45 protein-coding genes (2 of these 45 running past the window's edge) are annotated in these 57671 nt (G+C 72.1%); 21 read left to right on the top strand and 24 right to left on the bottom strand.

The window, feature by feature from the left end; genetic code table 11:
- Positions 1–2695 carry the 3' portion of an AAA family ATPase gene (locus WMF20_RS47990; RefSeq protein WP_437608554.1) on the top strand. 2276 nt of this gene lie to the left of the window's left edge, so 2695 of the gene's 4971 nt are visible here — the last part of the coding sequence; its start codon lies off the left edge, out of view; it ends in the stop codon at positions 2693–2695.
- A 154-nt stretch (positions 2696–2849) separates the two neighbouring features.
- Here WMF20_RS47990 and WMF20_RS47985 read toward each other — a convergent pair whose 3' ends face one another.
- The 3 genes from WMF20_RS47985 to WMF20_RS47975 form a co-directional block, all read right to left on the bottom strand.
- Positions 2850–3821 (bottom strand): terpene synthase family protein, encoded by a 972-nt coding sequence (locus WMF20_RS47985; protein WP_129580521.1) that lies wholly within the window; start codon positions 3819–3821, stop codon positions 2850–2852.
- A gap of 51 nt (positions 3822–3872) precedes the next feature.
- Positions 3873–5150: a cytochrome P450 gene (locus WMF20_RS47980; RefSeq protein ID WP_437608551.1), complete on the bottom strand. Its 1278-nt coding sequence runs from the start codon at positions 5148–5150 to the stop codon at positions 3873–3875.
- A 1370-nt stretch (positions 5151–6520) separates the two neighbouring features.
- Entirely contained in the window at positions 6521–7714 is a 1194-nt protein-coding gene (locus WMF20_RS47975) for a serine hydrolase domain-containing protein (RefSeq protein ID WP_437608549.1), read from the bottom strand.
- A 189-nt stretch (positions 7715–7903) separates the two neighbouring features.
- Here WMF20_RS47975 and WMF20_RS47970 point away from each other — a divergent pair, with 189 nt between their 5' ends.
- From WMF20_RS47970 to WMF20_RS47960, 3 genes are all read left to right on the top strand, one after another.
- Entirely contained in the window at positions 7904–8572 is a 669-nt protein-coding gene (locus tag WMF20_RS47970; RefSeq protein WP_437608547.1) for a TetR/AcrR family transcriptional regulator, read from the top strand.
- A gap of 54 nt (positions 8573–8626) precedes the next feature.
- Entirely contained in the window at positions 8627–9391 is a 765-nt protein-coding gene (locus tag WMF20_RS47965) for an SDR family NAD(P)-dependent oxidoreductase (protein WP_437608545.1), read from the top strand.
- Between the two features lie 204 nt (positions 9392–9595).
- The gene (locus WMF20_RS47960) at positions 9596–11116 is read left to right on the top strand and encodes an ATP-binding cassette domain-containing protein (protein WP_437608543.1); all 1521 of its coding nucleotides are present in this window, start codon (positions 9596–9598) and stop codon (positions 11114–11116) included.
- A gap of 45 nt (positions 11117–11161) precedes the next feature.
- Here WMF20_RS47960 and WMF20_RS47955 read toward each other — a convergent pair whose 3' ends face one another.
- The 4 genes from WMF20_RS47955 to WMF20_RS47940 form a co-directional block, all read right to left on the bottom strand.
- Positions 11162–13423 carry a S46 family peptidase gene (locus WMF20_RS47955; RefSeq protein WP_437608541.1) on the bottom strand — a complete coding sequence of 754 codons (2262 nt, stop codon included), beginning with the start codon at positions 13421–13423 and terminating at the stop codon, positions 11162–11164.
- A 273-nt stretch (positions 13424–13696) separates the two neighbouring features.
- On the bottom strand, positions 13697–15232 hold the full coding sequence (locus WMF20_RS47950) for an Eco57I restriction-modification methylase domain-containing protein (RefSeq protein WP_437608539.1): 1536 nt from the start codon (positions 15230–15232) through the stop codon (positions 13697–13699).
- Between the two features lie 53 nt (positions 15233–15285).
- Positions 15286–15546, bottom strand: coding sequence for a hypothetical protein (locus WMF20_RS47945; RefSeq protein ID WP_437608537.1), 261 nt, complete (start codon positions 15544–15546; stop codon positions 15286–15288).
- A 112-nt stretch (positions 15547–15658) separates the two neighbouring features.
- Entirely contained in the window at positions 15659–17650 is a 1992-nt protein-coding gene (locus tag WMF20_RS47940; protein WP_437608535.1) for an ABC-F family ATP-binding cassette domain-containing protein, read from the bottom strand.
- A gap of 524 nt (positions 17651–18174) precedes the next feature.
- Between WMF20_RS47940 and WMF20_RS47935 the strand changes: the two genes are divergently transcribed.
- A complete protein-coding gene (locus tag WMF20_RS47935) occupies positions 18175–19308 on the top strand; it encodes a substrate-binding domain-containing protein (protein ID WP_437608533.1) in 1134 nt (377 codons plus the stop codon).
- A 308-nt stretch (positions 19309–19616) separates the two neighbouring features.
- The gene (locus tag WMF20_RS47930; RefSeq protein ID WP_437608531.1) at positions 19617–20540 is read left to right on the top strand and encodes a BON domain-containing protein; all 924 of its coding nucleotides are present in this window, start codon (positions 19617–19619) and stop codon (positions 20538–20540) included.
- A 16-nt stretch (positions 20541–20556) separates the two neighbouring features.
- Here WMF20_RS47930 and WMF20_RS47925 read toward each other — a convergent pair whose 3' ends face one another.
- From WMF20_RS47925 to WMF20_RS47900, 6 genes are all read right to left on the bottom strand, one after another.
- Complete coding sequence (locus WMF20_RS47925; RefSeq protein WP_437608529.1) at positions 20557–21132, bottom strand: hypothetical protein; 576 nt, start codon at positions 21130–21132, stop codon at positions 20557–20559.
- The gene (locus WMF20_RS47920) at positions 21125–22441 is read right to left on the bottom strand and encodes a DUF3696 domain-containing protein (RefSeq protein ID WP_437608527.1); all 1317 of its coding nucleotides are present in this window, start codon (positions 22439–22441) and stop codon (positions 21125–21127) included. Before WMF20_RS47920 ends, WMF20_RS47925 begins: the two co-directional genes overlap by 8 nt.
- 79 nt (positions 22442–22520) lie before the next feature.
- Positions 22521–23591: a carbohydrate-binding family 9-like protein gene (locus tag WMF20_RS47915; RefSeq protein WP_437608525.1), complete on the bottom strand. Its 1071-nt coding sequence runs from the start codon at positions 23589–23591 to the stop codon at positions 22521–22523.
- 11 nt (positions 23592–23602) lie between these two features.
- A complete protein-coding gene (gene ffh, locus WMF20_RS47910; protein ID WP_437608523.1) occupies positions 23603–25246 on the bottom strand; it encodes a signal recognition particle protein in 1644 nt (547 codons plus the stop codon).
- Positions 25247–25406: 160 nt separating this feature from the next.
- Complete coding sequence (locus tag WMF20_RS47905; RefSeq protein ID WP_437608521.1) at positions 25407–25892, bottom strand: hypothetical protein; 486 nt, start codon at positions 25890–25892, stop codon at positions 25407–25409.
- Positions 25893–25903: 11 nt separating this feature from the next.
- A complete protein-coding gene (locus tag WMF20_RS47900; RefSeq protein ID WP_129580507.1) occupies positions 25904–26449 on the bottom strand; it encodes a hypothetical protein in 546 nt (181 codons plus the stop codon).
- Between the two features lie 238 nt (positions 26450–26687).
- Between WMF20_RS47900 and WMF20_RS47895 the strand changes: the two genes are divergently transcribed.
- Positions 26688–27395: a hypothetical protein gene (locus WMF20_RS47895; protein ID WP_437608519.1), complete on the top strand. Its 708-nt coding sequence runs from the start codon at positions 26688–26690 to the stop codon at positions 27393–27395.
- A gap of 236 nt (positions 27396–27631) precedes the next feature.
- The gene (locus WMF20_RS47890; protein ID WP_437608517.1) at positions 27632–28465 is read left to right on the top strand and encodes a hypothetical protein; all 834 of its coding nucleotides are present in this window, start codon (positions 27632–27634) and stop codon (positions 28463–28465) included.
- Positions 28466–28621: 156 nt separating this feature from the next.
- On the opposite strand, the gene WMF20_RS47885 is transcribed toward WMF20_RS47890, so the two are convergent.
- Positions 28622–28891: a hypothetical protein gene (locus tag WMF20_RS47885; protein ID WP_437608515.1), complete on the bottom strand. Its 270-nt coding sequence runs from the start codon at positions 28889–28891 to the stop codon at positions 28622–28624.
- A 577-nt stretch (positions 28892–29468) separates the two neighbouring features.
- Between WMF20_RS47885 and thiO the strand changes: the two genes are divergently transcribed.
- From thiO to WMF20_RS47855, 6 genes are all read left to right on the top strand, one after another.
- Complete coding sequence (thiO, locus tag WMF20_RS47880; protein ID WP_437608513.1) at positions 29469–30578, top strand: glycine oxidase ThiO; 1110 nt, start codon at positions 29469–29471, stop codon at positions 30576–30578.
- A gap of 141 nt (positions 30579–30719) precedes the next feature.
- The gene (locus WMF20_RS47875; RefSeq protein ID WP_129580502.1) at positions 30720–31205 is read left to right on the top strand and encodes a hypothetical protein; all 486 of its coding nucleotides are present in this window, start codon (positions 30720–30722) and stop codon (positions 31203–31205) included.
- Between the two features lie 337 nt (positions 31206–31542).
- The gene (locus WMF20_RS47870; RefSeq protein WP_129580501.1) at positions 31543–32124 is read left to right on the top strand and encodes a hypothetical protein; all 582 of its coding nucleotides are present in this window, start codon (positions 31543–31545) and stop codon (positions 32122–32124) included.
- A gap of 367 nt (positions 32125–32491) precedes the next feature.
- Positions 32492–33076 carry an RNA polymerase sigma factor gene (locus WMF20_RS47865; protein WP_129580500.1) on the top strand — a complete coding sequence of 195 codons (585 nt, stop codon included), beginning with the start codon at positions 32492–32494 and terminating at the stop codon, positions 33074–33076.
- Entirely contained in the window at positions 33016–33759 is a 744-nt protein-coding gene (locus WMF20_RS47860) for a zf-HC2 domain-containing protein (RefSeq protein ID WP_437608510.1), read from the top strand. Before WMF20_RS47865 ends, WMF20_RS47860 begins: the two co-directional genes overlap by 61 nt.
- 21 nt (positions 33760–33780) lie before the next feature.
- Positions 33781–34881 (top strand): cytochrome c biogenesis protein/redoxin, encoded by a 1101-nt coding sequence (locus WMF20_RS47855; protein ID WP_437608508.1) that lies wholly within the window; start codon positions 33781–33783, stop codon positions 34879–34881.
- A gap of 382 nt (positions 34882–35263) precedes the next feature.
- Here the strand turns inward: WMF20_RS47855 and mutT are convergent, their stop codons facing one another.
- Complete coding sequence (gene mutT, locus WMF20_RS47850) at positions 35264–35692, bottom strand: 8-oxo-dGTP diphosphatase MutT (RefSeq protein ID WP_437608506.1); 429 nt, start codon at positions 35690–35692, stop codon at positions 35264–35266.
- Positions 35693–36099: 407 nt separating this feature from the next.
- Between mutT and purM the strand changes: the two genes are divergently transcribed.
- Positions 36100–37146, top strand: a complete 1047-nt coding sequence (gene purM, locus WMF20_RS47845) for a phosphoribosylformylglycinamidine cyclo-ligase (RefSeq protein WP_437608504.1) — start codon at positions 36100–36102, stop codon at positions 37144–37146.
- A 78-nt stretch (positions 37147–37224) separates the two neighbouring features.
- On the opposite strand, the gene WMF20_RS47840 is transcribed toward purM, so the two are convergent.
- Together WMF20_RS47840 and WMF20_RS47835 are read right to left on the bottom strand one after the other, a co-directional pair.
- On the bottom strand, positions 37225–40779 hold the full coding sequence (locus WMF20_RS47840; protein ID WP_437608502.1) for a protein kinase domain-containing protein: 3555 nt from the start codon (positions 40777–40779) through the stop codon (positions 37225–37227).
- 89 nt (positions 40780–40868) lie between these two features.
- Positions 40869–41414 carry a Uma2 family endonuclease gene (locus tag WMF20_RS47835; protein WP_437608500.1) on the bottom strand — a complete coding sequence of 182 codons (546 nt, stop codon included), beginning with the start codon at positions 41412–41414 and terminating at the stop codon, positions 40869–40871.
- A gap of 286 nt (positions 41415–41700) precedes the next feature.
- Between WMF20_RS47835 and purN the strand changes: the two genes are divergently transcribed.
- Together purN and WMF20_RS47825 are read left to right on the top strand one after the other, a co-directional pair.
- Entirely contained in the window at positions 41701–42396 is a 696-nt protein-coding gene (purN, locus tag WMF20_RS47830) for a phosphoribosylglycinamide formyltransferase (RefSeq protein ID WP_437608498.1), read from the top strand.
- A complete protein-coding gene (locus WMF20_RS47825) occupies positions 42393–44021 on the top strand; it encodes an NAD(P)-binding protein (protein WP_437608496.1) in 1629 nt (542 codons plus the stop codon). The genes purN and WMF20_RS47825 overlap by 4 nt, the downstream gene beginning before the upstream one ends.
- 249 nt (positions 44022–44270) lie before the next feature.
- Here the strand turns inward: WMF20_RS47825 and WMF20_RS47820 are convergent, their stop codons facing one another.
- Entirely contained in the window at positions 44271–45065 is a 795-nt protein-coding gene (locus WMF20_RS47820) for an ABC transporter ATP-binding protein (RefSeq protein WP_437608494.1), read from the bottom strand.
- A 688-nt stretch (positions 45066–45753) separates the two neighbouring features.
- Between WMF20_RS47820 and WMF20_RS47815 the strand changes: the two genes are divergently transcribed.
- Both WMF20_RS47815 and WMF20_RS47810 read left to right on the top strand, forming a co-directional pair.
- The gene (locus WMF20_RS47815) at positions 45754–47205 is read left to right on the top strand and encodes a hypothetical protein (protein WP_437608492.1); all 1452 of its coding nucleotides are present in this window, start codon (positions 45754–45756) and stop codon (positions 47203–47205) included.
- A gap of 270 nt (positions 47206–47475) precedes the next feature.
- Positions 47476–48840, top strand: a complete 1365-nt coding sequence (locus WMF20_RS47810) for a hypothetical protein (RefSeq protein WP_437608490.1) — start codon at positions 47476–47478, stop codon at positions 48838–48840.
- A gap of 237 nt (positions 48841–49077) precedes the next feature.
- Here WMF20_RS47810 and WMF20_RS47805 read toward each other — a convergent pair whose 3' ends face one another.
- Both WMF20_RS47805 and WMF20_RS47800 read right to left on the bottom strand, forming a co-directional pair.
- A complete protein-coding gene (locus tag WMF20_RS47805) occupies positions 49078–50103 on the bottom strand; it encodes an aminoglycoside phosphotransferase family protein (RefSeq protein ID WP_437608488.1) in 1026 nt (341 codons plus the stop codon).
- A 108-nt stretch (positions 50104–50211) separates the two neighbouring features.
- A complete protein-coding gene (locus tag WMF20_RS47800; protein WP_437608486.1) occupies positions 50212–50550 on the bottom strand; it encodes a hypothetical protein in 339 nt (112 codons plus the stop codon).
- A 349-nt stretch (positions 50551–50899) separates the two neighbouring features.
- On the opposite strand from WMF20_RS47800, the gene WMF20_RS47795 reads away from it, so the two are divergent.
- Together WMF20_RS47795 and WMF20_RS47790 are read left to right on the top strand one after the other, a co-directional pair.
- Positions 50900–52648 carry a DUF2169 family type VI secretion system accessory protein gene (locus WMF20_RS47795; protein WP_437608484.1) on the top strand — a complete coding sequence of 583 codons (1749 nt, stop codon included), beginning with the start codon at positions 50900–50902 and terminating at the stop codon, positions 52646–52648.
- 3 nt (positions 52649–52651) lie between these two features.
- Complete coding sequence (locus WMF20_RS47790; RefSeq protein WP_324293041.1) at positions 52652–54202, top strand: type VI secretion system Vgr family protein; 1551 nt, start codon at positions 52652–52654, stop codon at positions 54200–54202.
- Between the two features lie 193 nt (positions 54203–54395).
- Here the strand turns inward: WMF20_RS47790 and WMF20_RS47785 are convergent, their stop codons facing one another.
- The 4 genes from WMF20_RS47785 to WMF20_RS47770 form a co-directional block, all read right to left on the bottom strand.
- Positions 54396–55610, bottom strand: coding sequence for an STAS domain-containing protein (locus WMF20_RS47785; RefSeq protein ID WP_437608483.1), 1215 nt, complete (start codon positions 55608–55610; stop codon positions 54396–54398).
- Positions 55611–55820: 210 nt separating this feature from the next.
- Positions 55821–56240, bottom strand: a complete 420-nt coding sequence (locus WMF20_RS47780) for a PIN domain-containing protein (RefSeq protein WP_437608482.1) — start codon at positions 56238–56240, stop codon at positions 55821–55823.
- Positions 56237–57187, bottom strand: coding sequence for a hypothetical protein (locus WMF20_RS47775; RefSeq protein ID WP_437608480.1), 951 nt, complete (start codon positions 57185–57187; stop codon positions 56237–56239). The genes WMF20_RS47780 and WMF20_RS47775 overlap by 4 nt, the downstream gene beginning before the upstream one ends.
- Before the next feature lie 369 nt (positions 57188–57556).
- A protein-coding gene (locus tag WMF20_RS47770; protein WP_437608478.1) for a hypothetical protein crosses the window boundary here: on the bottom strand, positions 57557–57671 show its end. The gene runs 632 nt beyond the window's last position; only the last 115 of its 747 coding nucleotides appear in the window; its start codon lies beyond the right edge, outside the window — the gene reads right to left on this strand; its stop codon occupies positions 57557–57559.

Raw genomic sequence — 57671 nt, 5'->3', positions numbered from 1 at the left:
GCTGCTCAACCTCAAGGCCGGTCAGAAGGCGAGGCGGTCCACGGCGTACGGCCCTGGGGTGCAGTGCCTCCGCGCGGCGGCGGCCTTCTTGCCGGAGGACGCGTGGGAGGCGAACCACGATCTGTCGCTCGCCATCTACACGGATCTGGTCGAGCTGGAGTACCTGACGATCAACTTCGATCGCGCGGAGGCGTCCGCGAAGATCGTCGAAGAGCGCGCCAGAGACGTGCTCGAGACGATCCGGGTCTACGAGACGCGCATTCAATTTTACATATCACAGAATCGCATGCACGAGGCCATCGAGCTCGGCCTGCGCGTGCTCACCATGCTGGAGGTCCCGCTGTCCGAGGCGCCGCCGGCCAACGTCGACATCGCTCGCCTGGCGCAGCTCCCACCGATGAAGGACAGGCGGATGCAGGCGGCGATGCGCATCCTCGCCTCCGTGAACCCCGCCGCCTATCTCGCCAGACCCGCCCTCGTCCCGACGCTCGCGTTCACGATGGTCGACATCTGCGTGCGGCACGGCAACTCGCCGCTCGGCGCGTTCGGTTACACGATCTACGGGCTCATTCAGTGCGGCTTCCTGAACAACATCGATCTAGGGTTCGAGTTTGGTCGTCTCGGGATCGAGCTCGTCCGCCGCTTCGGCGCGGTCGAGATCGAGTCCAAGGTCTACGCGTTGAACTACATGGTGCTTCACCACTGGAAGCGGCACGCGAGGGAGACCATCGAGCCGCTTCGGCACGGCATCCAAGTGGGGCTGGACACGGGAGACATCGAGTACGCCGGATACAACTCGATACACCATGCAACCTACCCGCTGTTCATCGGTGAAGAGCTGGCGTCGGTCGAGCAGCGCATGAAGCACTCCGTCGACCTGTCGCTCAAGCTGGACCAGCAATACCAGCTCTATTACGTGAGGATCTGGCGACAGCTCGTGCGCAGCCTCCGTGACCCTTCCGCCAGCAAGCGGCTGCTCGCCGGGGAGAGCTTCGACGAGACGACGATGATGTCCTGCCTGGGCCACAACCGGCCGTCGATGTTCTCCCTGCATCTCGCGAAGGGCATGCAGCTCTACTTCTTCAATTACCCGAAGAACGCCCTCAGCTGCCTTCGCGCCGGAGGAGAGTACCAGGACGGCGCCGCCGGCTTCATCACGCTCGTCGAGCACAATTTCTATCAATCGCTCTCGGCCCTCGCCGCTTTCGATGAAGTCTCGAAAGAGGAACGGAGCGCCGTGCTCGCCGGGGTCGAGGCGAACCAGCTGAGGCTCGGAGCGTGGGCGCGCTCTGCCCCGCAGAACAGCCAGCATAAGTACGATCTAGTGCAAGCAGAGCTGGCGCGCGTGAAGCATGCGGTGGTCGAGGCGATGGACCTCTACGACCGGGCGATACAGGGGGCCCGGAAGCACGGTTACATGCATGAAGAGGCGCTGGGGTGCGAGCTGGCGTCGTCCTTCTACCGCAGGCTGGGCCGGCACGAGATCGCACAGCACTACCTGACGATGGCCTACCGTGGCTACGCGCTGTGGGGCGCTGACGCGAAATGCCAGAGCCTCGTCGCCACGTTCCCTCAGCTGCTCCTCGAGGGGACGGCCGAGCAGCCCACGTCCGTGACAACGACGTCCAGCCACGACGGAGCGATCCTCGATCTGCTCAGCGTCATCAGGGCGTCGCAGGCCCTGGCGAGCGAGATCGTTCTGGAGAAGCTGCTCGGGAGCCTCATGACGCTCGTGCTGGAGAGCGTCGGCGCGCAGTCCGGCGTGCTGGCCCTCGCTCGCGGGGGATCGCTGTTCGTCGAGGCAGAGGGCACCGTGGAGCCGCAGCAGGTCAACGTGCTCCAAGGCGTCGCCATGGAATCGTTCAGGCGAGCTCCGCAGTCTATCGTGAGCTACGTGCAACGCACGTTGAAGAGCGTGCTCCTGGACAACGCGGCCGATGAAGCCAAGTTTTCAGCGGATCCCTACATCCGAGACGGACAGATCAAGTCGCTGATGTGTCTGCCGATCCTGCGGCAGGGGCGGCTGGTCGGCGTGCTCTACGTCGAAAACAACCTGTCGACGGGAGCGTTCACGAAGGCTCGTTTCGAGCTCCTGAGCCTGCTCTCGACGCAGGTCGCGATCTCCATCGAGAACGCGAAGCTCTACGAGAGGCTTGAGCAGGAGGTCGCCACGCGCACCGAGGAGCTCCGGGTGTCCAACGAGCAGCTCCGTACCGTGAACGACAGGTTGCAGCTGGAGCTCGCGGAGCGCGTCCGCCTGCAGGAGGAACGCGTCCAGATGCAGGAGGAGATCATCCAGACCCAGCGGGAGCGCCTCTTCGAGCTGTCGACGCCGTGCATCCCTATCACGGACGAGATCATGGTGATGCCCATCATCGGGACCATCGACGACAAGCGGGCTGCACAGATGATCGAGACCGCGATGGAGAGCGTCGCGTCAAGCTCGGCGAAGGTCGTGATCGTCGACATCACTGGGGTCAAGAGCCTAGACACGAGCGTGGCGAGCCGGCTGATGAGCCTGGCCAGGGCGCTCGGGCTACTCGGGAGCAAGGCGATCCTGACCGGCCTTCGTCCGGCCGTGGCGCAGAGCCTGGTCGCGCTCGGCGTCGATCTCGGCACGATAGAGACGCGGGCCAACCTGAAGGCAGGCATCGCGTACGCGATGAGGCGGACGTCGTCGAGGCTCTATGCATGAGCAGCGCTGTCCGGCGCTTCGGCTGGCATCGACCTGGTGAACCCACGATGGATGCACGAAGCGTCCGGCGCGCGCTCGGCGCCGCCGGCGCCTCCCTGCGCGCCTCGGTCGGGTCGGCCCGCTCCGTAGCTCGCCCGGGCGGGCACGCGCGCCGTCATCCTGCGTGCGCGAAGGCTACGCCTGCGAAGGCCCTCGACTCGGCATACCGGTCGGCGCCGAGCGCCCAGCGCTGATTGCCTGCGATCATGGAATCGACACCGTCGAGGTATTGACGAACCTCGTTGCTTGCCGATGAAGAGAGCAGCTTCTGCTTGATCAGCTGGTATTCCGCGATCCGGTCGTCGTGCATGCGCCACAGCCGCGAGATGGCTTCCTCCAGGGTCGACCCCGTGGCATTTCGGAGAACGATGATCAGATTGTGGACATCGCCGGACCGCAGCTCTTTCTCGAGCGAGAAGTAGTCGTTCGTCCAGCAGAGGATGTCGTTACAGATCTCGCGGACGCTCTGTAGCAATGGATGCTGGACGATCTCCAGCGGCAGCGGCCGTTCGAGCAGCAGCTCCAGCAGGTCGCAATAGGCGTAGACCGCTCCGCTGAAGCGCCGCATCATCAGGTATTCATCCACCGTGGGGATCCTCTGGCGTATGCGATTCTTCACCTCCCACAGGTGAGCCTCGTAGTAATGCTGACAATGCATGAGCCAGCGATTGAGGACGAAGTGCGGGTAATCCCTCCTGATACGATCGCGAACGTCGAGCAGCCCTCGCATCAGCTTATCGCTCCTGTCGGCCTCGACGTGCCCGAAGAGCTCGCCCAGATACTTGTCATTGAGCCTCGCGGCGAGCTGCGGATCCTTGCTGAGCTGACCGTCATCGAAAGCGTCGTCCAGTAAAAACAGCGCCGCGGTAAAGTCGGACGCCAGCTGTAGAGTCCGCAGGTCCGCCGACGGGAACAACCACGCCGCGAGCGCAGCGACGCTGGCCCCTTTGATCCGCGAGATCGCACGGTCGTCATGTGCCAGCTGGAGCTGGTGGATCCATTGCAAGGTCCGACGCTCGACGACGTTCACGTCAGGATGACACGATGCAAAAAACGGATAATAGAAACAGGTCTTCTTCGCGTTCACGGATCTACGGCTCCATCGAAAAGTAATCAAGCGGCAAGACAAATCCGTCGCTCACGCGCACTGTGCCCATGGGCGAGAGACCGCCTCGACCGGAAGCTCGAGCGGGCAGCGAGTGTTGAGGGACATATTCCAATCGAGGCGCTCGGTTCGGAGCTCGAAGCGACGAACCTTCCGCAGGAGCTCTTCCAGCACCACCCGGGCTTGTGTCCTGGCCAGGGGAGCCCCGACGCAGAAATGGGCACCATGCCCGAAGGCCAGGTTGGCTTGCACGCGGCGCTCCGGGTCGAAGCGGTCCGGATCTGGGAACCGCGCCTCGTCACGCAGGCCCGAGCCGACGAGCAGCAGCACGGCGGATTGAGCGGGCAGGCGCACGCCCCGCAGCTCCGTCTCGGCGAGCGTGAGCCGAATGGTGGCGTGTATCGGAGGCTCGATACGCAAGACCTCCTCGATGAAGGGCGCGATGAGCGCAGGCTCGTCTCTCAATCGATCCATCCACTCGGGGCGTCGAGCTAGCGTCAACACCACCTGGGTCATGAGCGTCACGGTGGTCTCCAGCCCGGCGACCAGGAACAGAAAAATGAAGCCGATCAGGTCGTCGTCCGTGAGCTCGTTGTTATCCAGACGGGCTCGCAAGAGATCGCTCAACCAGTCATCCTCGAGTTGAGATCGGCGCTTGGCGAGTAGAGCCTGTGCGTACCGCTCCATCTCGTCGAGCGAGCCGCGCACCTCGTCGAGCCGCGCCCGATCCTCAGGCGAGACGCCGCTGACGCCGACGATGTCCGTCGCCCAGCGCTTGAAGTGCTGCTTGAGCGATGGATCGAGCCCGAGCAGCTGTGCGAGCACACTGACCTGCGCGCGAAGGGCAAAGTCGGAGATGAACTCGACCGTGCGTCGCTCCACGAGCTCGTCGGCGAGCCTTTCGGCCGTGGAGCGCATCAGCGGCTCCAGCGAAGCGACGGTGGACGCGGTGAAGGCGCGGTTGATAAGGCTACGCAGTTGACCGTGGCGCGGCGGGTCCGCCATGAGCAACGAGCGGGACAGGGGGTTATGTCGCCGCAGATAGGGAGGCTCGGAGGCGAGGCGCAGCCCCGCCGACGAGAACACCTGCGTATCCTTCAGCGCGGCGACGACGTCGTCGTACCGCGTGACGACCCACATCCCGTTCGGGTCCACCTGGCACACGGGCGACTCGCGCCGCAGCGCCGCATAGAAGGGGTATGGGTTCTCTCGCACATCGGGGGCAAACAGGTTCAGTCGAGTCATTGCGCTCTTCCTGTGACGTGGGGAGGACACGGCCGCGACGCCATGGCGGCGCACGTCCACCAGCATGAGTTTCGTACTGCCTCAGACGCCGTTCTGGGCCGCGCTATGGCGTTGGTCGACGCTGCTCCGGGAGCAGCTTGCCTAGCGCTGGAGAGAGCACGAATCGGACGACTCAGGACGCATATCCGCAATACTCTGGTGCGTGGCCACCTGGGCGCATCGCTCGCCTGCAAGGCGCTTCGCGGTCCGCCGCGCGGCGCGAGCCAGTGGCTCGGCTCCCGCGTGGCGCGGCCGCGTTCCTCGGTCGTCGTCACGCTCGCGATGATGCGAGCGCGCGACTCACGAGCGCCTGAACTGCAGCGAGGGCATCTCCCGGTGCATCATGAGACCAGAGCCAACGAGAGAACCGTTAAGCTCTCTTCATTGCTGCGGACGTCCGATGATTCGTCGGTGCTCCTCCATCTGATGACAGCGTGGTATATACCATGCGGACAAATGCGCAACTGTAATCTTTGTAGGAGAATTCCTCACGACGACGTTCGCGCGTTCGTCCGCGTCGGTCACGCGTTCGGTCACGCGTTCGGTCACGCGTTCGGTCACGTGTTCGGTCACGTGTTCGGGCGCGCGTTCAGTCGCGTGTTCGAAGCGGCGCGCATACCGAGTCTGCAGACGCGGTGGCCGACGATGGCAGCCAGGCAGCGTAAATAAAAATACATTTCTGCGTGCCCGACGCGCGTTCATCCCCATGGAGGCGGCGTCGGCGAGACCTGCTGCACCTGGACGACACTGCAGTGGCCATCCGGTGGAGATGCATTGCGACCCCTGGCCCGTGACGACCGGATGATCCGCATGAGATCTCGGGAGCGACTGTGCAGCAATGAAAGCCGCGCTCACCTCGGGTTTCATCTCTGAATGCATGACGCGGGGCACGGGCACGTCGCCTCGGCGCGCGCTCCAGGGAGCGCGCGTCATCGACGACAGAGCCTCAGGCATGCGTTCGATCGAACGCCCGTGGCCCTTTCCAGAGATGCTGGCGGCGAAGTAGTTCACTTTCGATGTGACGCGCATTGCAGCGAGACAGCACTGCAGGACGTCGTGCTCGCTCGCTATGCAAAATGAACGCCTCGCTCCGTCCGGAGCGCGATCGCCGTTCCCGGAGGCCGTCGCGACGGCCGTGACGCGGCTCGATCGATCCCGCGCGCGGCTGGCCGCACCCCGCGCGCGCCGCCGCGTCGCCGGGGCGGCGGGCGCTGGACGTGGCGCGACGTGGCGCGACGTGGCGCGACGTCGCGCGCGGCCGCCGAGGACCAGAGCCCTCGGCGGCGGGGAGATTTCAACAGGATCGCGGGAGAGCGGGAGGGGGGCGGGAACAGGAGATCATGGATCTCCGGCACTCCATGGCAACGTGCACGGGGCCGTGCGACCACCGCCGGCGCTCAGGCGGCGGTCTTCAGGCACCCGTAGAGCGCCGACGCGAGCGTCTCGGCCCGCGCGTCGGTCGTGAGCGCGAGGACCATGCGGTTCGGGATAAAGGCGAAGCCGACCCGGGAGACGGGATCCGCGAAGCCGATCGCGCCGCCGAACCCGGGGTGGCCGAACGCCTCGTCGTGCGGGCCCATGCCCACGCTCGCCGAGGGCCGCATGTAGCCGAGGCCGACCCGGAGCGGGTTCCCCCAGATGAAGTCGTTGCCGTCGTACTGCACCTGGGTGTGGCGAGCCGTGGAGTCGGCCGAGACCACCCGGACGCCGTCGAGCTCTCCCCCCGAGGCGAGCATGGCGTACAGCCGGGCGACGCCGCGGGCGGTCCCCACCCCGCTGCGGGACGCGAGCTCCGCCCTCCAGAACGTCGGGTGGTTCATCCCATCCCGGATCAGGTCGCCGAAGCGCCGGCCGGGGCTCATGAACATCGCCTTGCCGGGCGGCGTGTCGGCGTTGATGAACTTGTAGAACTGATCGGTATCCGTGATCGGATCGGGGCTCATCCACGCGACCCGGTGGTGCTCGGCCTCGGGCAGCCCGATCCAGTACTCGGCCCCGAGCGGCCCCGTGATCTCGTCGCGCAGGTAGGTCCCCAGGCTCTTGCCCGTGATGCGGCGGACGATCTCGCCGACGAGCCAGCCGTAGGTCGTCGTGTGGTAACCACACTGCGTCCCCGGCTCCCAGACCGGCGGCGCCGCCTCGATGAGCCGGACGATGGCCTGGTCGTCGAGCAGCGTCTCGGGGCGGTCCAGGCGCACGCGCAGCTCGGGGTCGGGGAACCAGGGCAGACCGGCGCTGTGGCCGAGGACCATGCGCACCGTGATCGCGCCCTTGCCCTCCGCCGCGAACTCCGGCCAGTACGCGGCGACCGGCGCGTCGACGTCGAGCTTCCCCTGGTCCGCGAGCCGCTGCGCCACGAGGGCGGCGATGCCTATGCCCACGGCGGCCCCGCACGCGAGCGTGTCCGCGGTCCACGGGACGCCGGGGCGGGCCTCGCCTCCCCAGAGGTGGGCGACCTCGACGCCGTCCACGTAGGCGCAGAACGACGCGCCGGCGTCGCCCTGTCGCGTGAGGTTCTCGACGAACACGTCGCGAACGCGCTCGAAGCCAGGGGCCACGCTTCCTTGGATCATCGGCTGGGTGCTGGTCACGGATCGGTCCTTGGTAGAAAGGGGGTGCGCGGGGCGGGTGCCGCCCTCACGCCTCCATCATCGCCCAACTCGCCCGCCACCGCCCATCTGGCGGCGCGGACGGCGACGCGGTCGCGTCCGCGATCCCGCCCACAGGCCGGCGGGCCTCCTTGACCATGCGACCGATCGGTCATATGACTGATCGGTCGCATGCCGAAGAGCACGTTCTTTGGGCTGCCCGAGGAGCGGCGGGACCGCCTCGTGCGCGAGGCGATCGCCGAGTTCGCGGATCGGACCTACGCCGAGGCGTCGCTGTCGCAGATCGCGCGCCGCGCCCGCATCCCGAAGGGCAGCTTCTATCAGTACTTCGAGGACAAGCTCGATCTGTATCGGTGGCTGCTCACCGAGGAGGCGCCGCGGCGCAAGCGCGAGTTCGTGGGCGCCGCGGCCGTGGAGGGCGACTTCTGGGCGCGCCTCGAGGCCCAGATCGAGCGCGGCATGGCGTTCCTCGTCGAGCACCCGCGCCTCGCCCGCCTGTCGGCCGCGGCCGCGGACCCGACGGCGGACGCCGAGGTCCGCGGCCTGCACCGGGCCATCTGCGAGGCCGGCGTCGCCGAGCTCCGGGCCCTGCTCGAGCAGGGCCTCGCGAGCGGCGCCCTCCGCGCGACCGACACGAGCCTCGAGGTGGCGACGCGCCTGGTCTCCGCCGTCGTCGGCCCCGGGCTGACCGAGGTCGTGCTCCAGGAGCTCGGGGCCGAGCTCCACGAGGTGCTGGCCTCGGACGCGCTGCGCAAGCAGCTCGGCCCGAAGCGCCGCCGCCGCCTCGCGCAGCAGGCGGTGCGGTTCATCCGGAGCGGCCTCGGCGCGGACGCCGCGTAGCGCCACGCGGCCTCGGCGCGGACGCCGCGTGGTTTCACAAGGAAGGGAGCTGTCATGATCACGTACGATTTCTCCGGGCGGGTCGCCCTCGTCACCGGGGGCACCTCCGGCATCGGCCTCGCGACGGCGCGGGCGTTCGCGCGCGGCGGGGCGCGGGTCGCGGTGGCCGCGCGCGGCGAGGACGCCGGGCGGCGGGCCTGCGCGGCGCTCGAGCGGGAGGGCGCGCCGGCGCTGTTCGTGGCGACCGACGTGCGGGACGAGGCATCGGTGCGGCGCGCCGTGGAGCAGACGGTGCAGCGCTTCGGCCGGCTCGACGTCGCGGCGAACTGCGCGGGCGTGGGCGGCGACATGGCGCGCCTCGAGGACGCCGACCAGGCGGTGTGGGACGACGTCATGGCGGTGAACGCCCGCGGCGTCTGGCTGGCCATGCGGCACGAGATCCCGGCGATGCTCGGGTCGGGCGGGGGCGCCATCGTCAACATGAGCTCGATCTACGGCGTCGCCGGGAAGGCGGCGCACCACGCGTACGTCGCGTCCAAGCACGCGGTCGTCGGGATGACGCGCTCGGTGGCGCTCGAGGTCGCGCCCCGGGGGATCCGCGTGAACGCGCTCTGCGCCGGCGTCACCCGCACGCCCGCGATGGAGCAGGCCGAGGCGTTCGCGCCCGAGCTGGTGCGGGCGCTCGTGGCGCAGCACCCGCTGGGGCGCATGGCGACCGAGGACGAGATCGCGGGCGCCGCGCTGTGGCTCTGCTCGGAGGGCGCCGGCTACGTGACCGGCGCCGCGCTCCCGGTCGACGGCGGCTTCCTGGCCGCCTGAGCGAGGGGGCGGGCGGTTGCGTGGGCCGGGGCCGTCTGTTACAGAGTGCGGCTGACGCAAGAGGAGAGTGCTCCGGTGAAGATCAGCTCCTGAATCGGTCTCCGTCGCGGGCCGCGAGCGCGCCAGGTCGCATGAGCCCTGGCGCGCGGCGCAGCCCGCCCGTCCCGTGACCGGGCCGCGTGGCCCTCGGATTCAGGAGCTCTTATGCCGTCATTGCGGGCGCATCGCCTCACGTTTGCTTATTCCGACGCGTCCCCGATCCTCACCGACGTCGATCTCTGCCTCACGCCCGGCTGGTACGGGATCGTCGGGCCGAACGGCGCCGGCAAGACCACGCTCCTCCGGCTCTTCGCCGGAGATCTCGAGCCCGACGCCGGGGGCCTGCGCGTCGAGCCGCGGGGCGCGACGATCGCGGTCTGCCCGCAGGCCGTGGAGCACGCGGACGCGGCGATCCGCGCGCTCTCCGAGGCCGAGGACGGCCTCGCGCGCCGGCTGCGCGGCGAGCTCCTCCTCGACCCGGCGGAGCTCGAGCGCTGGGCCACGCTGTCGCCGGGCGAGCGCAAGCGGTGGCAGATCGGCGCGGCGCTCGCGGCCGAGCCGGACGTGCTCCTGCTCGACGAGCCGACGAACCACATCGACGCCGACGCGCGGGCGCTGCTCGTCGGCGCGCTCGGCGGATTCCAGGGGATCGGCGCGTGCGTCTCGCACGATCGCGAGCTCCTCGACGCGCTGACGGTCGGCACGATCCGGGTCGACCGGGCCGCGGCGCGGCTCTACCCCGGCGGGTACAGCGCGGCCAAGGAGCTCTGGGAGGCGGAGGCGCGCGGCCGCGAGGAGGCGCACCAGCGGCTGCGCGCCGAGGAGCGGCATCTCCGCCGCCGGCTTGGCGAGGAGCGGCGGACGCAGGCCGCGGCCGACGCGGAGCGGAGCACGAAGAAGCGGGTCAAGGGCCCGCGCGATCACGATGCCCGCGGCATGCTCGCGGGCATCCGGGTGGCCGCGGCCGAGGCGCGGCTGTCGCGCACGGTGGGCGTGACGCGGCGCAAGCTGGAGAAGGTGTCGGCCGAGGCGGGGGAGCTCGAGCTAGAGAAGGCCGTGGGCCGCAGCGTGTTCGTCGATTACGAGCGGTCGCCCGCGCCGTGGCTGTTCGTGCTCGACGCGCCCGAGATCCGCGCCGGCGGCGACGGGCGGGCGCTGCTCCGGGACGTGCGGCTCAGCGTCGGCCGCGAGGACCGCATCCGGGTCGCGGGCCCGAACGGCAGCGGCAAGACCACGCTGGTGAAGGCGCTGCTCGAGGGCGCGCGGGTGCCGGCCGAGAAGGTGCTCTATGTGCCGCAGGAGCTCGGCGAGGCCGAGGAGCAGGCGCTGCTCGCGCGGGCGCGGCGCCTGCCCCCGGAGGAGCGCGGGCGGGTGATGTCGCTTGTGGCGGCGCTCGGGGTGGAGCCGGGGCGGCTGCTCGCGTCGGCGCGGCCGTCGCCGGGCGAGGCGCGGAAGCTGATGATCGCGCTCGGGCTCGGGCAGCACGCGTGGGCGCTGGTGCTGGACGAGCCGACAAACCACCTCGATCTGCCCTCGATCGAGCGGCTGGAGCGCGCGCTCGCCGACTACCCGGGCGCGCTGCTCCTCGTCACCCACGACCGGGCGTTCGGCAGGAGCTGCACGTCGATCCTGTGGACGGTGGCCGAGGGCGAGGTGCGGATCTCGTCCGACGACGCCGGCGCGTGACGATGGGATCGCATCGGATCGCGCGCCGGCGCCGCCCGGGCCGAGTTACGGGATGACGGGCGCGCCGCCCATCTCCTTGAGCACGGCGTCCGCGCCGGACACCGCGTCCATCACCCACTGCATGTAGCGGTGATCGACGTGGATGGTGCGGGTGATCGACGGCATGAAGAGCCAGTCGGAGGCCATCGCCTCGTAGTTGCCGTCGAACGCGAGGCCGACGAGCTCGCCGCGCGCGTTCAGCGTGGCGGAGCCGGAGTTGCCGTTCGTGATGTCGAGATCGCTGAGGAAGCAGACCGGGATCTCGCCGAGATCGTCGTCCACGTACGGGCCGAAGCGCCGCTCGCGGGCGGCCTCGAGCAGCGCCTCCGGGGTGTCGAACGGCGGCTTGCCGGTGGTCTTCTTCACGACCTCGCTGAGGACGGTGAACGGGCGATACACCGGCTTGTCGAGCTCCGGGCGGTAGCCCCGCACCGTGCCGTAGGTGACGCGGAGGGTGCCGTTCGCGTCGGGCGCGAGCATGCCGCCCCGGTACGCGCGGAGCGCCTCGACGAAGCGCGGCTTCACGAGGGCCATCGCGCCGGCGTAGGCCTTGTCGCGGGCCTCGATGGCCTTGTCGATGGGCGCGAGCGCGAGGGCCAGGCGGATCATCGGATCCCCGCTCGCTTTGAGCGCCTCGGTCGTCGCCGTCTTGAGCAGCTTGACCCGGGTCGCCGCGTCCTCGAGCGCCGTCTTCTCATAGAGGGCGTCGACGGCCGCGCCGAGGGCGGCCTCGGTCGGCGGCACCCCGCCCGCGAGGCTCCCGACGAGCGCCGGCCTGTCCTTCGGATCGAGCCGCAGCGCGCGCTTCAGGGCCAGCTTGAAGGTGCTCCGATCGATCCCGCGGTCGTAGGACTTCTGCAGCGACACCTGCGCCTGCTCGAGCCGCTCCCAGTTGCGCTGCTGGTACTCGGCCTCGCGCTCGGCGTCCGGCTTGGACCGCTCCTCCGCCATGCGCACGAGGGTCACGGCGGCGTCGAGGAGCCGCGCGGACGAGAGGATCTCCCCCACGGCCGCGTCGTGGTCGCGCGTCTTCCGCTGCTCGGCGTGGAGCGCGGCGATCTCCTCGATCGCGCCGCCGTAGGCCGCCTTGCGCTCCGGGTCGGCGTCGATCCAGGCCTTGAGCTCGCCCTCCAGCTTGGCCTTCTCCTTGGCCAGGCCGCCCTGGACCAGCCCCTCGAGGAGGCCGCGCGTCTTGAGCAGGTAGTTGCTGTAGCCCTGGATGGTGGAGTGCGCCTTGATGCGCACCGCCGGGTCGTTCTTGCCGAGATCCTCGAGGAGGGCGATCGACTCCTCGTAGAACGACACCCGCTTCGGGTACTGCCATGACACGGCGGACTCCACCTCCGCCGCGGTCCGGAGCCGGTTCGTCGTGCCGGGATAGCCGGCGACCATCACCAGGTCGCCCTGGTGGAGCGGCGCGGAGGCGAGCTTCAGGTGGTGCGCCGGGCGGTAAGGGACGTTGTCGTCCGCGTGGCTCGCCGGGCGGTTGTCCTTGCCGACATAGGCCCTGAAGAAGGAGAAATCTCCGGTGTGGCGCGGCCAGCGCCAGTTGTCGATATCGCCGCCGAAGTTGCCGATGGCCTCGTGCGGGGCGTAGACGAGGCGGACGTCCTTGATCTCCAGCTGCTCGATCAAGGAGACCTGGCCGCCGCCGAAGTACTCGGCGATGGAGCAGCGGAGCTCCGGGCGCCCCTCCTCGCACGCGGCCACGAGCCGCTTCTTGCGCCGCTCGATCTCCTCATAGCGCTCGAGATCGTCCGGGATCGCCTCGAGGCCGCGCCGCACCTCGCCGGTGACGTCGCGGAAGGCGCGGGTCACGAAGACGCGCGCGGTGGGGCCGGCCCACCGCTCCTCGGCGCGGGTCCTCGCGAGGTAGCCGTTCGTCAGGAGATCCTGATCCGGGGTGGAGTTGTACTGGAGCGCCCGCGTGGCGCAGTGATGGTTCGTCGCGATGAGCCCGTCGGGCGAGACGAACGACGCCGAGCAGCCGCCGAGGCTCACCACCGCGCCGAGCGGGGACGACGTGGGATCGGCGAGCGACGCCGGATCGATCTCGAGCCCGAGCGCCTCGAGCTGATCCTTGTGCTGCGCCATCTGCTCGGGCATCCACATCCCGCCGGGGTTCTCGAACGGCGTCCCCTGGCCGGGCCCCGAGGCCGGCGGCTTCGTATCGCCCGCTTGCGGCCGCTCCGAGCCGCAGCCCGGCGCGAGCGCGGAGAGGGCGAAGAGCGCGAGGAGCGCGTGACCACGCAGAGAGGAATGAAACATGCGGTGTTGTTACCATCGCCGGTGGATAAAGCAACCAGACCGCATCTTTCGCACAGCGCGAGATGCGGTGAAGCGAGCCACGCGCGCGCATGAGACTCGCCATTTTCCTCGGAGAGAGCATTCCCCTCGTGGCGATGGACACCGGCTCTCGTCGATGTCCCCGAAGGCGAGGTTCGCCGGCTTCGGCGCGCCCGCCGAAACGCCATGTTCTCTGCGTCCGGCGCCGGACTGGCAATCACGGCATGCCGGCGGGTCGCCCCCGGGGAGGGCGCCTCACGGGCCCGCGCCGAGCGCCTCCTCGACGGCGCGATCGATCTCGCGCTGGCCGAGGGCGCGGTCGCCGGCGCGGGCGCCGAGCCGCTCGATCGTCTCCAGCGCGGGATACGTGAGCCGCCGGAGGTCGGCGGCGTTGACCTGCGTGTGGCCGCTCCACTGCCGGAAATACGCGTCCACGAGCGTGGAGCTCAGGAACGCGCGCAGGCCGCGGGCGAGGAGCGGCGGCAGCCCGGCGCCGCCCCGGTGATAGACGTTGAGGTGGTTCTCGAAGCCCACGCGCGCGCAGGGCACCACCTCCGGATCGAACACGGCCGCCGTGATGCGCCGGCGCTCCTCCTTCGAGGAGCAGCGCTTGACCACGACATAGGTCCCGCTCGGCATCCAGAGGTGGGCTGTCGCGGCGCAGTCGACCAGGGCATTCGGCTTCTTGCCGGGCCTCGGCCAGCGGACCACGCCGGCGTCGAGGTGCGCGGGGTAGATGAGCGGCGCGGCGTCCGCCGCGGGGTCCGGGCGGAGGAACGCCCGAGCGCGGAAGTCCACGACCTTGCCCGTGGAGATCGAGAGGCCGAGATCGGCGAGGCGCGCGGGCAGCCGCGCGAACGCGTCCGCCACGTCCTTCCCGGCCTGATCCGGGACGACGTGGATGAAGCGCTCCGGGTCGCCCGGCCGCACCACCTCGGCGAGGGGGACCTCCCGCGCCGCGATCGGCCCGTCGTCCGGGCCGTTGCTCGACGAGACGAGCACGGCGCCCGGCGGCGCGCCCTTCACGCCGCAGACGACGACGTTCTCCTGCAGGATGTCGTCCTCCGCGAACGCCGCCGTCCGCGACTCGAAGACGTGCACCCGGCGGAGCGACATCTCGCGCAGGAACAGCTCGCGGAAGGCGCGAAAATAAGGGCCGTTGCAGAAGCTCCTCGGCGTGATGGCGACGAGCTCGCCGCCGGGCTCGAGGACGCGCACCGCGAGCGCCAGGAACGCAGCGTAGAGGTTGCTCGCCTCGATCCCGGCGCGGCGCAGCGCGCGCCGGGCCGCCGAGCCGGCGCCGAGCTTCTTGTAGGGCGGATTGAGGATCGCGTGGGTGAAGCGCGCGCGCGGCCCGGGCAGGGAGAGCTCCTCGACGGCCGCGGCGATGAAGTCGGCGCGGATGGCGCGCCCGTGGAACGCGATGCCCGCCGCGCGGCAGGCGTCGCGGCACGCGCGCATGGCTTGGGAAAGATGCTTTACCAGCGCGGGATCGAGCTCGTAGCCGACGGCGACGATGTCCGTCGGCGGGTCGGGCCGGGAGCACGCCTCGGCGACGAGCGCCGCCGTGAGGGAGCCGACGCCCGCGCCGGCGTCGAGGACGCGGAGGGACCCGCCGAGGCGCTGGAAGAGCGACGCCATGAACGAGGCGAGCCGGGGGGGCGTCAGGAACTGGCCGAGCTCGGATCGCCGGGCGGGGTCGAGGCGCAGGGACGCCTGCGCTCGGAGGCGATCGACCGTCTGGAGCAGGGGCGCCGGCGGCGAGCGCCGGAGCTCTCGGGCTGCGCTCATCGGCTGGCCGCCATGGGTGCCGGGGGGCCCGCGCGGGTCGCGCTGGGGCCGGCTCAGTCGACCTGGTGGGCCCGGAACGAGACGACCGCCCCGCTGGTCTCCAGGCAGCGGTGGATCCAGGCCGCGTCGCGCGCGCGCACGGCGATGAGCCGGAGGTCGCCGGCGCCGTCCAGCGCCTGCAGGCCGTGGAAGCCGACCTGCTCCGCTTCCTGGAGCGTCATGATCTGCGCGCCGGTCTCGCGCAGCACCTCGGCGCTGAGCAGGTTGGCGGTGGCTGTCCCCGGGGCGAGGTACACCTCGAACACGGTCATCATGGGGCCATGGTCGCCGGGCGGCCGAGCGCCGACAAGGGCCGTCGCGCGCGCCGGCGCGGCCGGTCGCCCACGCGCCGGCGCGGCCCGTCGTCCCACGCGCCGGCGCGGCCGGTCACCCCTTGCCGGCGGCCTCGCGCTTCGTCTCGAGCTCCTCCCACCGGCTGACGAGGCGCGCGGCCTCCTGCTTTTCGCGATCGAGCTCGGAGAGCAGCCCCGCGACGTCCGCGCCGCGGCTCGCGTAGAGCGTCGGATCGGCGAGCTTGGCCTCGAGCTCCGCGACCTTCTGCTCGGCCGCGTCGATCCGTCCGACGATGCCCTCGAGCTCGGTCCGCTCGGCGAACGTGAGCTTCGGCTTGTCGCCGGCCCGCGCCGCGGGCTTCGCCGCCGCCTGCGCCGGCCGGGGCTCCGCGGCCTGCGGCTTCGCGGCCCGCGCCGCCGCCTCCGCTTCCGCCTCGGCCGCGGTGTGGGCGCGCTGCTCGCGGTAGGCGTCGTAGTTGCCCGCGTACCGCACCACCCGGCCGCCGCCCTCGAACGCGAGGATCGAGGTCGCCACCCGGTTCAGGAACCAGCGGTCGTGGGTCACGACGAGCGCCGAGCCATCGAGCTCGATGAGCATCTCCTCGAGCGCGGCCAGGGTCATCACGTCGAGGTCGTTCGTGGGCTCGTCGAGGATGATCACGTTGACGCTCTGGGTGAGCATCTTCGCCAGGGCGACCCGCGCCCGCTCGCCGCCGGAGAGCGAGCCCACCGGCTGCCGCGCCTTGTTCGGATCGAAGAGGAACCGCTCCAGGTAGCTGCGCACGTCCATGGATCGGCCGCCGACCTCGACGCGCGTGTGCGAGCCCGCGATGTTCTCGAAGATCGATTTGTCGAGGTCGAGCCCGCTGCGGTGCTGGTCGAAGTAGGCGACGCTCGTGTTCTTTCCGAGCACGACCTCGCCTTCCATGGTGGGCCCGTCCGCGTCGGAGAGCGCCGCGCCGTCGGCTCCGGCCTCGAGCTGGCCGAGGATCGCCCGGAGCATCGTGGTCTTGCCCGTCCCGTTGCGGCCGACGATGCCGACGCGCTCGCCCTTGGTCAGGGAGAAGTCGAGGCCGCGCACGAGCCATTTGCCGTCGACCGCGAGGCCGAGCTTCTTCAGCTCGAGGATGGTCTTGCCGGTGCGCACCGACTCGACCGAGAGCTGCGCGGTGCGCTCGGCCTTCGGCGGCGGGGCGGCCTTGGTCGTCTCGGCGCGCTGGATGCGCGCCTTCTGCTTGCCGGTGCGCGCCTTCGGCTGGCGCCGCAGCCACTCGAGCTCGGTGCGCAGGAAGTTCTGCCGGTTCGACTCGGTGCGGGCCTCGAGCGCGAGCCGCTCGGCCTTCTGCTCGAGGTACTCCTCGTAACCGCCGTCGTAGCTGTAGACCTTGCCCTTGTCGATCTCGAGCGTCCGCTCGACGACCCGGTCGAGCAGGTAGCGATCGTGGGTGATGAGGAGGAGGGCGCCGGGGTGCTCCTCGACGAGGTAGCGCTCGAGCCACTCGACGGTCTCGACGTCGAGGTGGTTGCTGGGCTCGTCGAGCACGGCGAGGGCGGGCCGAGAGACGAGCAGGCGGGCGAGGGCGACGCGCCGGCGGTCGCCGCCGCTGAGCACGCTCATGGGCGCGTCGGGCCGGGTGACGCCGACGTGGCCGATGATGGCGTCGACCCGGTGCATCATGTCCCACCCGCCGAGCCGCTCGACGTCGGCCGCGGCCTCGGCCTGCTCGGCGAGCAGCGCCTCGGCGTCGCCCGCGCCGGCGGCCAGCGCGCGGCTCACCTCGTCGTGGCGGGCCTTGGCGGCGTGCCACGCGGAGAGCCCGGCGAGCACCACGTCGCGCGCGGTGTCCGACGGCTCGAAGACCGGGTCCTGGGAGAGCACGCCGATCTCGGCGCCGCGGCGGCGGGAGATGGTGCCGCCGTCCGGCTGCTCGACGCCCGCGAGGATGCGGGCGAGCGTACTCTTACCGGAGCCGTTCAGTCCGACGAGGCCGACGCGCTCGCCCGTGCGGATGGTGACGGTGACGCCGTCGAGGATGGTCTGCGGGCCGAAGGCTTTGTGGAGATCGTGAGCGGTGAGGACGGGCACAGGGCGCGGAGCTTAGCGCAGCGGCTGCCACATGGGCCCGCTTTGCTGCGAAGGCGCTGTCGACGCGCCTCAACGCGCCTCGACGCCCCGAGCGCGGGCGGCGGCGCGGCACCTCGCCGGCGCGCCGCTGCGCAGGCTGCTCGCCTCGATCGGCCGCGCGCTCGCCGGCTGGAGGCCCGAGGCGCGCGGGTGCCACTCAGCCGCTCATGGCGGCGTCCATGAGCGGCGCCGTGACGCTGGCAGAGGAGCCGCCAACCACGTACAAGTACCGCGATCTCCCAGGATGGATCCTGACCACATGGGTTTCCACAGCAGCTTCGCGTGATCCCCAATCCAGATCTGAAGCTTCTTCCTTGGGCGCCACTTGACAGGCCGCTCATCGCTGTGATGCCGTGTCTCTTAGCTCGTTACAGGTCTGATCTGCGCGCGAGGGCAGCGCGCGCGACCGTATCTGCGCGCGAGGGCAGCGCGCGCGACCGTACGAACCACGTACGAACGAGCGACGACGTATCAGGAGGGGTCTCATGACGATGACTGGGCGAACTTGGGCAGCCGCCGTCGGGCTCGTGCTGACGACGGCGGCATGCGGCGCGAGCGATACGGACGCGGCGTCGGCAGCCGCACCCATCAAGCGAATACCGCTTTCTCCGAACGAGTTCATCCCGGTGGAGATCGAGGCGACGCTCGACGAGCTCGTCGCCGAGATCAACAAGAGCTCGATTCAATCGATGCAGATCGCGGTGTTGCTGAAGTCCCTCCACGACTTCTTTGCGCCGATCGCCACGGGCGCGAACCGAGCCATGGGTGAGCTCGGGGTCTCCGGGAGGGCCACGGGGAACGTGCTCGGGTCCACCGATGCTTCGGCAGATCAAGAGCAATTGACGAAGCTCCAGACGGAGCAGATACGACATGCGTTGGCGGAAGGCGCCGAGGGGATAGCCATCACGCCCTTCGGCGAAGGCAACGCGACCGCGCTCGACGGGGCCATCGCGAAGGGGATCCCCGTGGTGACGCTCGACACGGACCTGGCGAGCTCGAATCGCCCGATCCACGTCGGGATACGCAGCTATTCTGCCGGAGAAGCGGCGGGGGACACCCTGCTCCCGATGCTGCCCGAGGGGCCGGGCACGGTGCTCATCCACGGCTGGGCCGACCCGATCTGGCTCGACGGTGTCCATCGAACCGACGGCGCCCGGGACGTGTTCGAGAAGGCCGGTTACGACGTTCTGGTGCACCAGTCCATCTATGATGACGAAGCCAAGGACGTCGAGGTGATGAGGGGCGAGATCGAGGACGCGGACCCGCCCGTCGTGGGCCTGATCGGGATGTTCAGCGACTCGTATCGATGCGTGCTGGCCGCGGACGCCGCGCGCGCGACGGGCCTCCCCATCGTCACCTTCGACTTCGCGCCTCAGACCGCCGATTACATGCGCCAGGGCCGCATCAGGGCCACACACGTCCAGCGGCAGTACTACGAGGGGTACCTCGGTCCCTACATCGTCTACGGCATCAAGAGCATCGGCCTCGACGCGGTCAAGGAGATCCTCGCGCCTCAGCTCGTCGAAGGCAGCCTGTTCGACCTCGGCGTCGGCGTGGTCCCGTCGGGCAAGGTCGACGCCTACAACGACTTCCTCGGCGAGATCGGCGCAGAGCAGTAGCGATGTCGCCGGTCGAGGAGGACCCCGCGAGGCTAGAGCTCGTGCTCGAGCGCGGAACCCGGGGTCCTGCCGGCGGCGCCGGGGATGTCCATCCCTCAAAGCAGGCTCTTCTGTGCTGATCCGGTGACTCGCCATCTTCGGGATCACCCCGGCACGAGACGAAGGGTTCTCCCCGGTGGCAAGGGGCGACGACGTGGCCCATGTTCGTGATCCACGCTACCTGGGTGGCGAGTTCTGCCGCGCAGCGCTGTCGCGCGTCGGAGACGTGTTTGACGTGCATTGCTCGCGAGGAAGAAAGGAGGCACAGGATGCGAGATCGATTCGACAGGGACACGGACTACGGACGGAATGAGCGCCGTTGGGAGCAGCGCTACGGGGACGACCGGAGCCATATCACCGAGCGCGGCTGGGCTCGCGACGAGCGCCGCAGCGCGGGCCCGATCTACGACCACGGGGCTGCCCTGCACGACCACCGCGATGGGCGTGGTGAGCACGGTCGCACGTACAGGCCCACGACGCAGCGCGACGACATGGGCCGCTCTCTCGATGACGGCCGCTTCGCCGGCGGCGACCGTGGCCGCGGCGACCAGGAGCGCGGCTTTCCCCACGACGATCGCGGCGGCGATTACGTCGGCGGCCGCGATCACAGCCGCGGCCTCGGCGGCAATCCCCTCCCCCCCGTGGGGAGCGCGTACAACTTCAACCTCGGCGGCGCCTATTACCTCGGCATGACCCGCGTCGTGAGCCCGGACTACGGCCCCGATGCGGACTGGCGCGGCGGCCCGTACCGCGGCGAGAGCCACGATCTCCGCGAGTCCGGCCGCTCGGCGCTGGAGGGCGTCGGCCACGCGCTCCACGAGGTCGGAGATCGGGTGCGCAGCGCGTTCGGCCGCGGGCCGAAGGGCTACAAGCGCTCGGACGCGCGCATCCAGGAGGACCTCTGCGAGATGCTCTCGGACCGCGACGACATCGACGTGAGCGACGTCACGGTCCGGGTGGAGAGCAACGAGGTCACGCTCGAGGGCACGGTGCCCGAGCGCTACCACAAGCGCATCATCGAGCACGTCGCCGAGGGCGTGCGGGGCGTCGAGGACGTCCACAACCGGATCCGGGTCCAGCGCGCCATCGAGCCGACGACCCGCTCGACCGCGGGCACGATGGGCGACGCCGCCCTGGCGGGCACGCAGCAGGGCGCTTCTCGCCCGACGGCGAGCCACGCGGCCCGGGTCTGAGCCCGCGGCGCGGCGCTCAGCGCATGGCGCCGTGGTCGGGGGGGCCGGCGCCGTCCTGGTCTCGATCGCCGGCGCCGGGCGGCATCCTCTCGGGGTTCTTGCGCCAGAACTCCCTCTGGCACCACGCCGGGAGGAGCTGCTCCACGATGACCCCTTCTGCCGAGAGCGCCTCTTCGTGCTCGTGCCAGTCGGTGTCGCACGCGTTCACGATGGTGCTCTGACCGCCGTCCGCGCGGTGCGCGAGGTGCGCCGCCACGAGCTTCTTGTCGGAGTTGTCGAAGCGCGCGAGCGCCTCGGGTACGACGGCGTACTCGCCGTCGTACTTCACGGAGACGAACGCCGCCGTCCGGAGCTTCTCCATCGCCACGACGAGGCCGTAGTCCTGGGCGGTCAGCTTCTTCCTGTACTCGCGCAGGATGCCGCGGGCCCTGTCCATGATCAGGCGGCGCGCGCCGTCGGCTCGAAACTCCTTGAGCCACGCGAAGACGACCCTCCGCTCGCTCGTGGGGACGTGCGTGTCCTTGAACGGCGAGGCGGGGTCGGCGGCGCTCGCGACGATGAGCACGTTGGTGTCGACGACGTGATCAGCCACGCTGCTCGTCCTTCTCCATGCGGTCGAGCATCCGCTCCATCTGCCGCTCGACCTCGCCCACCGTGTCGCCGAAGAACTTGTCGGGCCAGTTCGCGACCCGACCGTACTCGTTCACCTCGAGCGGCTCCAGCACCGACTCCCCCTCATTGCATCGCGCGAAGTACATGGCGCACTCGTCCGGCGTGATGCGCTCCTCGGCCATCAGGGTCTGGATCCGCCGGAAGAGGTGCTCCGAGTGCGTCTCCACGAGGAGCTGCACCCTGCGCTCCCGCACGGCCTCGACGAGCAGATCGCCGAGCGCCGATTGCGCCAGCGGGTGCAGGTGGAGCTCGGGCTCCGACATGATCACCGTCGAGCCCTCGGGCGCGAAGTACGCCGCGGTGACCACGGGCAGGACCTGGGAGACCCCGAACCCGACGTCGAGCAGGTTGGTCCGGTGGCCCTGGAAGGTGATCATGACCTGGAAGAACGTCGTCGCCTGGCGCTCGATCTCCATCCTGTCCGCGACCCCGAGCCGCGCGAGCCCCGCGGAGACCTGCTCGACGAGGCGGCCTCGCTCGGACCCGTCGGCGTGGCGGCCGACGAGGCTCGCGATCAGCGCCGGGATCGCGTGCTCGCCGCTCGATCCGAGCTGTCCGATCGAGCGCCCCGTCCAGGCGTAGTGGCGCGTGGGCACGCTCCGGTGGGGCCCGAGGTAGGCGAGCCGCTGGAGCTCCCGCGTCAGCGCGAGCGCGAGATCCTGCGCGTCGGCCCCCGCGGCGCCGAGCGCGGCGACCGCATCGGCCGAGAAGCCGACGGAGCGCTCGGGCTCGTAGGTCCGCCGGGCCCGCCGGTCGTCCGGCAAGGGGCCGCCCGGCGCGGAGAGCGCGTAGGCGCCGTCTCGCTGGCGCGCGACGGCGTAGGCGCCCTCGCCGGTGGTGTACGAGAGCCGCTCCACGTAGGGATTCTCGTCCTCGGCGGCGCCGTACTCCACCTCGTAGTCCACGGCGTCGAGCGCGCGCGGCGCGGCCCCCTTTCCGATGCTCACGGGCCCGAACGTCAGGCGGAAGCCGAGCCCGGCGCGCACATCGCCCCCGGAGACGACGTCGGAGAGCCTGCCGAGGTCCAGCATCTCACCGGGATGTCCACCGAGGTTGAGCGAGAGGAGCCGGTCGGGCGACTCGATGGTTTGCTTCAGGAGCAAGAGCGGCTGAAGCAGGCTCGTCTTGCCGGCGGAGTTGACGCCGAGGACCAGCGTGAGCGGCCTGAGGTCGAACGCATGCGCGCCGCGCCAGGACTTGAAATCCCGGAGTCCGAGCTTCGTGAACATCCTCTGTTTCCCTTTCCACGGAGGGCTCGCGCCGCAACGGGGTTCCCTGTTCTGTCGCTCGAGACGCCGGACGCGCAGCTCAGCGGTCCGGCGGATCGGCCCGGTAGCCCGGCTTCGGACCGGCCGACGCGGAGGGCGCCGCGGCACCTCGCCTTTCGCCCGCGGCGCTCGGCGCGCCGGGCGGCGCCGTCGCGGGCGCCGGGCCCGCGTCGCGCGCGGACGCCCCCGCGCCGCCCGCCTCGCCCCCGGCCCCGACGAACCGCACCCGCCCGAACCGCCGCGCCCGGTGGAAGTTCCCCTCGCCCAGGATCGGCGACCACGCGGCGCCGCCGTTGTTCTGCATGGCGTAGAAGTTCATCCGCCACGCGTCCCCCGGCGACGGCGGCGCCGACCTCGCCTTGGCGAACGCGCTCCACGGGATCTTCGCCTCGACCACGTACCCTCGGTCCTGGTCCGAGTCGTCGTCGATCGTCCCCCTCAGCGCCACCGCGCTCGTCAGCCCAGCGCTCCACTCCTGATGACCGAAAGGCCCGCTCGGGCCGCCCCGCGGAGCGTTGTAGTCGTCGAACTGCGAGTCGAAGACGAGGTTCTGGGGGCTTATCTGGATCTCGTAATAGTCCTTGTTGTCCCCGTCGCCGTCCGGGTCGATCATCACCTCGACCGTGTCCCGCTCCCACAGGTGCGGATCCCGCGCGTCCTGCGGGAATCCTCCGGTGATCGTCGCGTCGCCGACGTCGAAGCCGACGTAGAGGAATCCATCGTCCCAGAGCAGCCGCGCCTCGCCCTGGGTCGGCAGCGACGGATCTTCGCGGCCGGTGCCCACGTTGACGAACGGGCCTGTCCTCGCCGCCGCCTGCCACGCCGGCTCGTCCAGTCGGCCGTCGATGGTGACCGCCGCGCCGGGCGCGAGCTTGCGCACCTCGAGCTCCTTCACGGCCGCAGGCGCCCTCCGCTGGCCCTGGCCGGCGCCCGCGCCGCTGCTCGCCGGCGCCCGGCCCGCGGCCCCGGCGGGCACCGCCTCCTGCTCGCCCCCGCCGCCCCGGGAGCACGAGGCGGCGAGCACCGCCGCCACCAGGCCGAGGGCTCGCCGGCGCGCGCCCGCGCCGTGCGCCTCGCCGACAGCGCGCCGCTGGCTGCAGGGGCGGCGCATCGCGGCCGCCGCTACTTCCGCCCCTTCTTGCGGGCGTCGCGCTCGCGCTTGCGCTGCGCCTTCTTGGCGTTGCGCTCGCTGGCGCTGAGCGTCTTCATCTTCGTCATGGTCGGGCCCCCGGCGCCGGCGCCCGGGAAGCCGCCCATGCCCGGCATCCCCATCCCCGGGAAGCCCATGCCCGGGAAACCCATGCCCGGGAAGCCGCCCATGCCCGGCATCCCCATCCCGGGCATGCCGCCGCCGGCCATCATCTGCTTCTGCATCTCGCGCATGTTCTTGGCCATGGCCATCTGCTTCATGCCCGGGATCTTGCCCATGAGGCCCATGTTCTGGCCGAGGCCGCTCATCATCTGGCGCATGAAGAGGAACTTCTGGACGAGCTCGGTCACGGCCTCGGGCTTCGAGCCCGAGCCCTTGGCGATGCGGTCCACCCGCTTCGGCTCGCGGACGAGCGCGTAGGGGTCGCCCTTCTCGAAGCGCGTCATCGACTGGATGATCGCCTGGATGCGGACGAGCTCCCGGTCGTCCAGGTTGACGTCCTGCGGCAGGCCGCCCGGGAACATGCCGCCGAGGGGCAGCTTGTCGACGAGGTCCTTCAGCGACCCCATCTTCTGGATCATCCGCACCTGGTCGAGGAAGTCGTCGAGCGTGAAGTCGCCCTGGAGCATCCGCGCGGCGTCCTTCTCGGCCTTCTTCTGGTCGACGACCTCCTCGAAGTCCTGCATCAGGCCGACGACGTCGCCCATGCCGAGGACGCGGCTCGCCATGCCGTCCGCGCGGAACGGCTCGAACTTGTCCGGCGTCTCGCCGATGCCGCTGAAGAGGACCGGCGCGCCGGTGACCTCCTTGATGCTGAGCGCCGCGCCGCCGCGGGCGTCGCCGTCGAGCTTCGTCAGGACGACGCCGCTGATCGACAGCCGCTCGTTGAAGCCGCGCGCCGTCTTCACCGCGTCCTGGCCGATCATCGCGTCGACCACGAGGAAGATGTTCTCCGGCGACGTCGCCTCCTTGATCTTGGCGAGCTCCTGCATGAGCGGCTCGTCGATCGCGAGGCGGCCGGCGGTGTCGTAGATGATGACGTCGCGGCCGAGCCGCTTCGCCTCGGCGCGGGCCGCGGCACAGATCGCGACGGGCGACTCGCCGGGGAGGTTGAACACGGGGATCTTGAGCTGCTCGCCGAGCACCTTGAGCTGCTCGACGGCGGCGGGGCGCTGCATGTCGGCGGCGACGAGCAGCGGCTTGCGCCCCGCCTTCTCGAGGTAGCGCGAGAGCTTCGCGCAGCTCGTCGTCTTTCCGGAGCCCTGGAGGCCGACCATCATGATGCCCGTGGGCCCGCCGTCGGCCCAGGCGATCTCGTCGCCCTCGTGGGTCATCATCGCCTCGAGCTCGTCGTGGCAGATCTTGATGAAGTGGTCGCTCGCCGAGACCTGGTGGACCTCGCCGGCGTGCTTCACGCGCGTCTCCAGGGTGCGGCCGACCGCGGCCTGCTTGACCCGGGCGAGGAACGTCTTGACGACCCCGATCTCGACGTCCGCCTCGAGCAGGCTCAGCCTCACCTCGCGGAGCGCGGCGTCGATGTTGCTCTCGGTGAGCTCCGTGAGCCCGGCGAGGCGGTTTCTGGCCTGACGAAAGCCCCGTGTCAGCGTGTCGAACATGGCAGGGCGGTCTTAGCACAGGGGACCGCGAGCGCGGATCCCTTGCCCGGCCGGAAGCGATCTCTCTCGGCGGCGCGGGCCCCCCCCCCGCGCACCGCGCGCGCCCCCACGACGCACCGCGCGCCGCGGCGCGGCCGTCACATCCCGCGCCGGGCGCGGGTCACATCCCGCGCCGGGCGCGGCGGAGGCCCGCGAGCGCCTCGGCGCACCTCGGCATGACCTCGGCGCTCTCCTTGACCTTGGCGTCGGCCGCGGCGAGGTCGGTCAGATCGGACAGCGCCGCGGGCCCGGCGCTCCCCGCGGGCGCCTCGAGCAGGGCGCGCACGCGCGCCTCGGCGGCCGTCGCCTCGAGCAGCAGGCGGTAGGCCCGCGCGCACGTGTCCCTGGCGCTGGCGGCCGGAGGGGTCGACGCGGGCTGCCGCTCGAGCTCCGCGAGCAGCGCCTCGCGCCCGGCCCGCGGCTCGCTGGGGGCGTTGCGGAGGGTGTCGATGGCGTGCAGCAACGCGTCGGCCTCCTGCTCCTCGGCCGACCGGCCGCACGCGGGGGCGGCCGCCAGGGCGGCGACAGCGGCGAACGCCGCCACGGCCCGCCGCGCAGCCGTCCCTGCTGCACCTGCGCTCCTGGTCGCGCCGGGCCTCGCCGTCACGCCGGGCGCCCTCAGTCGGCCGGCTTCGCGGGGGGCGGGCCCATCTGGATGCGCTCGCCGAGGTAGGAGCCGATCAGCGTGAACAGCACGCCGATGAGCGCCATGATCACGTACATGAAGAGCGGCATCGTCCGGACGGTCTGGCTCTGCAGGAGGTAGAAGACGGTCGGGATCGCGACGAGGAACGAGGCGACGACCGGCTCGATGAAGGTCTTGCCGGGCGAGATCATGCCGAGGAGGACGCCGCCGATGAACCAGACGGGGATGGCGACGATCATCCCGTTGGACCCCTCGAAGTCGAGCTGCTGCACGATCATGGGGAGGCCGCCGACGAGGGCCGCGGTGAGGACGCTCTGGAGAACGAGGGCGATGAGGCACCAGAGGATCGAGAAGCCCTCCTGCTGGTAGCGGCGCTGGCGGTCGAGGTCGGCGTCGCGGAGAGGCTGCAGCGAGCCCATCCGGGCGCCGCACGCGACGCAGCGCCCGCTCGCCGTCACCGAGGCGTTGTTCGCGCCGCACGACGGGCAGACGATGGAGCTGTCGTTCTTCGAGGCCATCGCGGCTAGGCTAGGCAAGCCGCCGCGGGCGGGCAAGCGCGCGTCGACCGGAACCGCGCCGGGCGCGGGTTGTCTTGGACGGGGTGCTGCGGGGCCCGCGCCCTCGTCCCGTCCCACGTCGCGCGGGATGGACGAGGGCCGCGCGCGACGCGGGATGGATGCGGGATGGATGAGGAGGGAGCGCGCGGCGCGGCTCCCTGCACCGCGGCCGGCGCTCCGGCTGTATACTCGGCGAAGCGTGCCCACCGACCCGACCTCGACCCTGGAATCCATGACGCACGGCCCGCGCGGTCCGGGCGGCGCTGGTCTCGACGTGACGGGGCCGGATCCGGAGCTGCTCGCGCTGCCGTCGCCGCCGCGGCAGGAGCGCACGGTCACGGTGGTGCTGATGGCGGTGACCGCGGTGGCCGCGCTGTGGATGGCGGTCGCCCTCTTCGGGGAGGCGCGCTATGCGCTGTCGCCCGGCCGGCCCGTGGACGTGGGGGAGCTCGCGCCGCTGCGCCCCACGGCGGAGCTCGCGAACCGGTACGTGCGGGCCGTGGGCTTGCTCGGGACGCGCGGGGCGATCCGGTACGGTCGCGCCGCGGAGGGCGACTCGTTCCGGCTGGCGCCGGTGGCCGGCAACCCGGGGCTGTGGGTGGAGATCCGAGTGCCGGAGGGGTTCGAGGGTCCGCGGTTCGTGCCGCCGAGCTCGTTCGCTGGGCGGCTCGTGCCGTTCAAGGGCGCGGGCATCCGGCACGCGCGGCTGGCCGCCGAGGTCGAGGAGCAGACGGGGACGGCCGTCACGGACGACGCCTGGCTGCTGATCGACGGCAGCTCGCCGCGCGCGTCGCGCTGGGCGGTCGCGCTGTTTGCGCTGTTCCTCGGGTTCGCGGGCTGGAATCTGTTCGGGATCGCGCGGGTGCTCCACCGCGTGCGGGACGCGAGGGACGCGAAGGGCGCGTGAGGAACGCGAAGGACGCGTGAGGGACGCGAAGGACGCGAGCGGCGGTTCTTGACGCGCTCGCCGCGGGGGAGCAGGACGCTGCCCGTCCACCGATGCCCAGGATCACCTTCGTCAACGAGCACATGACGGTCGAGACCGAGCCGGGTCGGCTCCTCAGCGAGATCGCGGCCGAGCTCGGGATCGCGGTCTGCCGCGAGACGTTCCGGGGCACGGGGATCGGCGACTACACGTGCTGGGTGAAGGGGGAGCCCGGCGCGACGTCGCCGCCGACCTTCCTGGAGCGGCTGCTCGGCGCGAAGGGCCAGCGGCGGATGGCGAACCGGACGCGCGTGCTCGGCGACGTGCAGGTCTGGACACAGGCCGGCCCGGGCAACCGGCTGCGCGCGCCGCGGCCGATCGCGCCGCCGCCGAGCCCGGCGACGGACCCGGAGGCGCCGCGCAAGCCGATCGACGCGAGCGGCAGCGCGGCGTTCCCGTACGGCGATCCGCGCGCGGTCGGCCACGGCAAGCGGGAGCCGATCGCGGCGGGCGCGCTCGAGGCGAAGGCGGCGAAGGAGAAGAAGGCGAAGGCGGCGGGGGCGCCGGCGAAAGCCGCGGAGGCGCCGGCGAAAGCCGCGGAGGCGCCGGCGAAAGCCGCGGAGGCAGCGCCGGCGGGCGGCGAGGCGGCCGCGGCGGCTCCGGAGCCGGCGGCAAGGACGCCGAAGGCTGCAGCGAAGGCGCCCAGGACTGCGGCGGGAACGGCGACGACCGCCGAGGGGGCGGCAACGGCCGCCGAGACCACGCCAGCGGCGCAGGGAGCTGCAGTCGCTCCGAAAGCCGCCACCCCGGCCACGGAAGCCCCCCCAACGGCTGCGGCGTCCCCCACCCCGGCCACGGAAACTGCCTCAACGGCTCCAGAAACCGCTGCCGCGGCACCGAAAACCGCCTCGACGCCTCCAGGAACTGCCTCGACGCCTCCAGGAACCACCTCAGCGGTAACGGAAACCGCGGCTATGCCCCCCGAGGCCGAGGCCAGTGAGCCTGGATCCGCAGCGACTGCCAAGGAGCGCGAAGGAGGGGCGTCGGAGTAGCGTCACTGCGCGCGCACTCCCTCCCTGCCGCACGGGTGAGCGCAGAGGCGTCAAGGCGGCATACCTCGAACTCTCGTGCGGACCGAGATGGTTGTCTTGGGGATCGAGCCCTGCGCTACCCCTGGGGCACAGGGAGGCTCCAGCGGCAGTGATGCCTCAGTCGAACTCGACGGCCGGCCGGCCGTAGTCCACAGGCCGCTCGAAGTCGGCGTCATCCCCGACGTCCGGCATGCTCAACAAGAGGTCCATCAACGTGCCCTCCTTCTCGGGCACGGGCGGCCCGGCAATGTCGTTCACCGCTTCCGGCGCGACGTCCCCTCGAGCGACCCAGAAAGCCGCCGCTGCCTGCCGCATCTCGTCCGCGACCTGCTGCGGGGTCTTGGGCGTACGAAACGCATCGTCCGGGATTTCCATGACGATCCGCATACGAGCCTGCTGCTGCTTCAGAACCCTAGCCCCTTCTCCCGCGCGAGCACACCGTCCACCCGCCCTTCCTCCCTTCCCGCACCCTGCCGGGCGTCCGCAGCGCTTCCCCTCACCCCTGCCGGGCGTCCGCGGCGCTTCCCCCCACCCCTGCCGGGCGTCCGCGGCGCTTCCCCCCACCCCTGCCGGGCGTCCGCGGCGCTTCCCCCCACCCCTGCCGGGCGTCCGCGGCGCTTCCCCCCACCCCTGCCGGGCGTCCGCGGCGCTTCCCCTCACCGCTTGCCGGCGCCCGGCGGCGGCTCTCCCCCGCGATCCGCGCGTTCCTCAGCGAGCGCGTCCAGGAGCTCGACGACGCGGAGCAGCTCAGCCGGGCGGAGGAGTGGCAGCGAGCCCAGGTCTGGGCGGTCTGGGAACGGATGAAGGCCGGAGACCACGGCGAGGCCTCGCGCCAGGAGATCGACTCCATCTTCGACGAGGCGCTCCGCGCCGCCCCTCGTCGCCGCGCCCGCTAGCTACGCCGCCCCCCCCGCAGCGCTCCCGCACGTCTCCCCGCGGCGCCCGGCGTGCTATGCACGCGCCGATGAGCGACGTGGTGGTGATCGGCGGCGGCGTGGCCGGGTGCGCGTCGGCGCTCGCCCTCGCGCGGCGCGGGCTGTCCGTCCGCGTCCTCGAGCGCAACCCGGGCGAGGGCGCCTCCTGGGCGGCGGCGGGCATCATCGGCCCCCAGCTCGAGGCCGCGGGCGACGGCCCCCTCGCGCGGCTCTGCCTCGCGAGCCGGGGCCTTTACCCGGAGCTCGCCGCCTCCCTCGCCGAGGCGACGGGCATCGACGTGGGCTTCCGGCAGTGCGGCGCGCTGCGCGTGGCGCTCACGCCGTCCGGGCGCGACGAGATCGCGCGCGAGGTCGCCTGGCAGCGGGGAGCCGGCCTCGCCGTGGAGATCTGCGACGGCGACGCGGCGCGGGCGCGCGCGCCGGCGCTCTGCCAGGAGGTCGCCGGCGGCGTGTGGTTCGCCGACGAGGCGCGGATCGACCCACCGTCGCTCATGCGCGCGCTGCGCATCGCGGCCGAGCGCGCCGGCGTGCAGTTCCGCACCGGAGCGACCGTCCGGCGCGTCCTGGTCGACCGCGAGCTGGCGCGCGGTGCGCAGCTCGAGGACGGGACCAAGGTGGAGGCGCGCTGGACGGTGCTCGCCGCGGGGAGCTGGTCGTCGCTGCTCGAGGCCTCGGGGCTCGCGCCCGCCGCGGTGCGCCCGGCGCGCGGGCAGATCGTCGAGCTCACGCCGGCGTCACCGGTGCTGACGCAGGTGGTCTACGGGCCCGGGTGCTACCTGTCGCCGCGCGACGACGGGCGCGTGCTGGTCGGGGCGACCATGGAGTTCGCCGGCTACGTCACCGCCGTGACCTCGCGCGCGGTGCGCGATCTGCTGACCGCGGCGCTGCAGCTCGCGCCCGCGCTCGGCGACGCGCCGATCGGCCGGACGTGGGCCGGGCTCCGGCCGCACACCAAGGACGATCTGCCGATCCTCGGCGAGGGGGAGCTCCAGCGCCTCGTCTTCGCGACAGGGCATTTCCGCAACGGCGTCCTCCTCGCCCCGGTGACCGCGAAGATCGTGGCGGCGCTTGTCGCGGGAGAGCAGCCGCCGCTGGATCTGTCGCCCTTCTCGCCCGGGCGGCCCGGCATCGCCGGCTGAGCGCGTCGGCTGCCAGCGCCGGCTGAGCGCGGCGGCTGCCGGCCCATCGCCGCCGCCTCGCGGCTGCGCGCCCCCGGCGGCCAGACGGGGGGGCAGGTTCACGTGCGCTCGACGCGCGGAGCGCCTACGCTGAGCGCCGCGATGCCGCCCACCTGCGAGCTCATCCCGATCCGGTTCTACTTCCACTGCGGCTGGGCCATCCAGGTGGATCCCTCCTTCGAATCCGAGCTCCTGTACGGCGGGGAGACGCTGCGGATGTTCGATCCGGGCGAGCGTCGCGAGGTCTCGCTCTCGTCGATGATCTACCGGCGGCACGACGGCGCGCCCTTCACGGCCAAGGAGGTGCTGGACACCTTCCCGCCGCACGAGATGTCCGGGCTGCGCTACGAGCACGAGGACGGCCAGATCGCGGGCGCCGCGCTGTGGATGCACGGCGAGAGCGATGACGAGCCGGAGCCGTGCTGGGTGCTCATGGCCATCATGGTGTGCCCCGAGGCCGGCCGGCTCGCGCGCTGCACCATCGTCTGCAAGGAGGAGTCGGACCGGGACTGGGCCGTCGACACCTGGCGGAGCATCACGCGGACCCCGCCGCCCGTGCAGCTCGGCCGCGGCGCGGCCACGAGCTAGTTCCCAAGGGTTTGAGACTCCAGCCTATTGCGTTTGCCACGGGACCAGGGAATGAGGAGGAGCGGTAGACGCGGATTGGCACGGCGCTCGCTTGGCTTCCGAGCATGAGTAAAGAAAGTAGCCGGGAGGAGCTCGCTGGCCATCATGTGTGAGCGCAATTTCGTCTGCCGTGGCGTCGTCCCCTCCTTCGGCAAGGGCCAGTGCGGAAACCTCCGCCCGGCGCCCTGCGGCAGCCATCGCCGCCGGCGTGTAGCGAGACGGCGCTCCGCCGACGATCTCCTGGTGAGAAAACATCCGTTTGAGGCTTTCGCGTAGAGCGCCAGCAGAGGAGCAACCCATGGCGATCGCACAGCAACATGCGGGTCAGCAGAGCCTGTTCACCGATGATTTTTTCTACTTCGTCCTGAGACTACGAAAATCCCGCATCCACTCGGTCGCGGATCGCGTGCGGCGCATGTATCCGGACGAGTCGCCCGAGCAGCAGGCACGCCATCTGATCAGATCGACCGCGGCGATCGCGTTCGCCGCCGGTGGCGTCGTCCATACGCCCGCCATCATCCCTGGGTTCGGCGTCATGTACGAAGGCGTGGGATTCGTCGCAGGCACATCCATCCTTACCAGGATGCACCTGTACCTTGTCCTCGAGATCGCGCTGCTCTTCGGGAAGGATATCGACGAATCCGATCGCGTGAAGGAGCTCGCGGCCGTGGTGGCGGCGTGCGCTGGCGGCGCCGCCGCTCCGGTGGCCGTCCTCGCGACGACGATGAACCCGGCCTTCGCCGTGGCGACGGGGGCGCTCGCTGCGGCGGCCGTCACCCGGGTGATCGGGGAATCGGCGCTCCGCCGCTACAAGCGCTCGACGGCGCCCGAGGCGGCGGCGGTCCCCGCGCCCGCAGCCAGCAGGCGTCAAGATGGTTGACCGTTGATTTCGGTCACGACACTCATGCGCGTTTTCGCCTCGTGAGTTTGGGGTCGAGGGTCACGGGACCGATGGACGTCCAGCCGCGAGCCTGGCCGGTTCAGCGCAAAGGCGTCCGCGGCGAGCGCGGGTCCCCGGACCGGTGCTCGAGCGCCCAGAAAAGGGCCTCGGCGTGGGGGTCGTCGTCGCGCGGGAGATCTCGCCGGGCTGCCCGGCCCATGGGCCTTCAGCGCGGGTCGGGTCGTCACGTGAGCTAAATCACCGTCGAGCTCCTGCGGGGGTCGGGAACTTTTCTCGGCCCCCGCCGTGTCCTGGGAGTGTCAGGGAAACGAGGCCGGCGAAAGCCCTCCCGCTCCCCCTCCACCCCATGCCCACGTTTCCCCACGCCTCGTTCGTCGATCGGCTCCTCGCCGAGCTCCCGTGCCTCCTGCGCGCGGCGCGCCGCCTGACGCGCTCGGAGCAGGACGCCGAGGATCTGGCGCAGGCGACGGTGGTGCGCGCGATCGAGCGGCACGCCGACCTGCGCGACGAGGGTCGCATGCGGGCGTGGCTGCTCCGCATCGAGCGATCGGTGCTGCTCAACGCGACGCGCGGCGCCCGGCAGCGCCTCGAGGTGATCGAGGGCGGCCGCGGCGCCGAGTCGGTGCCGGAGCCGCAGGGCGATCTGGAGGCGGAGCTCCTCGGACGCGGCTTCGCGGACGAGGTCGAGCGCGCGCTCGCGCGCGTGCCGCCGGAGTGGCGCGAGGCGCTGCTCCTGCGGGAGGTCGAGGACCTTTCCTACGAGGAGATCGCGGATCTCCAGGGGTGCCCCGTGGGCACGGTGCGATCACGGCTCTCGCGGGCGCGGCTCGCGCTCATCGAGGGCCTCTCCGAACGGCACGAGGAGACGTCATGGCAGGGTGCAACCGCGAGTGGTTCGAGAACATTTCGGCGTGGCACGACAGCGAGGTGACGCCCGAGGACGCCGCGCGGATCGAGGCGCACGTCGCCGGCTGCGGGCCCTGCCGGCGCGCCGCGGAGGTCCTCGGCGGCGTGCGGCGCGCGCTCGTCGCGAAGGCGGACGGGGAGGTCCCGGAGCGCCTGCGCGATCGGGCGGAGGCCGCCGCGCGGAACGCGCGGTCGCCGCGCCGCCGCCCCTTCGCGATCACGGCCGCCCTCGCCGCGACCGCGGCCGCCGCGGCGCTGCTCGTCGGCGGCCCGAGCCGCGGCGTGGGCGCGGCGATGGCCGACGAGCTCGTCAGCCACCACGTGCGCGGCTTCGCGCGCGAGCGCCCGTGCGACTACGAGTCCTCCGATCCGGGCGCCGTCGCCGGATGGCTCGAGGGGAAGCTCGGCTACGCGGTGACCGTCCCGGCGGTGTCCGGCGCCCGGCTGCTCGGGGCGCGCCTCTGCCAGATCGGACAGACGCGCACGGCGGCGCTCATGTACGCGAGCGGGGACAAGCCGCTCACGGTGTTCGTGCCGCCCCCCGGGTCCGACGCCGCGACCGCGGCGCGCGCGCTCGCGGGGCGCGGCGTGGGGTGCACCCGGGGGCCGCTCGGCAACGCCATCTGCGCGAGGAGCGTGGAGCAGCCGGTGCTCGCGGTCGCCGAGGTGGACGTGACGGCGCTCGCGCCGGCGCTTGGCAGGCCCTGATTCAGCCCATCACGAGGACCCATGACGCTCGGTTCATTGCTGACGCTCTTCGTCGCAGGCCTGCTGACGTTCGCGTCGCCCTGCGTGCTCCCGATGCTCCCCGTCTACCTGTCGGCCCTCGGCGGCGCCGGGGCGCTCGGCGGTCCCGACCGCGCGGCGGTGAGCCGCAGCGTGCGCCTCGCCGGCGTCGGCTTCGCGATCGGCCTCGCGCTCGTGCTCGTCGCGCTCGGCGCCGGCGCGTCGGCGATCGCCGCGGCCCTCGCGCCCCACCGGCGCGCGCTCGCCCTCGCGTCCGGCGCGATCCTGGCGGTCTTCGGCGCGAAGCTCCTCGGCGTGCTGCGCCTCCCGTGGCTGGAGCGCGAGGCGCGCCCGCTCCTCGCCCGCCTGCCGGGCGCGGGCGGCTTCTGGGGAGGCATGCTGTTCGGGATCGCCTTCGCGGCAGGGTGGACGCCGTGCGTCGGCCCGGTGCTCGGCGCCGCGCTGACCTACGCGGCGAGCGCGGGGGCCAGCCCGCTCGCTGGCGCGGTTCAGCTCGGCGCCTACGCCGCGGGCCTCGCCGCGCCGCTCGTCGTCGCGGCCTTCGTCGGGCCCGCGGCCGTCGCGCTCGCGCGCCGCCTGATGCCGGCCACGCCGATCCTCCAGCGCGTGACGGGGGCGCTGCTCGTGGTCCTCGGGATCGCGTTCGCGACCGGCCGTCTGGACGCCCTCTCGCCGGCGCCGGCGGCCGTGGCCGCAGGCGCGCCCTGCGATGGCGACCACGCTTCGGCGTGCGCGGCCCCGGAGGGCGCCGCCGAGCCCGGCGACGCCGCGCTGCCCGAGGGGATGCCTCGGCTGATCGAGTTCGAGAGCGCGCACTGCGCCGTGTGCGAGCGCATGGCGCCGCTCGTGAAGGAGCTCGAAGCGCGCTGCGCCAAGGTGGCCGGCACCGTCCTGCGCGTCCGGGTCGACGATCCTCGCGGGCAGGCCCTCGCGGCCCACTACGGCGTGCGCTTCGTGCCGACGTTCCTCACGGTCGACGCCGCCGGTCAGGAGGTGGAGCGCGCCGTCGGCGAGCTGCCCCGCCATCGCCTCGCGAGCCTGCTCGGCGACGTCCGCGGCGAGGCTTGCCCCCCTGCCTTGTGAGCCCCCACGGCGAGCCCCACGGCGGAGCTCGCTCCCTCACCCGCTCCCGCCCAGCCGCCCGAGCTCCGCGGGGTGCCTTGTACCCGCTCGGGCGGGAGACATCGTTAGTATGCCTAACAAACCATCGAGCCCCGCAGAGTGAGCCACCCCATGGGCGCCCCTGCTCCTGCGCCTGGTCATGGGCGATGGCTTCATCGTGCATGGCGGGTGAAGCTCAGCAGAGGGCCCGCCACGTTCGAGGCGTTGCTCACCCAGCGCGGCGTCCCTTTCTCGAAGCTCATGTCCTGGGTGGAGCCGTTCGTGGAGCTCCTCGGCGCACGAGCCTGACTGGAAGCGACGATCGCGGCGGCTCGCCGCCGATCCGCCCTCGGGCGACGCCGGGCTAGGCTCCCGCGAGGCGCGCGCGCACCTTGGCGAGCACCGCGACGTCGGCGGGCGGGAAGAGCTCGTCCCGGAGATCGGTCACCTCGGCCCAGCGCACGGCGGCGACGTCGAGCGCCGCCGGAGCGGGAGACCCATCGGCGAAGGAAGCCTCGTAGAAGAGCAGCAGCACCGGCTTCGTCGGATAGCGGTGATAGGTCACCTCCACGACGTCGCCGACGCGGGCCTCCACGCCGATCTCCTCGCGCAGCTCGCGGACGAGGGCGTCCCGCGGATCCTCGCCGGCCTCGACCTTGCCGCCCGGAAACTCCCACGCGCCCGCGAGGTGGGCGCCCACCTTGCGCTGCGTGAGCAGCACGCGGCCGCGCTCGATGACCACGGCGGCGGCGACGAGGACGAGGGCAGGCGGCGGATCGGGCGCGGCGGGCATGGGCGCCTAGGATGTCGACCGCGGCGCAGAAGACAAGGCCGGAGAGCCGCTCACGACAGCGCTGCAGCGAAGAATCGACGTCGGCCGGAGATGGTCAGATCCAGCGAGAAAGTCGCACCGGCAAGCGGAAGGACGCGCAACGGACATGCGCACCGGTGGGCAGCCAGACGACGGCCCTCGGCGCAAGGAGCGGCCGCGCTCGGGGAGAACGCGCGGCGCTGCGCCGCCCTGCGGCGGCGGCGCAGCGGAGTGTGCCTCTGCCGGAGGCCGCCGCGCTCGCCGGTCGTGGCGAGCGGCGCGGTCGCCTGCCCGGGAGGAGGCGCGGCGGCCTCGCGGGGAACGAGGCGGCGGCCTCGCCGGAGCGAGCCCGCTTCCCTTTGCCGCCGAGGTATGGGATGGCGCCTCGCATGAGCGTCACATACCGGGAAGCGGGGGTCGATATCGATGCAGGGGACGCGCTCGTCGAGCGCATCAAGCGGCTCGCCAAGCCGACGCGCACCCCCGAGGTGCTCGCCGACGTCGGCGGCTTCGCCGGCCTGTGCGCGCTGCCGGGCGGGCTCTCCGAGCCGGTGCTCGTCAGCGGCACCGATGGCGTCGGCACCAAGCTCAAGGTCGCCTTCGCTACCGGCGTTCACCACACCGTCGGCATCGATCTCGTCGCCATGTGCGTCAACGACGTGCTGACCGTCGGCGCCCGACCGCTCTTTTTCCTCGACTACTTCGCCACCGGCAAGCTCGACGTCGACGTGGGCGAGGCCGTGGTGCGCGGCATCGCCGAGGGCTGCAAGCAGGCCGGCTGCGCGCTCATCGGCGGCGAGACCGCCGAGCTGCCGGGCATGTACGCCGACGGCGAGTACGACCTCGCCGGCTTCGCCGTCGGCGTCGTCGAGCGCTCGCGCATCCTCGACGGAAAGCGCATCGCCTCCGGCGACACGGTCATCGGCGTGGCGTCCAGCGGCCTGCACTCCAATGGCTACTCGCTCGCCCGGCGGGTGCTCGAAAAGGAGATGGGGCTGCGGATGAGCGACCGCGTGGACGAGCTCGGCGCCACCGTGGGCGAGGCGCTGCTCACGCCAACACGGATCTACGCCCGCGCCATCACCGCGCTCCTCGCCGCCTGCGGCGATGCGGTCCGCGGGCTGTCGCACATCACCGGCGGCGGCCTGCCGGGCAACCTCCCGCGCGTGCTGCCGGACGGGCTCGGCGCTCGGCTCGACCTCGGCTCCTACCAGCGGCCCGCGATCTTCCAGCTGCTCCAGCGCGGCGGGCCCGTCGACGAGGCCGAGATGCGGCGCACCTTCAACCTCGGCGTCGGCCTGGTCGCGGTCGTCGACAAGGCGGCGGCCGACAAGGCCATCGAGGCGTTCGCCGCCAGCGGCGAGCGGGCGTGGGTGCTCGGCGAGATCGTGCCCGTCGGCGACGTGCCCTTCGAGGAGCGCGTGCGGTTCGGCTGAGGGCGCCGGAGCCGGCGCGGTACCCGCAAGCGCCCCGCCCGGCCCGGCGGCCGAGGGGAGCCGGGCGCCGGCGCGAGCTCACCCGCCTTCGAGCCGCGCCCTCAGCTTCTTGATCGCCTCGTCGATGGTGCGGTTCTTCGTGTAACAGGGCCTCACCGCCGTCTCGAGCACGACCAGGGTGCGCTGGTCGCCCTCGGAGACGGCGCGGTCGAGGAACGGCATCTTCTCGCCGCAAGTGGCGTCGCGCAGCTCGAAGGAGATCCGGACGGCCGGCGTCCCGCGGGCCGCGACCTCCGGATCGCGGAGCAGCTTCGCCGCGCGGGTGGCCGGGGTGGAGCGGCCACGGGTCTCGACGATCTCGTAGAGCACGTCGAGGCCGGCGGTCCCGAACCGGCGCGCGAGCGCGTCGAAGACCTGGTCGGCGAGCGCCTCGCCCGTCTTCGAGATGGCGATGGCGAGGTTGCGCGCCGCGATCGCGATCGGGCGCTCGCGGAGCGCGGTCGGATCGCGCTCCGCGAGCAGGTTGAGCGCCTCGGCGGCCTTCACCCACCGGCGCGCCCGGGCGGCGTCGGTGAGCGCCTTCCGGGTCGCCTCGTCGGGCGGTGGCTCGACAGGCGCCTCGGGCGCTGCGGGCGTCGCCGGAGCAGCGTCCTCGGGCGCCGCGGCGGTGGGCCCGGAGACCTCCGGGGCGGCGGCCGCGTCGGGCTCGCTCGTGGCGAGCGCGCTGGCGGCCGGCGCCGCCCGGCCGAGCTGGGGCTCCGGCTCGGGCGGGGCGCGCCCGCTGCTGGCGAGCGCAGCGATGGCGCCGACAGCGATGAGGGCGCCGCCGAGGTACGGGGCGAGCCTGCCCAGGCGGCCGCCGGCGCCTTCGTCGCGCCGTCGCGACGCGCGGGCCTCCCGGGCTGCGCGCTTGCGCCTGGCTTTTTCCTCGCGCTCCTTGGCGGCGCGCTCGGCCTCCTCGGCGAGCTTGCGCTTGGCTTCTTCCTCGCGCTCCCGGGCGATGCGCTCCGCCTCGGCGGCCTCCAGCTCCCGCAGCAGCGTGGGGGTGAAGGCAGGCCGCGAGCCGCTCATTCGTTCGGAGGTCGGCTCCGATGCGGGCGCGTCCTCCTCCTTCGCAGGCGGCTCGTCGGGCGACGGCGACGCCGATGTTGCGGCGGGAGGCGGCGCCTTCTCCGGCGGCTGCGACGTCGCGGGCGACGCGGGGTCCTCCACGGAGGGAGCCGGCGGCGGAGGCGGCGCGGCCTCCGCTGCCGGTGATGACGGCGGCTTCGACGGCGCGGCCTCCGCTGCCGGCGATGACGGCGGCTTCGACGGCGCGGCCTCCGCTGTCGGCGATGACGGCGGCTTCGACGGCGCGGCCTCTGCTGCCGGCGATGACGGCGGCTTCGACGGCGCAACCTCCGCCGCCGGCGATGACGGCGGCTTCGACGGCGCAGCCTCCGCTGCCGGCGATGACGGCGGCTTCGACGGCGCCCCCTCCGCCGCGGGCGACGACGGCGGCTTCGATGACGCCGGCTCTGCTGCGGGCGACGACGGCGGCTTCGACGATGCCCGCTCCCCTGCGGACGCCGACGGCGGCTTCGACGATGCTCGCTCCCCTGCGGACGCCGGCGGCGGCTTCGATGACGCCGGCCCTGCTGCGGGCGACGATGGCGGCTTCGACGACGTCCGCTCCCCCGCGGGCGCTGTCAGCTCCGCCGTGCCCGGCTGCGACGGCTTCTCCGGCGAGGGCGCCGACCGGCCACGCTCCGACGGCTCGGGCGACGTCGCCCCCATCGGTGGCCGCGTGGAGGCCGATCCCTCCCGCTCTTCGGGCACCGGCTCTTCCAGCGGCCGTACCGGCTCCGCTGCCGCGAGAGACGGTGCCTCCTCCGGCGGAGGCGTCGAGACCAGCGGCGCCGGCTCCTGCGACGCGGTCTGCTCCCCCGATCGCGGCGAAGGCGCACCCGCCCCGGAAGCAGCATCGCGCGCGGCTTCTTCCCGCGAGAAGGCGACCTGCGCCATGAACGCCGCGCCGCCCACCGCGGTCGGACGCGAGTCGCTCGACAGCGGCGCCGCCTCGACCTCGGCAGCAGCATCGCCGGCGCTCTCCTGCCGCGAGAAGGCGACCTGGGCCATGAACGCCGCACCGCCCACCGCGGTCGGGCGCGAGTCGCGCGTCAGCTCGGCGACGAGCGTCGGCGTGTTCCGCACCGGCGTCGGCCGCGAGTAGCTGGCGGCGTCTTCCTCGTCGGCGTCCTCCGCCGGCTCCACCTGCGCCGTCCCCTCCGCCGGCGCCCCATCGCTCCCGCACGCCGGCTCCGGCGCGCTCGCGCCGCCGGCGGCCGGCTCGCCGGCTGCCCGCTGCGCGGCCGGCTCCAGCTCGTCTACGACATCCGTCAGCGAGACCAGGCACGAATCCCCGAGGACGATCGCCGAAGAGCCGCCTGAGTCCGTCTCCGGCTCGCGCGGCGGCCCGGCGCTGGGCAGCGGCGGCGGACGGTTGCTCGGCTCGCGCGGCGGCGCGGCGCTGGGCAGCGGCGGCGGACGGTTGCTCGGCACCCGCGCCGCCTCGCCGATCGCCGCGCTTGGCGGCCGGTTGCTCGGCACCCGCGCCGCCTCGCCGATCGCGGGCACCGACGTCATCTCGGCCCTCGACCCCATCTCCGCCCTGGGCTCGTCCATCGCGATCCCCGACGCCGCGCACGCCGCGTCGAGCGCCGCGATCAGCTCGGCTGCGCTCTCGAAGCGGGCGCGCGGCTGCTTCTCGAGGAGCCGCCGCACGACCGCCTCGATGGCCGGCGGGACCGCGACGCCGGGCGCGTGCTCGGCGATCGCCGGGACGGGCGCGCTGCGCTGCTGGTTGAAGAGCTCGACCGGATCCTTGGCCAGGAACGGGTGCTTGCCGGCCAGCATCTCGTAAAAGATCAGACCGAGGGCGTAGAGGTCCGCGCGCTCGTCGACGAAATCCATCCCGAGCGCCGACTCGGGGGCGAGGTAGGCGATCGTCCCGAAGATCACCCCGGCCGTGGTGAGCCGGACCGGGAGCGGCTCCCCCTCCATCCGCGTCGACTCCGGCGACGCGACGGAGCGGCGCAGCTGATCGACGCTCACCTTCGCGAGGCCGAAGTCGATGAGCTTCACGAGGTCGCCCTGCGGCTCGACGACCATCACGTTGCGCGGCTTCACATCGCGGTGGACGATGCTCATCGCGTGGGTCGCCCCGAGGGCGGCCGCGAGCTGCCGGGCGATCACGGCGGCGCGCGCCGCGGGCATCGGCCCCCGCCGGATGATCTCGTGGAGCGTCGTGCCGCGGACGTACTCCAGGACCAGGAAGAACGAGCCGTCCTCCGCCTCGCCGAAATCGGTCGCGGTCGCGACGTTCCGGTGCTGGATGTGGGCGCCGGCGATCGCCTCGCGCTCGAAGCGCTGCACGAGCTCGGGGAGCCGCTCGGTGTCCGGGTGCAGGATCTTGATCGCGACGCGCTTGTGCATGTGCACGTGCTCGCCGCGGTAGACCGCGCCCATGCCGCCCATCGCGATGACCTCGTCGATGCGGTAGCGCTTCGAGATGACCCGCCCGAGGTAGGACACCGCCCGCTGCTTCGCGGCCTCTTCGGGGGTCAGGGTCGTCTCGGGCGGGCGTTCCGACATCGTGGCGGCGCCACCCTAACCCGAGCGGCGCGGCATTGGTAGGTGGCCGACCCGCGGGGGCCGACCCCCGGCGGGGCGGCGTTCGCCGCTCATCCCCCGCGATTCAGCCGCGCCCAGTAGGCGTCGACCGCGTCCGCTTGATCGGGAATCCGCGCGCATTCCGCGAGCTCTTCCAGATCGAGCTCGGGGAGCATCCCGCTCCGCTCGATCGACTCGTACCCGCCCTCCCCCAGCCGGTGGACGGAGATGCGTCCGTCCTTCCAGATCCACACCTCGGGCACCCCGAGCCCCCGATAGACGTCGAGCTTGTCGATGCCGCCGCTCGTGATGAACACCTCGATCGCGATGTCGGGCCGCTTCTTGTTCACCTTGCCGACGCAGTAACACTCGTCGGGCTCCAGGCCGCGCTGCCTCGCCTTGCGGCGGTACGTGGTCGAGCCGTAGCCGTAGAGCCGAGCCCGGCGCGCGAGCGCCCACAGCTCGACGAGGCGCCCGATGCGCGTCTTGACATCCTCGTGGTCCGCCGACGGGCTCATGAGCTCGAGCACCCCTTCGCAGTAGGTCATCCGCAGCCCCGGGTGATCGTCGAGCAGCTTGCGCAGCGCGACGTACTCGTCCCAGGAGACGTTGGACATCACGAAGCGTTGCTCGCCCTGGCCGGACGGGGGTGCCAAGGGCTCGGACAGGGGTGCCAAGGGCTCGGACAGCGGAGCGACGGCGACCATGGGCTGAGGATAGGCGACCGCGGCGAGGCCGCAAGCGACGCTCCGCGGCGAGCCGCAGCGCATTTGCGCCGCCCGCGCGAAGGGCAGCGCGCCCTCGCCCCGGGGCGGGGGCCTCCGCTCCGGAGCCGGCCGGCCGCGCGGCCCCGGCCGCCCCGGATCTCTCCCGCGCCCGCCCCCGCCGTAGTATCTGCCCCCCATGCCCCCCCTCGATCTCGGCGTCCTCATCTCCGGCCGCGGCTCGAACCTCCAGGCGATCCTCGACGCCATCGCCGCCGGCCGCCTCGACGCCCGCGTGCGGCTCGTCCTCTCGAACCGGCCCGGCGCCGCGGGCCTCGCGCGCGCCGAGCGCGCCGGCATCCCGACGCGCATCATCCAGCACCAGGGGTTCGCCGATCGCGACAGCTTCGACGCCGCCGTCGTCGCCGCCCTCCGCGAGGCGGGCGCGGCCTGGGTCGTCCTCGCCGGCTTCATGCGCCTGCTCACGCCGACCTTCCTCGACGCCTTCCCGCACCGGGTCGTCAACATCCACCCCTCGCTCCTGCCCTCCTTCCCCGGCGTGGACGCCCAGCAACAGGCGCTCGATCACGGCGTACGCATCACCGGCTGCACCGTCCACCTCGTGGACACCGGCACCGACACCGGGCCCATCCTCGCGCAGGCCGCCGTCCCCGTCCTCGACGGGGACGACCGCGACACCCTCGCCGCGCGCATCCTCGTCCAGGAGCACGCCCTGCTCGTCCGCGCCCTCTCGTGGATCGCCGAGGGGCGCCTCCGGGTCGCGCCGCCCGCCGCGCCGGGCGGGCGCGCGCGCGCGACGATCGCCGGCGTCGACACCGCGCTCGGGCTCGCCGAGGGCGGCCGCGCGCCCGAACAGGTCGGGGAAGGGGCGTGATCCACAAGCACTACGACGTCATCGTCCTCGGCCGCTCCATCGGCGCGCTCACCGCCGCGGCGCTCCTCGCGCGGCGCGACTTCACCGTCATGGTCGTCGGGCACGGCGAGCGCCCGCCCACCTACCGCCTCGACCAGCACGTCCTGCGCCGGCGCGCCTTCACCATGCTCGCCGAGCCCTCGCCCGCGTGGCGCCGCTTCCTCGTCGAGCTCGCCCAGTCGCAGACCTGGAAGCGCCGCATCGTCCCGGCCATGCCCATGCTGCAGGTCGTCGCGCCGCGCCGGCGCCTCGACGTGCCGCCCGACATGGTCCTCTTCGGCCGCGAGATCGACCGCGAGTTCCCCGAGCTCCGGCGCGTCGTCGACGAGCTCTACGCCGAGCTCGCCCACGTGAACGGCGCCGCCGACGACGCGTTCTCGCACGACGCCCTCTGGCCGCCGGGCACGTTCTGGGAGCGGCGCGAGACCGCGCGCTACGCCGCCATGCTCCCCTACGCGCGCGCCGAGCCCGACGCCGACCTGCTCGTCGAGTTCCCGCGCGGCCACCTGTTCCGCTCGATCGTCACGCAGTCCGTCCTCTTCGCCACGGATCTCTCGGCGCTCCCGCCCCCCTTCGCGGTGGCGCGCCTACACGGGGCGTGGACGCGCGGGCTGATGATGCTCCCGCGCGGCGAGGAGGAGCTCGAGGAGTTCCTCGTCGAGCGCATCCTCGCCCACGGCGGCCGCTGCCTCCTCGACGAGCGCGCCGCGTCGGTCCACGTCCGCCGCGGCACCGCCGCGGGGGTCGTCCTCGACGGCGACGACCACCCGAACGGCAGCAGCTTCGTCATCACCGACATGGATGGCGAGACGCTCGCGAGCCTCTCGGGCGGCGAGGGCATCCACAAGCGCGCCCTGCGCGAGTGGCCGCGCATCACCTCCTCGGTCGGCCGCTTCGTCGTGTCGCTCATCGTGCGCCGCGAGGGCCTGCCCGAGCCGCTCGGCCCCGAGTCGCTCCTGCTCCCCTTCCCGTCCGTGCCTGCCGGCCGCTCGCTCGTCCCTCCGCCGCCGCGCGCGCCGGGCGACGCCTCCGGCGGGCGGCCGAGCTCGCCGCGCGCCACGCGGCCGTCCGGGCCGGGGCGCCCCGTGATCCACCTCCAGCGCTGCGATCTCCCGCCGCCGTCGACCGAAACGCTGCTCGTGGCGGAGATCCTGCTCCCCGACCGGAGCCCGCTGTCGCTGCTCGAGGCGCGCCAGGCGGTGCTCGACGCGCTCACGGCCGAGCTCCCCTTCCTCGAGCGTCACCTCGTGCTCGTCGACTCGGTGCACGACGGCCTGCCCGTGTGGCTCTACGACGGCCAGCGCCGCCGCCTCATCGAGCGCGCCGCCCTGAAGGGCGCGGCCCCGGGCGCGGAGCCGATGGTCCGCCAGCTCGAGGTCGACCCGCCCGGCTACCTCGGGCTCGCGGGCGAGCCGATCCGCGGGCCGATCGAGCGCACGCTGCTCGTCGGCCGGAGCGTGCTGCCCGGCCTCGGCCAGGAGGGCCAGCTGCTCGCCGCGTGGGGCGCGGCGCGCCTCGTGACCCGCACCGACCGGCGCAAGGAGCGGATGCGGCGGGACATGTGGAGCAAGGTGGAGATCGGGTAGCCCGAAGGGGGGCTTCGATGAAATGCCCGGTCCCCAGAGAGGGTGTCCTCGGCGCGGGGTGGGGGCCCCGCCGAACTCGCCTGAAACATGAGCCATCCGGCAAGCCGGATGACTCATGTTTCAGGCTCAGACATCGGCCCATCCCCCACCCCGCGCCGAGGACACCCTCTCTGGGGGCCTACCGCTTTCTATGAAGATGATTTGAGATCGGTCCTCTCCGGCGAACGCGCGCCACGAGAGCGCCGTGGATCACGGGGAGCGGGGGAAGACCTGATAGAAGCCGTCGCGCTCGACCACGGAGAGCGGCACGTCGAACAGGCGCGACAGGTTCTCATCGGTCAGCACCTCGCGCTTCGGGCCGTCGGCGAAGATGCGGCCTTTTCTCAGCAGGACGACCCGCTCGATCTCGGGCGGGATCTCCTGCACGTGGTGCGTCACAAGGATCAGCGTCTTCCCGTTCCGCACGAGGCGCCTGAACAGGTCGACGAGCTCGAACGCGGCCTTCAGGTCGAGGCTGGTGGTCGGCTCGTCGAGCACGAGCGCCTCCGGGTCGTGCACGAGCGCGCGCCCGAGCAGGCAGCGCCGCTGCTCGCCGGCGGACATCTCCGCGATCGGCTTGCCCCCGAGGTGCGCCACGCCGAGCTCGCGGAGCACCTCCTCGGCCCGCCCGCGCTGCGCGCCGGTCGGCGGCTGGTGCTCGTGCAGCCCGGCGCTCGCGAAGAAGCCGGAGAGCACCACGTCGAGCCCCCGCACCTCCCGCGGATAGGACATCTGCAGCTCGTACGACACGAGCCCCAACCTGCGCCGGAGGGCGAACACCTCCCACCTTTCGCGACCGAGGATCCGCATGCCCGAGCCCTCGCGGTGGACCGGATAGATCTCCCTCGAGAGCAGCCGGAGCAGCGTCGACTTCCCGGCCCCGTTGGGCCCGAGGATCGCGGTGCTCTCCCCCTGCTCGATGCGCAGCGACAGCCCCTCGAAGACGCGCGTATCGCCGCGGTACACCTCGGCGTCCTCGATCTCGATGAGCGCGGGCGCGCTCATCGCTCCACTCCACAGTTCGCGTTCATGCGGCGCAGACTACCGGAGTGCCGAGCTGGATAAAAGACGCACATCCTATCCAGCGCCACCTCGCAATTCAAGCGCTTTTGCCGAGCGCCGAACAGATCTTACATGTCGGCACATGTCAGACATGCGCGATGTGATCCGGCGAGACCGAGCGTCGTCAGCTCGAATATTGCTGCCAGACTGCGACCCCAAGATCTCTTTCATGGAATCTTCTGCTACCGGCGCGCGAGATGGCGCCTCTCCCGGTGAGACAGCGGACGTTCGTGGGTGCGCGCCGCGCCGAGCACCCGAGTCGTGATCCCCTGATGTGGCCCTTTGCCACGGTCGCATTCTCCAGTGTTTGCGCGAACTTTCCCCTGTTTTCCCGCGCTTTCCCCGCGTTTTTCCCGCGCTTTTCCCAATGGAATCAGGGTCTTCGCGGTGGATCGTCCGTGCCCCGGATCGGCGATCCACTCCATCGGTCACTCACCATCTCTCGCGGACAGGCACCGTCGAAAATCTGCGCACGAATCGGCGTTTGCCGATCTCGAGAGATCGATGGCCCGGTCGTTGCAGTCGCCCTGGCACCTTCAACGCGTGCCCCGCGCCAAGCCGATGCTGGCGCTCGGGAGTGAGAAAAATCCGACGCGGCGCCGAGCCGCTCGGCCACTTGGAGATTGACGCAATGACGAAGATCAAGGGTTCGCTTTTCGGTGCTGGGGCGGTCTCGTGCATGCTCGCCGCGCTCGGCGGGTGCATCGTCGCCGCGGACGACGGCTCCAGCGTCTCGGAAGAGAACGAGATTTTCGCCGATGAGGTCGCAGCAGCCGCGGCGGCGTCGCAGATGCGCTTCGGCGTTGCTCCGCAGTGGAGCCAGACCTGGTCGCCGCCCTCGTCCGGGCCGGCCAACGTCGACGTGGTCGCCGTGGGCGACTGGCTTCAGTCGAACGGCTTCACTTCCACACATAAGAGCAAGCTTCAGCAGATCGTCAACCAGGGGAAGACCCCCTACTTCTTCGGCTACATCGCCACGGACATGACGAAGAAGGGGCTCGGGTCCGACCGCGACTGCGACGGCGACGCCGGCGCGCCGCTCTGCCAGAAGGGCGCGGCGTACGTGCGCAGCAACATCGGCAAGATGGTGGACGCCTACAAGCAGGCGGCGCAGGGGATCAACGCGTCCTTCGGCGGGCGGTCGGTCGAGGCGCTCATCCACATCGAGCCAGACTGGTACCAGTTCTCGCAGACGGCGCAGCAGAACGCGCTCACCGAGACGGAGTCCGACAACTTCATGAACCAGATCCTCGGCGCCATCCGCTCCGGCTGCCCGTCGTGCAAGGTGGTCATCGACTTCAGCCCGTGGTTCAGCCCGGGAGCCACCAAGTGGGCCTCCTCGGTCGGCGACTTCTACGACGGCTGGGACCGCAGCGTGGTCAAGTACGTCGGCCTCACGGGCAAGCAGTTCCCGTTCACCGAGGGCAAGATCGACAACTTCACCTACCGCGAGATCACGCAGGCGCTCGCCCTGCCGCTCGTCATCGTCGACGCGTACACGTTCGGCGGCGGCCCGATCAACGTCGACACCACCTGGCTGAACGCAAGCAACGTCGCCAAGGCCGTCGACATGGGCGTCGCGATCGTCATGCTCTCGCAGACCGGCGACGTCGCCGCCTACGACCGCTTCATCGCCAGCGTGAAGGGCGGCAGCTCCAGCAGCAGCAGCAGCTCCAGCAGCAGCAGCAGCTCCAGCAGCAGCTCGACGACCACGAGCAGCAGCAGCAGCGGCGGGGGCAGCGGCGGCTCCGGCGGCAGCGGCGGCTCCGGTGGCTCCGGCGGCAGCGGCGGCTCCGGCGGCGGCACCACCGGGACCGGCGTTCGCGTCGAGGGCGGCAATATCGACGTCAGCATCACCACGTCCACGTCGTGGTCCAGCGGGTACTGCAAGGACGTCAAGCTGACGAACAAGGAGAACCGCGAGGTCACGTGGACGCTCTATGTGCCCAAGGAGGGCACCATCTACAACAGCTGGAACGTCAAGGCCGAGGCGACGAGCACCAACTTCGTGTTCTCCGGAACGTGGAACGCCAAGCTCGGGCCCGGCTCGAACACCAGCTTCGGATACTGCGCGAACCGCTGACGGACGGACCGAGGGCGCCGCGCGGCCGCGGAGGCGAGCATCGCCTCACGGCCGCGCGGCGCGCCAGCCCGCAGAACGGCCGAGCGACACGGGGAGTCAGAGGCCCCTCCGGACTCCCCTCTTCTCCCGCTCTCCCGCGCCCCCCGCCTTTTGGTATCCTGGGCGCACCGTGCCCCCCGCCCCGCAGCGCTGCCTCCCCGCCGGCGACGGCCCGAGCCGCACCACCGGCGCCGCCGCGCCGCGCGCGCGCCGTCCGGTCCGGAGCGCCGCGTGCCGCTGAAGCTCCGGGTCACCTGGCGCAACGCGGGCAGCCCGCTCTTGCCGGACGCGCTCGCCGAGGTGCAGGCGACGGCCGACGGCGCGCCGCTGCCGCTCGCCCGCGCCGGCCCGGGGCTGCGCGAGTTCGACATCCCCGCGGGCGCGGCGCGCGTCGCGCTCACGGCGCGCTTCTCCGCGGCCTTCGGCGCCTTCGAGGACGTCCCGGCCCTCCAGGAAGAGGTCCTGTCGGTCGAGCAGGCCTTCGACGTCGCCGGCGGCGGGACGGCGCTCGGCCCCGCCCCGGACCCGGCGCTCGGGCAGGCGCACCCGCTCATCGACGTGACGTCGACGCCGGGCCTCGCGCTCGCGCAGATCAGGACCGATTTCGTCGACATCACCCCGTTCTGGATGGCCTATGCGCAGTACTCGGACGAGTACCAGCGCGAGCACCGGCCCGGCACGGAGCTCGTGGCCCTCGGCGCCACCGCGGGGGAGCCGAAGATCTGGTTCGCGAGCATCCCCGAGGCCTGCAAGGCGCCGCCGGACGCCGGGGTCTCGGCCCTCGTGTTCTACCGGCCGGAAGGGTACGCGTATACCCGGGTCGACCAGCGCCACGAGATGTTCGGTCTGAATCGGTACCTGCTCAGCCCCGACCCGGATCCGAGCGCCTCGTACTGGGCGCGCGACGTGTTCGAGCGCGACCCGCGCGACGATTCCCGCTGGGTGTATCTCCGCTGCGGCTTCGAGGAGGCGCTCGCCGCGAGCGGCAGGGCGGTGGTCATGCTGCACCCCTGGCCGAGCGGCACGAGCTTCGGCGCCGCGACGACCGCGGGCCTTCCTGGCCTGGCCGAGGCGGCGCTCCGCTTCCTCGGGGGCGCGCGCAAGATCGCGCTCGGGCCGGGCGGGGCGCGGCTCGGGAAGCTCGGGCTCGCGGGCTTCAGCGCGGGCGGGCTGCCGCTGTGGCAGGCGCTGGCCGCCAACGTGCGACGGGTGAGCGAGGTCTTCGCCTTCGACGCCCGCGGCATCGCCAAGAGCGAGGCCACGATCCTCCGCTGGTACAGCGGCGACGCCTCGCGCCGGCTGCGGATGACCGGCGGGCACCAGCTCGACGCGAACGCGGCGATCCAGCGGAGGCTCGCGGGCAGCGCGGACGGGGCCCGCGTCTCGTGCCTGCCGCCCGACAAGAGCGGCTATCTCCCCGGGGTCAACCCGCGCTGGGATCACGTGTGCTCCTCGCTCGACGACGGCGAGAAGGACGTCTATCTGAACGCGGACTGGGTATGGCACCAGTTCGCGATGTTCGGCGGCGTTCCGGAGGCCGGCGGGACGAGCGCCGTCACGTTCCTCCAGCGCTTCCTCGAGGCGTCGGACCTCTGAGCCGGACGGTTCCGGAGGGGCGCGGGCCAGCCGGCCGACGCGGGGAGGGAGAGAATTTAACGCAAAGGCGCAAAGGCGCAAAGACGCAAGGAGAATTATAGGAAGAAGAAGAGAATGAAGATAGGAAGAAGAAGAGAATGAAGCGCTCGCCCGATCGAGACGCTCGACGGCGACACCCCCTTTTTCTCTTGCCTTTTTGCGTCTTTGCGCCTTTGCGCCTTTGCGTTGAATTCTCCCTCACGCCCGCGCGACGATCCGCGAGAGCGCGCGCATGTCCCCGTCGTCGCCGAGCCGCGAGAGCGCGGCGCGCGCCCTCGCCAGCGCGGGCTCGACGTAGCGCAGGTAGCCCGGATCCGCGCCGATGCGGTCGAGGAAGACGAAGCGGCCGGCGTCCTTGAGCTTGCGCTGGACCGTGACCAGATCGAACTCCCGGCCGAGCGCCTCGCGCGCCGCCCGATCGAGCGAGGCGGCGGCCGCGTAGTCGTCGAGGCGGGCCTCGACGAACGGTCGATCGAGATCCTGGAAGCTGTCGTTGAGGAGCGTCACCAGGTCGTAGACGCGCGGGCCGAGGAGGGCGTCCTGGAAGTCGAGCCACGCGAGCTCGAGGCCCCCGCCAGGCGCGTCCACGACCATGAGGTTGCGGCTCTGGAAATCGCGGTGGACGAAGCCGCGCGGCCACGCGGCGATGCGCCGGGCGAGCCGACCCGCCAGCGCGTCGAACTCGGCACGCGCGGCGTCGCCGAGCCGGAGGCCGCGCGCGTCGAGCGCCCACGCGCGGAAATGGTCGAGCTCCCAGCGCAGCAGGGTCGCGTCGAGCGCGCAGGCGTCGACGATCGAGCCGCGCGGCAGCGCCGCGAGCGCCCGCTGCGCCCGCGCCAGATCGCGCACGGCCAGCGCGTAGACCTCGGCGCGACGCGCGGGCTCGCGCTCGACGAAGGCCGCGAGCGTCCGGTCCCCGAGGTCCTCCAGGAGGAGCAGGCCGTGCTCGCAGTCCTCCGCGAGCAGCGCCGGGACCCGGACGCCGCGCTCGCGCAGCAGCGCGTGCACCTCCAGGAACGGCCACCGCGGGGGAGCCGCGCCGGCCGCGACGCCGTCGCCGTCCGCGCTCGGTGAGAACATCGCGACCGCCGTGCCGGCCGGCGTCACGACGCGCAGGTAGCGCCGGCACGACACGCCGCCGCGCAGGGGCGAGAGCGACGACGGAGCATGGCCCGTGACCCGCTGGACGAGCCGGTGCAGGGCGTCGGGGTCGAGCTCGCGCACGCCCCTTCGTACGCCGGCAGGCCATGCGGGCGCCAGCCTTCCTGGCGCGATCGCTCCCTGCGCGGCCGCTTAATCTCCGGGCGCGGCGGCCTGGGCCGCCCGCGCGCCTCAGCAGGCGCCGGCGCAGCCGTCGGCGCTCTGGAACCAGAGGCCGCCCGAATCCTCGCACGCGCTGCGGTCGTACCTGCCCGTACAACAACGCTCCTTGCTCTCGCACACCTTCGCGACGCTCTCGCCGCTCCGGAAGCAGCATTTCCGGCTCTCGGGCGGCTCGTGCGCGCCGGCCGGATCCTCGGGCGCGGCCGGGTCTCCGGGCGCGGTCGCCTTCTCGATGACCACCGGGACTGCGGGCGCGACGAGCGTGGCCACCGTGTCGCAGCCGAACGAGCCAATCATGACGAGGACGGCGAGCGCCGCCAGCGCGCGAGCGGTTCCAGCCAGCTTCATGATCGCAGTGGGTCGCATGGGCGCAGGGCGGCCGCAAGTTTCTGCGCTCCGCCGCCCCGCGCAGCGGCCGATACAGCGCTCGCCCCCAGCCATTCGTTATGGCGACATCGACCCTCGCGGCGCCGCCATCGACCCTCGCGGCGCCGCCATCGACCCTCGCGGCGCCGCCACCGACCCTCGCGGCTCCCTACAGCAGGGCCGCCGCGCGCGCACCGCCGGCAGATCGGCCCGGCGCGGCGCGGGTTCGGCCGGGGGGGCGACGGCGGCTGTGCTATACACCCGTGGAATGGCGAACAGTGCGACGGCGCCGGAGAGGGTCACGCCGCTGAGCGGAGCAGCAGCGACCTCGGTGGCCTGGCGTAGCCGGGGCGAGCTCCGCATCACCGTGATCGTCAAGGCCACCTTCGCCTTCGCGGCGGACGCGGAGATGCCGAGGGTCGAGCCGCAGAAGATCCTCCACGGGGAGGTGCATCACGGCAACAACCCGGCCCGGAGCGTCAAGCTCACGAGCGATCTGGCGCCGCACCTCGACCAGGCCGACGTGCTCTTCACCGGCCACGCCCACGCGCCGCCGCCCGGCGCGCCCGTGCACTCCCTGCCTGTGCGACTCACGATCTCCGACGAGGGCGAGGTCCTCCTCGACAAGGAGCTCCTCGTCCAGGACAGGGCCGGGTTCCAGCGGATGCCGATCGTGTATGAGCGGGCGCTCCGCGGGGAGAGCGATCACGAGAACTTCCTCGGCGTGCAGGCGACGGGCGACCCGTCCGATCCCGAGGCGAACATCCTCGATCCGCTCCACCCGGCGCGCGCGGCCGGCTTCGGCCCGATCGCGCGCGCCTGGCCGGCGCGCAGGCGGCTGCTCGGCGCCACCCCGCGCAAGGCGCTCGACGCCCCCATCGCCGACATCCCCGACGCCTTCGCGTGGGCCTATTACCAGGCCGCGCCCCCCGATCAGCGGACGCGCACCCTGCGCGGCGGCGAATGGATCGAGCTCCAGGGGCTGCACCCCACGCTGCCGCGCCTCCGGACGCGGCTGCCCGAGGCGCGCGGCCGCGCGCGCATCCACGGCCTCTCGGCCTTCGGCGTGAGCGAGGGCCAGCCGCTCGATCTGCACGCGGACACGCTGCGCATCGACGGCGACGAGCAGCGGTGCACCCTCGTCTTCCGGGGCAGCTTCGCCGTCCCCGACGAGGCCGCGCTCGCGGCGGCCGCCATCGTGGCGGGGGTCGAGCTCCCCGGAGAACCGCTCGAGTGGCCCGAGCGGCCCGCCGACGCGGGCGCCGCGGGCCCCGGCCTCGCCCGGGCGGCCGACGCGGCCGTCCGCGCGCTCGGCCTTTCCGACGGCGGCCTCGGCGCGACGCAGGCCGATCCGGCCGCCGGGTCGCGCACGATGAGCCTCGCGGAAGACGGCGTGGCGGCCTTCGTCCAGGCGGCGACGCCGTTCCGTGACGGGCCTCCGCCCGGCGACGTCGCCGGGCACGCCGCGGGGGCGCCGGCGCCCCGGTTCGACACCGGGACCCTCTCGCTCTCCTCGGCGGAAGACCTCCCGGCGGGGTCTCCCCTCACGACGCTGGCCTTGCTGTCCGAGCCCGACGACGGCGCGGCGGACGCGCCGGCGCTCCCGTTCCAGCCGGCGCCCCCGGGCGCCGGCCTGCCCCCGTCGATGCTCTCCCGGGAGCCGGTCGCGGCCGACGAGCGCATGGGCTCGGGCACGCTCGCGCTCTCGTTCGAGGACGACTGGGAGCCGCGCGCCGACGCGCCCGGGGCCGCCGTCCCCGCGGCGCCGGCGCTCGATCCGGAGCCCGCGGCCGCGGGCGCGGCGGAGCCCCCGCGCGCGCGGCTCCCGGAGCCGTCGTCCCCGGAGCTCGTGTTGGCCGCGGAGCCGCTGCCGCCTCCGGCGCCCGCGCTGCCGGAGCCGTCGCCTCCGCCGCAGCCCGTGATCAGCGCCTCGCCCGCGCGGTCGTTCGAGCCGGACGAGCCGCCGGCGGCCCCGCCGCCCCGGCGGCCGCCGCCCCCTCCGCTGGAGCGCCCGTCGCTGCCGACCCCGTCACCCGCATTGAGGAGGAGCCTTTACGAACGGTTCGAGCGCAAACGATAGCCCGTGAGGCCCGCCTCGCCGGGCGCGCCGGACGCCCCGGCGGACGGCGCGCCGAGGCGGGCGATCCTCTCCCACAGCACGATGGATGGAGCTGCGACGATGACCACCCAGCACGAAACCCTAGACATTCGCATCGAGCTCGCCGGCCTCTCGTCCGACGTCCTCCAGCTCAACAGCCTGTCGGGGCGCGAGGCGATCTCGCAGCTCTTCGCGTTCGACGTCGAGGTGGCCTGCCCGAGCGAGGCGGCGGTCGACGGCCAGGCCTTCACGGGGGAGAGCGTCGCGATCGTCTTCGAGCGGGACGGGGTCGAGCTGCGGCGCATCCACGGCATGGTCGCCGAGGTGCAGGATCGCCTCGCGACGCTGCTCGACCACCGCGCCTACCGGCTGCGCGTCGTCCCGCGCGCGCACCGGCTCACGCTGGTCGAGACCACCGAGATCTCGATGAACAAGGCGGTGCCGGAGCTCATCAAGCAGAAGCTGGAGCTCGTGGGCCTGAGCGGCAGCGACGTGGAGTTCCGGCTGATGGGCACCTATCCGTCGCGGGAGTTCACGGTGCAGTACCAGGAGACCGATTTCGCCTTCATCTCCCGCTTGGCCGAGCACGTCGGGATCAGCTTCTTCTTCGAGCACCAGGACGGGCAGGACACGATGGTCTTCACCGACGACGCCAGCGGGTTCAAGCCCGCGGCCGGGGAGGCCGCGTCCGTCCAGTTCCGCGAGCGCGGGGAGACCCGGGACGTCTTCGAGATCGGGGCGACGTCGCGGCTCGTGCCGAGCGTGTACGTGGCCCGCGACTACAACTATCGGCAACCGATGCTCGATCTGACGTCGGAGCACGTCCTGCCCAGCGGGTATGCGGGGGGCGTGATCGAGTTCGGCGGGCATTACAAGACGCCGGCGGAGGGGAAGGTGCTGGCGCAGATCCGGGCCGAGGAGCGGCAGGCGACGCAGCTCGTCTACACGGGCAGGAGCGCCGTGTGCGGTCTCGGCGCGGGCGCGCGGTCGACGCTGGAGGGGCACCCGAACCTCGAGGGGCTCGAGCTGCTCTTCGTCGAGGTGGAGCACCACGTGACGCAGCCCGCCGGCGGCTGGGGCGGGGGCGAGGCGCCCCAGCGCTACGTGAACGCCTTCCGGGGGATCCCGGCCAAGAACACGTATCGGCCGCCGCGCGTCACGCCGATCCCGCGGATCAGCGGCGTGGTCACGGGGATCGTCGACGCGGGGCCGGGCGGCGGGGGCAACGACGCGCAGATCGACGATCAGGGCAGGTACATGATCCGGTTCCTGTTCGACACGGGGGCGGCCGGCGGCCTGACGTCGAGGCCGGTGCGCATGCTCCAGAACCACGCCGGCGCGAACTACGGCACGCATTTCCCGCTGAAGCCGGGGACCGAGGTGCTCATCGCCTTCGTGAACGGCGATCCCGATCGTCCGGTGATCGTGGGCGCCGCGCCCAACCCGCTGACGCCCTCTCCGGTGAACAGCGCCAACCGGTCGACCCACCGGATCAAGACGCAGGGAGGCATCGTCTTCGATCTCGTGGACGAGTGAGCCGCGCGCGGCGCCCCGGGCGAGGCGCGCGCCTGCGCGGGCCCGGGGCGGCGCGCCTGCGCGGGCCCGGGGCGGCGCGCCTGCGCGGGCCCGGGGCGGCGCGCCTGCGCGGGCCCGGGGCGGCGCGGCTGCGCGGGCCCGGGGCGGCGCGGCTGCGCGGCCCGGGACGTCGCGGCGGCGCGCGGGGCGGCGTTCAGGGGGACGGCGTCTTGCCGGGCGCCGGGTGGCTCGGCGCGAGCGAGGCGCCCTGGGCGCGGGTCATGGTCCGGATGGCGTAGTTGAGCGCGGCGCGCAGGTTGCGTTGCGTGTTGAGCTGGGTGAGGTCGAGGCCGAGGGCGACCATGGTCTGGGCGACGGTCGGCTTGATGCCGGCGACGATGCCGTCGGCGCCGAGGAGCCGGATCGCGGTGACGAGCTCGACGAGGTGGGAGGCGACCTTTGTGTCGACGACCTCGACGCCGGTGAGGTCGAGGATGGCGAAGCTCGCCCGCTTCTCGACGATCTGCCGGAGCAGGCTGTCCATGACCTCGGCGGTGCGCACGCTGTCGACCGTGCCGACCATGGGCAGCGTGAGCACGCCGTCCCAGACCTCGATGATCGGCGTCGAGAGATCGCGAATCACCTTCTGCTGCGCCGCGATCCTGTCGAGCTGAATGCGCAGCTCGTTCTCGACGAGCTTGGACTCCGAGATATCGATGGCCAGGCCGATCGCGCCGACGCGCCCGCCGGACGGCTCGCCGAACGGGATGAGCCAGTTGTTCCAGTCGATGCCGTGGGTCTCGCTGCGGAAGCGGCACACCTCGCCTTCGAGCAGCCGCTGCTCCGTTTCGGCGTTTCCGGGGGCGTCGGCATAGAGCTCGGCCATGTTGACCCCGACGAGCTGCCCCGGTTTCATCCCGAGCTTGGCGACCGCTTTGCCCTGATGGTAGATGCACACCCCGTCGGGGCGGGTCACGAATATCGCGAGCGGGTCCATGTGCTCGGCGATGGCGTCCAGGATGTGCGCCTTGAGCCGCAGCGTGCTGAGCTCCTCCTCGGTCGCCGCGGGCGCGGCGGAGGCGACGGCGGGCGCGGGGCGGAGCGAGCCGAGGACGGCGCCTGGGTCGGACGACGACCGGCTGGCGTTGCACGAGAGCGGCCGGTAGGCGCCGCCGCCGTCGCGCAGGCGCACGTCGAACGCGACGGGCTCGCCGCGCTGGCGGAGCGCCGACCACGCCGCCTCGAGCGCCGCGCGATCGTCCGGGTGCGCGAGCTCCGCGAGGAGCGCGCCGCCCTCGACCCCGGGGCCCAGCGCTTCACGGAGCCCACCGCTCCCGTGGAGCAGCGCCCCGTCGGCCGAGGCGATGAAGAGCAGATCGGAAGAACGGGCGAAGAGCTCGCCGAGCAACGCGCTGGGGGCAGATTCCATCAGGCTCACATCTCCTCGAGGGCAAGAAGTGAAGATATACCGTGGACGAAGCGCGCGGGGGAAGGGCTCCGGGGGCCGGCTCGGTGCGATCGGGATGAGAATGGGCGCGGCGTCAGCGTGCCGGCTTACGCGGCGAGAAAGCGGGCCGGCTCAGCGGCCGGCGCTGGGAGGTTCTCGGATGCCCCGAGGGTCTCCAGCCGACCTTGTCTTTCACTCGAAGCAGACGCGCTGGATGAACTCGCCGTGAAGTGGGTCGAAGTCCTTGTCCGTCGTGATCAGGGTAGCGGATGCCGCCCGTGCACATGCTGCGATCCAGATATCGTTATCGGACAGCTTCCTTCCCTTTCGTACCAGGTATGTGTGCATCGCAGCGTAGGCTTCGAACACGGCGTCATCGTGGATATCGATCGGCACAAGTTGCTCGAGGAGAGCTCGTAGACGTTCTGTCTTGTCCTCGCCCCAGCCGCGGTACTGCGCAAACGCGAGCGCCTCGCCGACCGTGACGATCGAGATCAGCGGGCGCTCCGCGTGCTGGCCGAGGCGCATCGCTGCGTCGATCGCCCTGCCGGTCTCGTTCCCTCGTACGAGATGGAGGACGACCACAGTATCGAGCAGAACGAGCCCGGTCATGAGAGCTCTTTGATGGCCTGGTTGAACTCCTCGTCCGTCTCGTCGCCCGGCCACTTTCCGAAGATCGCGTTGACGCCGGTGGTCGCTGTCTGAGGTCTGTAGAGCGCTCGCGGCTCCCTGCGGCGACCGAAGATGGGCTTCGGGACCTTCGACCAGAAGCCGGAGATCCCCTCCCCATCTTCGATCCGCTCGGCGTCGAGCCGAAGGACGCGACCCGAAGGGCGGTACACCGCCCGGCCGTGGACCAGGACGCGACGGCTGAGGAGCTCACGGGCGGCCTCGACGCTCCCCCCGGCGAGCACGCCCCGGATCTCCTCTCCGCTGTCGAGCTTGATCGCGAAGGACTGGGTGCTCACCCGGACCATGTCGAGCAGGCCAGCGATGCGCACGGCCTGGGCTCTTGGCGTGGATGCGCTGAGCTTCCTCGCCGTCTCGACGGTAGCTCGGTCGAGCAGGGCCTCGCCGGGAGCGCCGGTCCGGTGCTCCTCGACGCGAACCGCGTCGAAGCCGGCCTCGAGCAGCCGACCGAAATGCGCGACGCGCTGGAGCAGGGGGCGATCGAAGCGCTCGCTGTCCGGGTTGCCAGCGCCGACGTCCTGGAGGACGCCGGCGAGCACGTCGAACCCTGTCCAACCGGGAGGAGGCCGCGAGGGCCATATCTCCGCCTGAAGATAGAGCTCCTCGGCGGCCTCGCCGAGCGCCGGGGCCTCGAAGTGCAAGATCGTGTCGTCGTTGCCCTCGACGTCCACGAGCCGGATGTCGCAGGCGGCGTTGAACCAGGCACGAGGCCGTCCGGCCGCGACGCTCCGCCCCTCGAAGGCCATCAGGACGGAGCGTCGCACCGCGACATCGACCTGCTGGAGGGCGACGCCCAGCGGAGCGGGCGGCACGCGATGGCCGAAGCGCTTCGGGCTGGAGAGGCGGACGGCGTGGTGGACGATGGGCACGGCGGGCTCCTTCGGGTCGTGGCGAGGCTCGGCCGAGACCGGCAGGCAGAGGATAGCGCGAGCTGGCGCCGCCGTGCACGGCGGGGTGTCAGGCGTCGGGCTCCTGAGCGAATTACTCTCGACGTGGTGCACTCGACCTCGAACGCCGCGACGATCGAGTTGCCCTTGAGCCAGAGCACGTCGATGAGCTCGATGGTCCGCGTCGTGGCCTCGGCAGCATCAAGGACGTTCCTGAGAACCAAGAGCCCGGGTCAAGCGCCGATCTCGAATCGATTCCCCTTCCCCATGCCGAGCTCAAAGCATTCATCGGGGTGTCCGTGCCCGGCTGGCGTCCATGCGGCAACAGGGGTCGCGCTGCGCCGCGGACGCTCAGGCAATCTCTGGCGGCGCGGGCGCCTCGGGCGCGGCCTTCTTCGCCTTCTTCACCCTGGCCGCGGCGGCGCGCGGGACATGGAGCTCGTCCAGATAGCCGAACACCTGGGCA

The organism is Sorangium sp. So ce834 (genome assembly GCF_051521425.1).
GTDB classification, from domain to species: domain Bacteria; phylum Myxococcota_A; class Polyangia; order Polyangiales; family Polyangiaceae; genus Sorangium; species Sorangium cellulosum_D.
The sequence above is the reverse complement of the archived record's forward strand: the minus strand, read 5'-3'. Positions and strand labels throughout refer to the sequence as shown.

Excerpts from the sequence above, each read along its gene's own strand:
- WMF20_RS47915 (WP_437608525.1), bottom strand. The coding sequence starts at position 23,591 with ATGCGCCGCCCCTGCAGCCAGCGGCGCGCTGTCGGCGAGGCGCACGGC.
- WMF20_RS47870 (WP_129580501.1), top strand. The coding sequence starts at position 31,543 with ATGGCGATCGCACAGCAACATGCGGGTCAGCAGAGCCTGTTCACCGAT.
- thiO (WP_437608513.1), top strand. The coding sequence starts at position 29,469 with ATGAGCGACGTGGTGGTGATCGGCGGCGGCGTGGCCGGGTGCGCGTCG.
- mutT (WP_437608506.1), bottom strand. The coding sequence starts at position 35,692 with ATGCCCGCCGCGCCCGATCCGCCGCCTGCCCTCGTCCTCGTCGCCGCC.
- ffh (WP_437608523.1), bottom strand. The coding sequence starts at position 25,246 with ATGTTCGACACGCTGACACGGGGCTTTCGTCAGGCCAGAAACCGCCTC.
- WMF20_RS47980 (WP_437608551.1), bottom strand. The coding sequence starts at position 5,150 with ATGCTGGTGGACGTGCGCCGCCATGGCGTCGCGGCCGTGTCCTCCCCA.
- WMF20_RS47875 (WP_129580502.1), top strand. The coding sequence starts at position 30,720 with ATGCCGCCCACCTGCGAGCTCATCCCGATCCGGTTCTACTTCCACTGC.
- WMF20_RS47920 (WP_437608527.1), bottom strand. The coding sequence starts at position 22,441 with ATGTTCACGAAGCTCGGACTCCGGGATTTCAAGTCCTGGCGCGGCGCG.
- WMF20_RS47780 (WP_437608482.1), bottom strand. The coding sequence starts at position 56,240 with ATGACCGGGCTCGTTCTGCTCGATACTGTGGTCGTCCTCCATCTCGTA.
- purN (WP_437608498.1), top strand. The coding sequence starts at position 41,701 with ATGCCCCCCCTCGATCTCGGCGTCCTCATCTCCGGCCGCGGCTCGAAC.
- WMF20_RS47815 (WP_437608492.1), top strand. The coding sequence starts at position 45,754 with ATGACGAAGATCAAGGGTTCGCTTTTCGGTGCTGGGGCGGTCTCGTGC.
- WMF20_RS47945 (WP_437608537.1), bottom strand. The coding sequence starts at position 15,546 with ATGATGACCGTGTTCGAGGTGTACCTCGCCCCGGGGACAGCCACCGCC.
- WMF20_RS47865 (WP_129580500.1), top strand. The coding sequence starts at position 32,492 with ATGCCCACGTTTCCCCACGCCTCGTTCGTCGATCGGCTCCTCGCCGAG.
- WMF20_RS47860 (WP_437608510.1), top strand. The coding sequence starts at position 33,016 with ATGGCAGGGTGCAACCGCGAGTGGTTCGAGAACATTTCGGCGTGGCAC.
- purM (WP_437608504.1), top strand. The coding sequence starts at position 36,100 with ATGAGCGTCACATACCGGGAAGCGGGGGTCGATATCGATGCAGGGGAC.
- WMF20_RS47970 (WP_437608547.1), top strand. The coding sequence starts at position 7,904 with ATGCCGAAGAGCACGTTCTTTGGGCTGCCCGAGGAGCGGCGGGACCGC.
- WMF20_RS47930 (WP_437608531.1), top strand. The coding sequence starts at position 19,617 with ATGCGAGATCGATTCGACAGGGACACGGACTACGGACGGAATGAGCGC.
- WMF20_RS47820 (WP_437608494.1), bottom strand. The coding sequence starts at position 45,065 with ATGAGCGCGCCCGCGCTCATCGAGATCGAGGACGCCGAGGTGTACCGC.
- WMF20_RS47800 (WP_437608486.1), bottom strand. The coding sequence starts at position 50,550 with ATGAAGCTGGCTGGAACCGCTCGCGCGCTGGCGGCGCTCGCCGTCCTC.
- WMF20_RS47935 (WP_437608533.1), top strand. The coding sequence starts at position 18,175 with ATGACGATGACTGGGCGAACTTGGGCAGCCGCCGTCGGGCTCGTGCTG.
- WMF20_RS47885 (WP_437608515.1), bottom strand. The coding sequence starts at position 28,891 with ATGCGGATCGTCATGGAAATCCCGGACGATGCGTTTCGTACGCCCAAG.
- WMF20_RS47960 (WP_437608543.1), top strand. The coding sequence starts at position 9,596 with ATGCCGTCATTGCGGGCGCATCGCCTCACGTTTGCTTATTCCGACGCG.
- WMF20_RS47835 (WP_437608500.1), bottom strand. The coding sequence starts at position 41,414 with ATGTCCAACGTCTCCTGGGACGAGTACGTCGCGCTGCGCAAGCTGCTC.
- WMF20_RS47965 (WP_437608545.1), top strand. The coding sequence starts at position 8,627 with ATGATCACGTACGATTTCTCCGGGCGGGTCGCCCTCGTCACCGGGGGC.
- WMF20_RS47840 (WP_437608502.1), bottom strand. The coding sequence starts at position 40,779 with ATGTCGGAACGCCCGCCCGAGACGACCCTGACCCCCGAAGAGGCCGCG.
- WMF20_RS47950 (WP_437608539.1), bottom strand. The coding sequence starts at position 15,232 with ATGAGCGCAGCCCGAGAGCTCCGGCGCTCGCCGCCGGCGCCCCTGCTC.
- WMF20_RS47900 (WP_129580507.1), bottom strand. The coding sequence starts at position 26,449 with ATGGCCTCGAAGAACGACAGCTCCATCGTCTGCCCGTCGTGCGGCGCG.
- WMF20_RS47955 (WP_437608541.1), bottom strand. The coding sequence starts at position 13,423 with ATGTTTCATTCCTCTCTGCGTGGTCACGCGCTCCTCGCGCTCTTCGCC.
- WMF20_RS47855 (WP_437608508.1), top strand. The coding sequence starts at position 33,781 with ATGACGCTCGGTTCATTGCTGACGCTCTTCGTCGCAGGCCTGCTGACG.
- WMF20_RS47785 (WP_437608483.1), bottom strand. The coding sequence starts at position 55,610 with ATGGAATCTGCCCCCAGCGCGTTGCTCGGCGAGCTCTTCGCCCGTTCT.